Raw genomic sequence first — 57671 nt, 5'->3', positions numbered from 1 at the left:
AGCCTGCTCATCGATGGTGAGCTCATGGAGCACCTCGGCCAGTGGGGCGCGAGTCCGGATCTGATGTTCGGGAGGCTGGAGGAAAGCCTGAACGAGGCCTTGGGGTAAGGGCCCTCCCCTCCTAGCCGGTCACCGCGACCGTGCTCCGCACGGCGGTGGGGTCCTCCAGCACGTCCAGCATCACCCGCGCCAGGTCGGCCCGGCGCATGGAGTAGTGCCAGCGCACGTTGCCGTCGCGCCGCTGCCGGTAGCTTCCCGTGGCGGGTCCGTCCTTGAGCATCGGCGGCCGCACGATGGTCCATTCCAGGGGGCTCGCGGAGATCGACCTCTCGGCCGAGGCGAACGCGGCGTTCTCCTCACGGAGTGCCCGGGCCAGGATCGGCTTGGCCAGGAACCTGCTCAGCGGATCGTCTCCGTCGACCAGCCAGCCACTGGCGGTGATGGCCACCAGGCGTTCCACGCCCGCGTTCCCCATGGCCTCGATGAGCGTGGTGATCGCCGCCGAGAGGACGTCGGCCCGTTCGCCCTTGACCGGGCCGACGCACATCACGACCGCCTCCACCCCCTGGATCGCCTCCGACAGGGCGGTCACGTCGAGTCCGTCGGCGACGCGCACCTCGGTCGGCCGAAGGTCGTTCAGCCGGTCCGGGTTCCGCACGACCGCGACGACGTGGTGGCCGTCCCTCATCGTGAGGCGGACGACCTCCCTGCCGGTACGACCGGTCGCTCCGACGATGGCGATCCTCATCTCGGTTCCTTCCACTCCAGGGGTGAGTAAGTGTTTACTCACCCCCAGACTGAAGAGTGACCGGGGTAATGTCAAGCCCCACGAAGAGCAGGAGGAGATCGCATGAGTGCCCGGGAGAGAATCCTGGACGCGGCCGCCGGCGTGATGCGCAGACAGGGCATCGCCGCCACCACGACGCGCGAGATCGCCCGCGAGGCCGGCTGTTCGGAGGCCCTGCTCTACAAGAACTTCACCGACAAGCAGGAGCTCTTCGTCGCGGTTCTGAAGGAGCGCGCCCCTCGTCTGAACAGCCCCGACTCGCTCGTCGGCACCCGCACCGTCCGCGAGAACGTCGAGACCTTCGTCGAGTGGCTGCTGATGTTCTACGTCGAGAGCTTCCCGATCGCCGCCTCGATCTTCGGCAGCCCGAGCCTGCTCGAAGCGCACCGACGCAGCGTCGACCGTATCGGCGCGGGGCCCGAATACCCGGCGCTGCTGGTCCAGAACTATCTGGAGGCGGAGGTCGCCGAGGGGCGCGTCGACCGGGACACGGACACGCGGGCACTCTCCCGCGCCCTGACCGGAGCGGCCCTCTTCGAGGCCTTCCAGGCGGTCTACGCGGGCAGGACGTCCGTCGAGGACCCGGCGGGCACCGCCCGTTCGATCGTGGCCGCGCTGGGCACGGGGATCCCCCGGGGGTAGAGCCCCTCCCCGACGTCGGCGGGCGCGGGAACCAAGACTCCCGGGCCCGTCGCTCTCGACAAGATCTCATCGACCTGAATTCCAGGCTCGACGCTTCCCGACTCCGAAGTTAATAGCTGAAATTACCACGCGGCCCCAGAGAAGAACTTTCCGGGCGAGTGTCTTATTTCAGACTTTCCAGACCACTTACAAGATTCCCCGACTTCCACCGGGAAACCGCATGCCGAATCCGAGTGAATCCTTCACCATGGGGGTATGGACGGACGCGGATCCGTCACCTCTCGCCCCATGACGGAAGGAGTCACGAACACCCCGCACGGAACACGGCGCATGGCCTCCCTCGGCGAACATGACGCATCCCTGAAACCCCTCACCCCCGACCACTGATCTCTTTCGGGCGAAGGCGCCCCTTCCGTGGCACCCCCTTGTCTTTTTCAGGAAAACCGCGCCCACCCGAGCGATAACGGACGGCCCGTACCCATGCCCGAAGAGCGAAGGAGAGCCATTACTCGAAGAACCCCGAAAAAGAATCCGACCCCCGAGATCCGAAACGGAGCGAAGGCAGGGACATGACCTTCAAGAACATCTTCGGCAATGGAGAGAACGAGGCCCGAGCCGCCGAGGAGTCCTCTCGGAACGTGCACGAGAAGATCCCCGGCGCCCGCCCCGAGTGGGAGGGGGTCGACCCCGAACTCCTCGAAGGGATCCCCGAGGTCGAGCGCGACCCCAAGATCGTGCGCGAGACCTCGCCCGAGGCACTGGCGATCCTGAACGGCTTCGTCACCCCCCTGTTCCAGAACACGCAGACGGCCGCCTCCACTCAGCAGGACGCCAGTGAGGACCCCGCCTCGACGAGCGATATGGCCTCCGGCGCCAAGGACAAGGCGTTCGAGGACGTCGAGGTGGAGATCGACGAGAAGGACCGGCCCGATATCGACGCGGAGGAGCGGGAGCGGCTGAAGAACGACAACTACGAATCGACGAAGAACGTGCAGGGGTTCGACCGCAAACCTCCGAAGGAATGACCCCATGGGCGGTTCTCCCACCGCACCCTCCGATTCCGATAGCGAAGACCCCGAGTTCCACATACGAGGAGGACGAAGAACATGGGCGGCCCCACGAAGAACCATGTGAGCACGACTCACCTGGGCGAACGGTTCATCCGCCACCCGTTGACGGGAAGGAATCTGAAGGAACTCGATATCGCCGCCAAGGCCCCCGTCATTCTGGAGAGGGACAAGGAGAAACTGAAGCGCAAGGCCGAGAAGAAGACGTCCGACGGTAAGGACCGCTACGTCTATCCCACCGGCTTCTCCCTCAACAAGGGAAGGTTCGGCGATTTCCCCACCCGCGAGGAGACCGCCCATCAACGCGGGTGGCGCGCCTATATGACGGTGGGCGTGCCCCTGGTCGAGGAGCGCGGCGACATCACGCAGCCGCCGCCCGACGTCGTCTCCAAGCAGACCTACATCAACCGGACCGACCCCACCCCCACGACGTGGTCGCACACGGTCGAGTTCTCGATCTCGAACACCATCAGCTGGTCGCTCCAAGGACAGGTGCAGCTCACCTTCGGCGCGAAGACCACCGCCTCTCTACAGCAGCAGTTGCAGAAGAGCATGGCGATGACCAACTCCCAGAAGACCACCCTGAAGAACAGCAAGGACAACCAGGGTGTCGACATGGAGTCCCAGTCCCAGTCGACGAGCACGACCACGGCCACGAGCACCGCGACGGGCACCGGAGAGCTGTCGGCCCAGCTCATGCTCGGGATCACCGGCTCGGTCAGTGGTTCGCTGACCACCGGGTTCAAGACGTCGTCGACGCTGAACGGCGAGGTCGGCAGTCGGGTCGACGTCCTGGCCACGCAGCGGCGCCAGGTGCGGAGGTTCGACTACGAGTTCCCCATCTCCTTCGGCGGCTGGGTCGCGCTGCACTACCCCGAACCGGTCGAGGTCAAGGAGGTCGAACCGAACGGTCCGCAGGCCAAGGAGCCGAAATACTCCAGGGTGCTCGCCTGGAAGCTCGGCGAGACCGGCCCGGACACGGAATCCTTCGACCTGACCGACGACGGCAAGCCCTTCATGCAGAAGGGCGAGGCCGAGGTCGTCTCCACCCTGGCCGGTGAGCACGAGGTCTTCGAGCTGGAGAACCTCGTGTTCGAGGAGAAGCACCACCCCCTCCACAAGGAGGACGCCACGGAGCCGGTGGCGCCGAGGGCCGCACCCGTCGAGATCGCCACCGGCCTGGGCACGGCCGAGGGGCTGGCCCTGGACCTGGAGAACCGGAAGGCCTACGTCGTCGAACGCCCCGGAGGCAACCGGGGGCGGCTGTACAAGGTGGACCTCGACAGCGGGGCCGTGGAACGGATCGCGGAGAACCTGGGCGACACCAACGACGTGGCCCTGGACAAGGCCGGGGGCAAGGCCTACGTCACCGACTACGGCGAACGCCTGCTCACGGTGGATCTGTCAGAACCCTCGGCCGCTCCGGTCGTGGTCGCCGAGAAGATCCGGGCCTACGGTGTGGCGCTGGACCTGCCGAACCACAGGATCTACGTGAGCGACTACTCGGCCGGAAAGCTGGTCGAACTGGATCTGAGCGGCGGGTCCGCCGAACAGCGCCGCAGCTGGCCGGTGCGGAACGCCGCCGGGGTGGCGCTGGTCGGGGACAAGGCCTACGTCGGCCAGCACGGCAGAGGCGAGTTCTACGAGATCGACCTGGCGGCGGAGGGCGAGGAACCTCCGCGGGAGGTGGCCTCGGCTCTGGGGCAGAGCGTTCGTGTGGCGTTGGACGGAGAGAGCACCGCCTATGTCTCCGACCCGGGTGGCAGCCGGTTGCACGAGATCGTGCTGGCCGAAGGTGCGGCCAAAGGGCACCAGCGCGTGGTGGTCGACGGCATCGGCTCGATCTGCGGCGTCGCCCTGGACCGCGACGAGGACCTGGTCTACCTCACCACCCGCGAGGGCAGGCTGTTGAAGGCCTCAGGGGTGTTGAAGGATCCCTCCGCGGAGGCGTAGCGAGGGAACGTGATCCGGACCGGTCGTCGCGAGGGTTTCGGGGCGGCCGGTCCGGCACCGTGATCGGGTTCCTTTTCAACGGTGTCGCCCCCTCTCGTACCGATCTCCTAGCAGGGGCAGAGCACAGGATGATCACAAAGAGGAGCCATATCGATACTCTGAGCACTCGCGTGGCCGTGACCCCGACGGCCGACGCTCCTCTCAAGATCGGAAGGATCCCTCATGCTGCCCTCCGTCGGCGACGAGATCGTCTACACCCTGCGCGCCGAAGACGTCGCCTTCTCCTACCTCGACACATGGATGTACCTCGACTTCGAAGGCGAGGTACGCCAGACGGTCGAAGCCGTCCCCGAGGACCTGGGAGAGAACAACGATCCCGACGACCCCGAGAGCCACATCCGCCTCAGGACGGACTCTCTGTCCCTGAAGGGCGAACGCGACGGGGTCCACCATGTCTCCCTCGACCTCGCCGGCGGAGCCTCCGAGTTCGAGAGCCGTCTACTGGTGGAGCAGATATCGCCGCCCCGGTTCATGCACCGGAGCCTCCTACTCCTCAAGGCCGGGATCCACACGAAGGACGGCACCGTCGAATTCGAGGCGGACACGCCGCTGCTCCTCGACGGCCTGATCACCCGGTTCCCGCCGAAGGACGACCACTACAGGGCCGCCGACTCCGTGAACTTCAGCGGCCCCGACGAGCGGGACGACCCGTACGGCCTGTACAAGACCCCGGCCGTCCTGGACAGGTTCCAGGGCAGGATGAGCGCGAAGTAGGCAAGGACACCGGTACCGAAGGAGGGGTCCGACGAATGAACGTTCGGACCTCTCACCGGGATTCAGTGCCCGAGGGCGGTCACAACGCGTGCCCGCCGGCGACCTGAAGAACCTGACCGGTCACCCATCGGGCCTGATGAGAGGCCAGATAGACCACGGCGTCGGCGATGTCCTCCGGATCTCCGGCACGGCCCATCGGCACGATCTCCTCCACACGGGCGAGGAGATCGTCATCCATCCAGCCGGTCTGGACAGGGCCGGGCGCGACGGCGTTCACGCGCACACCACGCGCCGCCAGGTCCAGCGCCGTGGAACGGGTGAGTGCCTCCAGCGCGCCCTTGGAGGTTCCGTAGCCGGTCTGCCCCGGGAAGGCACGGGCGGCGTCGGTCGTGATGTTGACGACGCACAAAGGGGCGTCACCTCGACGGAGCCGGACCGCCCCGGCCGTGAGGACCGCGGGGGCGATGGCGTTCACTCGATAATGACGCTCCAACGAGGCGTGGGTCAGGGTGTCGATGTCATCCGGCAGCTCGCAGTGGGCCGCGTTGTTGACCAGGACGTTGATCGCCCCGGACCGCTCGACGACCTCTCGCAGCAACCGGACCGGACCCTCCGGTTCGGAGAGGTCGGCGCTGACCGCGAAGGAGCCGTTGCCGAGCTCTTCCGCGAGCCGCTCCGCCTCACCCTCGGCCGGGGTGACATGAGCCCATTCGATGCCGGCCGGGCTGGACGGGTCCTGGGCCAGGTAGTGGATCGCCACGCGTGCTCCCTGCTCGGCGAACGCGCGGGCGATGGCCGCGCCGACGTTCCCAGAACCGCCGGTGACCAGCACGGTCCGGCCCGCGAGGCGGGGGTCGATCATCGTCTCTCCTCGGTAGTGGTTCCACGGGTCGGGTGGTGGACGTCCCCGGAAGGAGCCCTTTCGTCTCCGGTGACGCACGTTTTCCACGATCCTCGCCCGCCCCGCGGGTCGGGGCAATCGAATATCCATGACGGCCGGCGGGCGCGCGGGAGAGAACCGCCCACCGGTCGCTTCCGGCCCGGAGCCTCTCATGGAATGCGGAGGCGAAGGGCACCCCGCCTCCCGTAAGGCCGGGGGCTACGCGGCGGGACTATCCAGGACCGGCCGCCATCCCCCCCGCGGTCGCCGTAGCGCGAACACACAGGTCCTCGATACGAGGGCACCCCGCCTCCTTCCAGCAAGGAGGGGTCGACGCAGGCCGGAGAACACGGGACCCCGCTCGACCGGCCGGCCCCGCCGCCCCTGCCCCACGGTGGATCTCGTGGGCCTTCGCATCTAACGTCGGCCTCATGACGCACGCCCTGCTCATCATCGACATGCACACGTTCCTCGTCGAGGGTCTCTGGCGGGGAGAGGACCTCGCCCGAAGGCTCGGGGCACTGGCCTCCAGAGCGCGGGAGGTCGGAGTGCCCGTGCTCGTCCCCCACCAGGTGGGCCCCCCGGGAGACCCCTTCGACCCCGATCTGCCCGGACGCGAGGTGAGCCCACTGGTGGGGATCGGCCCCGAGGACCGCATCGTGCCCAAGCGGGCCACGGATTCCTTCTGGGAGACCGGGCTCGCCGACCACCTGCGTTCCCTCGGGACCGACACCGTGGTCGTGACCGGGGCCGCCACCGACTACTGCGTCGACACCACGGTCCGGTCCGCCACGAGTCACGGTTTCGCCGTGGAACTGGTCTCCGATGGCCACGCCCCCATGGCCGACGGGGACCCCGAGGCAGGGATCGCCCCTGAGCGGATCATCGCCCACCACAACTCGGTGCTGTCCCAGGCGATCCACCCCGGCGGAGCCACGAGGCTGGTCGCCGCCGACGAAGCGCTCCGTTAGGGCCCTTCCGGGAAACGGACACCCCGGGTGGGTGAAGACGACGCGGTGGGGCTCTCCAGGACCGTCCGCCTTAGGGGGATGGATGCACCGAGGATCTCCCGGCCGAGGGCTGTGATTGGGTGGGGGCACGTGTCGCCGATGTCGGGGAGTAGCCGTGCGCTGGACCGTCCACTCCGAGGAAGAGCTCTACCGGGACCGGTGGCTGGACATTCGGGTCGCGGACGTGGAGATCAGCGGTGGCCGCCACCTGGAGCACCGGCTCATACGGTCCTCGCCCGGGGCCGGCGCGGTCGTGATGAACGATCACGGCGACGTGTTGTTGGAGTGGCGGCACCGATTCATCACCGATACCTGGGGCTACGAGATCCCCATCGGCGGTATCGACGACGGCGAGGCCCCTGAGGAGGCGGCGGCTCGTGAGGTGGAGGAGGAGACCGGCTGGCGTCCGGGGCCTCTGTACCCGTTGGTGTACGTCCAGCCGACTCCGGGGATCTCGGACTCGGAACACCACGTCTTCTTCGCCGACTCCGCCGAGCACATCGGTGATCCCCTGGAGGATTGGGAATCCGAGCGTATCGAGTGGGTGCCTCTCGCCGATGTCCCGAAACTCGTGGCGGAACGGAAGCTGGTCAGCGGCACGACGATGACGGCGTTGCTGTACCTGTACGGAGTGGGCCGTCCGGCGGCGCGGAGCTGAGACGGGTCGGCCTACGCTCTTCGGACGGTTCGGCTCCCGGCGGCAGGACCTGCGAGCACCGGACCACCCGTGAAGCGGTGGCCGTGGGCCGGACGGCGCGCGGCGGGAGTGAGCGGGCGCCGTCCGGCCTCGTCCTTCCCCGACCATCCCCGCATACGCGAGGAACAGACACCCGCGTGCTCTCCGTCCGGCTGAACGATCGGGCCATCTCCACGGGTGCGGGGAACGGGTACGCCCTCTAGTTGACGGCGTCCTTGAGGCCCTTGCCCGCCTTGAAGGAGGGCACCTTCGCCGCGGGGATCTTCAGGCTCTCCCCGGTGGAGGGGTTGCGGCCGGTCCGCTCGGCGCGCTCCTTGACGCTGAAGGTGCCGAAGCCGACGAGGACCACGTCGTCGCCCTCCTTGAGGGCCCCGGTCACCGAGTCGACGAACGCGTCCAAGGCCTTGCCGGCGACGGCCTTGGGTATGTCGGCCGAGGCCGCGATGTTGTCGATGATCTCGCTCTTGTTCATGTGATCCCCCTGGACGAGGCAGCCGTATGCGTACGGCTCATACTGGCGCTTTCGACCCTCACGCGGGGGCCGAACGCTCACATCGCCCACGCCGATTTCCTGAGGTCATTCCGGGGATACACGAAAACGAACATCACCTTTATGTCGTAGATTTACCTCTTGTCCGATTTGAGCCGAACGGGAAACCGGCAGGTGGGCCGAGAAGGTGAGAGGGTCGCCCTCGCGCTTCACGAGGGCGACCCTCGATTCACGCGGCCCGGGCGGAGCGACCCCGACGGATCCACAGCAGAGCCAACAGATGGTCGAGGGTTTCGGCCTCCATCATCCCGGTGGATGTCGCCACCCAGAACGACTGGGTCGCCTCCCCGAACCAGACGACCACCCCCGGATGGTGCGCCTGGATCCGGGCGGCCTGATCGTGCTCGTGCGCGAACTCGGCACGATGTCCGCCCAGGCGAGGCAGGGTCTGAGCCCGATGGGTGCGGCAGGTGCGGTGCGCGCAGGAGGCGCAGGCCGGACCCGAGGCCCCAGAAGGAGCCGAGAAGTTCGGTCGATGGTCGGCCGGAATACGCGGAGCGAGGATAGGATGCGTCATCGATCCTGCTTTCTCACACATGTGCGTGTGCGTTGGAATTCGGGTTCGTTCGGGCTCGGAAGACGCTGCAACGTCTTACCGAGCCCTTTTTCATGCACGCGCCGGTCGCACGACGCCAAGAGCGGTGGCTAGAGGTGGTTCCAAGCGCTGTCCCGGAGGTCGTAGGCCAGGAAGAACCACACCTTGCGGTAGCCGGCACGCCCGTCGTCACCCCAGCGGGTGGACAGGGCGTCGACCATCGCCAGACCGCGTCCGGCGTCGCTCTCGGGGTCGAGTCCACCCGGGTCGGGCGCCAGGTAGCGGCGTTCATGGCGGTCGAGGCTGCGCCAGAGCGAGCGGTCACCGTCGTCCCGGCAGGTGAGGGTGATGCCGTCCCGGTGGCGTTCGGCCAACAGGGAGTAGGTGTTGCCGGGCAGCCCGGAGTCGGAGTGTTTGAGGGCGTTGGTGGCCAATTCGGTGCCCAACAGGGTGAACAGGTACCGGAACTCGGTGTCGCGGTGGGCGGTCAGGGTGTTCAGGTAGGCGCGGACCAGCGGCAGGAAGCGCCCCGAGGGGCCGAAGTCGTAGCGGCGGATCCGGTAGGAGGCGTCATCGGCGTGGCAGGTGAAGTAGTGCCGCTGGTAGGGGTGGACCAGCTCGTTGAGCGGGAGGGTCACCTCGGGCAGGACCGGCATACGAACGAGCGAAGGCATGACGAACAGACTCCTTGACATGGCAGAGCACGGTTGGGGGTGAAGCCGAGATGCCCGTTGGAGGATTCACGGTTCCCGTGACACACGGAACGGGCCGGTCATAGCGTTCAACGTTGGAGCCCCGAATGGGCCTCCTACTGACTCTCATCTTAAAATGGGAATCCCAAGAGTCAAGCGATTCCAATGAGTCTCCCGTTTTGTCTGAAATGGAACCCCCTGCATGAACCAAGAGCAGAAGAGCCCCAACATCCGCCGACGTCGCCTCGGTCAGGTACTGCGTGGGCTACGCGAGGAATCCGGGCTCACGCTGGATGCGGCGGCCAAAGGAGCCGGTGTCCCGAGATCCACGTTGGGGCGCATGGAGACCGCTGAGGCTCGACGGCTTCGACACACCGACCTCAACGCGCTCGCCGACTTCTACGATGTCGACGCCGAGACTCGCGAGGGCATGTACGGCCTCGCCCGTGAAGCGAAGGAACGGGGATGGTGGTCGAAGTACAAGGACGTCTTCGGTGAACGGGCGCTCCCCGATTGGGAGGCCGAGGCCTCGGCGATCCGTACCTTCCAATCACAGCTGATCCCCGGCCTGTTCCAGACACCGCGCTACGCGGCCGCCATCTTCAGGGGAGGAAGGGCCACCACGGAAGAGAACATCGAACGGCTCGTGGAAGCCCGCATGACCCGTCAGCAGATCCTCAACCGGATCCATCCACCGCGGATGACCGCCGTCATCGACGAAGCCGCCCTCCACCGACTCATTGGAGGACACGAGATCATGCGGGAACAGTTGGAGCACCTCGGCCACCTGGCCGTACGGCACAACATCGACGTGCAGGTATTGCCCTACGAAGCGGGGGAACACCTGGGCATGGAAGGATCCTTCACCATCCTCGAGTTCCCCGAGCCGAGGGACACCCCCATCGTGTATGTCGAGACCGCGACCAGAGGGCTCTTTCTGGAAAGCACTGAAGAGTTGGACACCTATAACGTGACCTTCAGTAACGTTCAAGGAGTGGCGTTGTCCACCTCCCGGTCGGCCGAGTTCATCCACCACGCCACACAAGCACTGGAGAAGCAGACATGAGTCACCGGCTCAAATTCCATAAGAGCAGTTACAGCGGCCGGGGGCAGGATTGCGTCGAGGTCGCCGACCTCCCCTCCGCCGCCGCGATCCGGGACTCCAAGCACCCCGAGAACGGCCACCTCACCTTCTCCACCACCGAGTGGGCCGCCTTCCTCACCACCTCCCTCACCCGCTGACCCCGCCGTTCGACCACCCGGGTGACCGCCCTCAGGCCACCCGGGTCCTTGCCGTGCCCTCGCCCCTCCGCTCCGCCATCACCGGGTCGGCTCAACGGTGATGTGGCCGTCGCGCACTCTTGACAAGCCGCGCGGGTCGATCAGAGTGGAGATGGCCGCAGCGATCCTCAGGACCGGGTTCCCACCCCGCCCGATCCGTACGAGGCGTCGTGAATCCCCTGAAGCCCGAGGAGAGCCCATGGCGAACAGCGCACTCGTCTTCCGGAAGAGCAGTTACAGCGGCCAGGACGCGAACTGTGTGGAGGTCGCTCAGATCCCGGCGGCCTTCCGGAAGAGCAGCTACAGCGGTCACAGCCAGAATTGTGTGGAGGTCGCTCACCTGCCTACGGACTTCCGGAAGAGCAGCCACAGCGGCCGTGACCAGGACTGCGTCGAAGTAGCTCACCTGCCCACCGACTTCCGCAAGAGCAGCCACAGCGGAGCCGGCCAGAACTGTGTCGAGGTCGCCGACCTCCCTTCCGCCGCAGCGATCCGCGACTCCAGGCACCCCGACGCCGGCCATCTCCCCTTCCCCGCCGCCGAGTGGTCCGTGTTCCTGCGCGCCGCGCGCGGGTAGGGGTCCCACCGCCCTCTCCCCCACCGGCATTCGTTCATCACGGTCTCCGGGCGGGCAGAACGGTTTTTTCGCGGCGACGACGAATAAAACCGGAAGCCCCCGGTGCGAACTCCGGAAGTCGTGCTTCCGTAAATTGACACCCCCGCCTCCCACCCTCCAACCTCATGCCATGAACGCTGACCTGCGCGCCCCCCTGCACCTCGCCGTCCATGACCAGATGGCCGACTGGCAGTTCGGCCACGCGACCGCACACGTGCGCACGGGACCGGGCCCGCACGAGTTCGGACACCGTGATGTCGTCACCGTGGGTCTCACCGGCTCCGCGGTGACGACGGCGGGCGGTCTGACCGTCCTGCCCGATATCTCCCTGCCACGGCTCAAGCCCTCCCAGAGCGCGATGCTCCTGTTGGTGGGTTCCCCTCAGTGGGAGGACTCCCCCGACTCGCTGGCCCCGCTGGCCTCGGCCGCGGGCATCTTCCTGGACGCCGGGGTCCCGGTGGCGGCGATCGGCTCCGCCACGGTGGGCCTGGCCCGGGAGGGCCTGTTGGACTACCGGGACCACACGGGGCTCGACCCCGCCGAACTGTTGGCCACCGGCTACGCGGGCGGGCACCGATACCGCGCCGACCCGGTGGTCTCCGACGGCGATCTGCTGACGGCCGGCCCCAGCGCCCCGCTGGCCTTCGCCCGGGAGATCCTCCTGACGCTGGGCGACCATTCGACCCGTGAGCTGGACTCCTGGTACCTGGAGCAGGGCGGCTACCAGGAGGACGCCTGGGCGTTCCTCACCGACGAGGGCTGACCTCCCGGCCTCCCGTCCGGAGACCCGCGCGCAGTATCGTCGTGCCGACGTCCCCTTCACCACTCGGGAGCACCCATGATCGACCTGCGTTCGGACACCCTGACCCGCCCGACCGAGGAGATGCGCCGGGCGATGGCGAGCGCGGAGGTCGGCGACGACGTGTGGGGCGAGGACCCCACGGTCCGCGCGCTGGAGGAGGAGACGGCCGCCCTGTTGGGCCGGGAGGCCGCCCTGTACGTCCCCTCCGGCCACATGGCCAACCAGTTGGGGCTGTACGTGTCGACCCGCAGCGGCGAGGAGGTGTGGGCGCACGAACACCACCATCTGATCGGCGACGAGCAGGGCGCGGCCGTGGTCCTGTCCCGTGTGCTCCCCCGCCTGTACTCGGGCGATCCGTTCCCGCCGCAGGAGCTGCTGGAGAAGTGGATCACCGGCCTGGGCGACGTGCACCGGGCCGACCCGGCGTTGTTGTGGCTGGAGAACACCTTCACCGGCCGGGTCGTGCCGCTGGAGGAGCAGCGTCGGGTGACGGACTTCGCCCATGAACACGGTCTGCTCGCCCATCTGGACGGGGCCCGGCTGTGGAACGCCGCCATCGAGCTGGGGGTGGACCCGGCCCGGGTGGCGGAGGGCTTCGACACGGTGTCGGTGTGCTTCTCCAAGGGCCTGGGCGCCCCGGTGGGGTCGGCCCTGGTGGGAGACGTGGACACGATCCGTCGGGCCCGGCGGGGCCGCAAGCTGTTGGGCGCGGGGATGCGCCAGGCGGGGATCATCGCGGCGGGTGCCCTGCACGCGCTGCGCCACCACCGGGAGCGGTTGGCGGAGGACCACGCGCGGGCCGCCGTGTTGGCCGAGCGTTTGAGCGGTCTGCCGGGGCTGGAGGCGGTGGCGAGGACCAACATGGTGCTGCTGACCACCGCCGAGGGCGAGGCCGCGCGTTACGCGGAGGCCTTCGCCGAGGAGGGCGTGCACGCTCTGGGCGGCGGCGATCGGATCCGGATGGTGCTGAGCCTGGAGGTCACCGACAGCGACGTCGAGAAGGCCGCCGAGGCGATCACCCGTGCCGTGTCCCGGTTGTGACGACGGGCGAGAGCCCAGGTCAGGGCGGTGACCCGTCGGTAGACTTCGCCGTACGCGCGTGGGTCCCGGGATCCGATCGGTGTCGAGCGTCACATCGCGTAGTAGCATTTGGCGTATGACATTGTCGTACTAGAGAGTGGTAGCACCGCAATGCCGGGAAGAATCCAGTCCATCGAACGCGCCGCCGCGATCCTGCGGCTCCTGGCCAGTGGCGCCCGGGGACTGAGCCTGGCCGAGATCTCACGCTCCCTGGAACTGCCCAAGGGCACGGTCCTGGGCATCCTGCGCACCCTCCAGCACGTGGGGTTCGTGGAACAGGACCCCGAGTCGGGCCGCTACCGGTTGGGCGGGGGCATGCTGAGCCTGGGCACCCGTTACCTGGACGGCAACGAACTGCGCACCCGCGCCCTGAACTGGGCGGACACCCTCGCCTCCCGGAGCGGTGAGAGTGTGCGGATCGGCACACTGCACAAGCACCAGGTCCTGGTGGTGCACCACGTCTTCCGCCCCGACTCCACCCGCCAGACCCTGGACGTGGGCACCCTGCTGCCCCTGCACGCGACGGCGTTGGGCAAGGTCCTGATGGCCTTCGACCCCTTGGCGGTCCCGGAGGAGGTCTCCTCGGTGGAGACCGACGCCCCCGTGGAGCTCACCTCCTTCACCCGGCACACGGTGACGTCGATGGCGGCCGTGGAGCGGCAGCTGGACGGGATCCGGGAGAACGGCTGGGGCTGGGAGGCCGAGGAACTGGTCGACGGCGAGGTGTCGATCGCCGCGCCGATCCGCGACCGACGCGGGGTCACCGTGGGCGCGATCGGGGTGCGCGGCGCGGTCGAGCGGCTGCGCGACGCCTCCGGGAACCCCGACATGGAGCAGGTCTCGTACGTGCGCGACGCCGCCCGCGCCGTCTCCCGCGACCTCGGCGCCACTCCCTACTGACCCTCCGCCGAAGGGTTCGTCGACGCAAAACCCGCACCACCTCGGGGTCATGCCCGGAGTGGTGCTCTTCGCGTGCCCGCACTCCCTTGAGACAGTGGGCCAAGGGAGTGTGATCCAGGCGACACGATTGCGTCACACGCTCTTGACATGAACAGGAAGAACAGTCGAAACTAACGCCTATTCATACGTCAATGTCGTACATCGTGCGGTGAATACCGCCCACCACGCTGTGTACAACCCCCCGTCCCCAGACACGTCACCTGAAGGCGAGACCGATGAGCCAGCAGTACGTCGCCGCGATCGACCAGGGAACCACGTCGAGTCGCTGCATCCTCTTCGACCGGGACGGTCGCATCGTCTCGGTGGATCAACGCGAGCACCGACAGATCTTCCCCAAGCCGGGGTGGGTCGAACACGATGCCCTGGAGATCTGGACCAACGTCGAGGCGGTGGTGCAGGACTCGCTCCGCAAGAGCGACATCACCCCCGACCAGATCGCCGCCATCGGTATCACCAACCAGCGTGAGACCACCCTGCTCTGGGACCGCGAGACCGGCGAGCCCGTCTACAACGCGATCGTCTGGCAGGACACCCGCACCGACGACCTGGTCCGCGAACTGGGCGCCGAGGGCGGCCAGGACCGCTTCCGCGCCAAGTGCGGCCTGCCGCTGGCCACCTACTTCTCCGGCCCCAAGATCCGCTGGCTGCTCGACAACGTCGAGGGCGTCCGCGAGCGCGCCGACCGCGGCGAGCTGATGTTCGGCACCATGGACACCTGGCTCATCTGGAAGATGACCGGCCGGCACGTCACCGACGTGACCAACGCCAGCCGCACCATGCTGATGAACCTGGAGACGCTGGCCTGGGACGAGGAGATCCTGGCCGCCATGGACATCCCGAGGAGCCTGCTCCCCGAGATCCGTTCCTCCTCCGAGGTCTACGGCGAGTCGAACGGCTACCTGGCCGGGGTCCCGGTCGCCTCCTCGCTCGGCGACCAGCACGCGGCGCTGTTCGGCCAGACCTGCTTCGACCCGGGCGACGTCAAGGGCACCTACGGCACCGGCACCTTCCTGGTGATGAACACCGGCACCGAGCCCGTCACCTCCAACAACGGCCTCCTCACCACCCTGGGCTACAAGATCGGCGACGCCCCCGCCGTGTACGCCCTGGAGGGCTCCATCGCGGTCACCGGTTCGCTGGTGCAGTGGCTGCGCGACAACCTCGGTCTGATCAGCAGCGCCCCGGAGATCGAGACGCTGGCGCGCACGGTCGACGACAACGGCGGCTGCTACATCGTCCCGGCCTTCTCCGGCCTGTTCGCCCCGCACTGGCGCAGCGACGCCCGAGGCGTCATCGCCGGTCTGACCGGCTACGTGAACAAGGGCCACATCGCCCGCGCGGTCCTGGAGGCCTCGGCCTGGCAGACCCGCGAGGTCGTCGACGCGATGAACGCCGACGCTCGGATCGACCTGACCACGCTCAAGGTCGACGGCGGCATGACCGCGGACAACCTGCTCATGCAGATCCTGTCCGACGTGCTCGACGCCGAGGTCGTCCGGCCGATGGTCGCCGAGACCACCTGTCTGGGCGCCGCCTACGCCGCCGGTCTGGCCGTGGGCTACTGGCCCGACATCGAGACCCTGCGGGCCAACTGGCACAAGGCCGCCGAGTGGAACCCGAAGATGCCGGCCGAGGTCCGCGACCGCGAGTACCACAACTGGAACAAGGCCGTGCGCCGCACCCTCGACTGGGTGGAGCACGAGGACCAGGCGTAACCGCCGCCCCACCACCCCGCACACGACCGTGTCCCGGGGCTCCCGGACGACCACCGGGGGTCTCGGAACACGGTTCGGGGCACCCGCGACGGGTGCCCGATCCCGTCCACCCGTGACGGGTGCGCCCGACAACGTCCACGTGACGGCGAGGCCCGACCGGACCCCGCTCGCGGTACGGGCCCACCCGTGACCCGGCTGCCCCGTAGGGGGCGGAGGTCCCCATGGTCTATCTGGCAGAGTTCCTCGGAACGGCGATCCTGATCCTTCTCGGCGGCGGTGTCGTCGCCGGTGTCTCCCTGGCACGCTCCAAGGCCCTCAACGGGGGCTGGATCGTGGTGACGTTCGGCTGGGGTATGGCGGTCGCGATGGCCGTCTACGTCGTCGGCGCCATCAGCGGCGGCCACATCAACCCGGCCGTCACGATCGGTCTGGCCAGCATCGGCGAGTTCCCGTGGTCGCAGGTGCCCGGCTACATCGCCGCGCAGATGGCCGGTGCCTTCGTCGGCGCCTGCCTCGTCTTCCTGGCCTACTACGCGCACTGGAAGCCCACCGAGGACCCCGAGGCCAAGCTGGGCGTCTTCAGCACCGCGCCGGGCGTGCGCAACCCGATCGCCAACCTGACCACGGAGATCATCGGTACCGCGATGCTGCTCCTGGGCATCCTCGGCATCGGCGAGAACGCCGGCGCGGTGTCGGCCGGCGACGCCGACCTGTCGGCGCTGTTCGCCATGGGCTTCTCGCCGCTGATCGTCGGTCTGCTGATCCTCGCGATCGGTCTGTCCCTCGGTGGTCCCACCGGGTACGCCATCAACCCGGCACGTGACCTGGGTCCGCGTATCGCGCACGCGCTGCTGCCGATCCCGGGCAAGGGCTCCTCGGACTGGGGCTACGCCTGGATCCCGGTCGTGGGTCCGATCATCGGCGGCGTGATCGGCGCCTTCATCTGGAAGCTCACCAACTTCGGCGCCTGAGCACCAGGTCCTCGTCCGAAGGGGCGTCCGGCGGTGGCCGGACGCCCCTTCGGCGTTCGCGGCACCGTTCCCGAACCTCTTCACGGGTCCAGGTGGACCTCGCGCAGGTACTCCTCGGTCTCCCCCGGCCGCAGCGCCACCAGCCGCAGGTGGTTGAGCAGGTTCTGGTAGCGCGCCACCTCGTCGGGCTCCTCCAGGTAGATGCCGTCGGTGGCGGTCTCCAGGTAGACGACGGTGGGGTCGATGGTGTCGGGGAACTCCAGGAGCACGCAGGAGCCGCCGGAGCCCGGGTTGAGTTTGTCGGCCCGGGTCATCTGCACGGTGATGTTGGGTCGCTTCACCATCTTCAGCAGGTGTTCGACCTGCGCGCGTTTGGTCTCGGGGTGGTCCTTCAGCCGCAGGAGGGAGCCCTCGTCGAAGATGGCCCACAGCTCGGGCGGGTCCTGGTCCTCCAGGATGCGCTGGCGTGTCATGCGGGCGTCGATCGCCCGCCGTACCTCTTGAGGGCCGGCCAGACAGGCCAGGGCGTTGGCCCTCATGTACTCGGGCACCTGGAGCAGTCCGGGGATCATGATCGGCTGCCAGGTGGTGATCGCGCGCGCCTCGGTCTCGAAGCCGACGAAGCGCGGGGCCAGGACGTCGCGGTAGCGGGTCCACCACCCCCGCTCCAGGGATTGTCGACACAGGTCGAGGATCTCGTCGTACTCTCGTCCGGACGGCACCTCGCAGGCGTCCAGGATCGCCTTGACCTCGGTGACCCGCGGGCGTTTCTTCACCCCCGACTCGATGTTGGAGTAGGTGGACCTGGACATCCCGGCGGCGACCGCGACCTCTTCGCTGGTCCTGCGGGCCTTGAGCCTGATCCTCCGGAGTTCGGCGGAGAGACGGCGGCGCCGGATCGTGGGTGAGTACCTAGTGGCCATGATGGGGCTCATCGTAGATCCGGGAACCCCTTCCGAGGGGGTGATCGGCAGAACCCGGAGTCCAGGAGGCGAATCCGTTCGCGGAAGCGGAAGGCCCGTTCCGAAAACCCTGGATTCCCGGCCCCGGTCGGACACTTCGGACGTTCTCCCCGATACGACCCGCACGAGACCTCTCACGAAGCCTCTCGACCCCTCCACCATGCGACAATGCCGAACATCAGTGACACCTTGAGACCACTCTGCTCTCTGGAGTCACATCCGCACCACCTTCGATGGTGATGTTCACCCCCATGCCCGGCAGGCCGCCGCCAACACACGGCCGACCTTGGGTGGCGTTCGGCATTGTCGTATTATGCAGGTGACACCAGCCTGAAACGTGGAGTCCGTTCAGGTACGTGCGGCACTCGCCACCCCTCCCCTACGGACGGAGCACCAGCCATGACCGCCAGCATCCACCGCAGCGACGCCCCCGTGATCCGGGCACGCACACGCGAGGAACTCACGCGGGGCACCTTCGACCTCCTCGTCATCGGCGGCGGCATCCTGGGCACCTCCATCGCCTGGACCGCCACCCAGGCCGGCCTGAGGGTCGCCATGGTCGACGCCGGCGACTTCGCCGGAGCCACCTCCAGCGCCTCCTCCAAGCTCGTCCACGGCGGGCTGCGCTACCTCCAGACCGGCAACGTGAAACTGGTCGCCGAGAACCACAAGGAACGTCGCGCACTCGCCGCCGACGTCGCCCCGCACCTGGTCAACCACCGGCCCTTCCTCGTACCGATCTACTCCGACGGCCCGCACGGCGCCGCCAAGATGGGCGCCGGGGTCTTCCTGTACTCGGCCCTGTCGGCGTTCGGCGACGGCATGGGACGCCTGCTCTCCCCGCGCCAGGCCACCCGCCTGGCCCCGGGCCTGCGCACCGACGGCCTGAAGTCGGTCGCCGCCTACAGCGACCACCAGATGAACGACAGCCGCATGGCCGTGATGACGGTGCGCGCCGCCGTCGACGCCGGCGCCGTCGTACTCAACCACGCCGAGGTCCGGTCGCTGCGCACCACGCGCGGCCGGGTCACCGGAGCCGACCTGCGCGACCGGATCGCCGGAGACGAGTTCGGGATCGACGCGAAGCTGGTCCTCAACGCGACCGGCCCGTGGGTCGACCACCTGCGTCGCATGGAGAACCCGGGCGCCGACCCCAGCGTGCGTCTGTCCAAGGGCGCCCACCTGGTGCTGCGCACCCCGGAGCCGTGGAGCGCCGCGCTCACCATCCCCGTGGACAAGTACCGCGTGTCCTTCGCCATCCCGTGGGAGGGCCACCTGCTGCTGGGCACCACGGACGAGGCCTATGAGGGCGACCCGGCCCAGGTCGGCGTGGTCTCCACCGACATCGACCAGATCCTGGCCGAGGCGTCCCTGGGCATCGACGCTCCTTACCTCGACCGCGACCACATGACCTACTCCTTCGCCGGCCTGCGCGTGCTGCCCGGCGGACCCGGCGACACCAGTTCGGCCAAGCGGGAGACCGTGGTCACCCAGGGCCGGGGCGGCATGCTCTCGGTGGCCGGCGGCAAGTGGACCACCTACCGGCACATCGGCCGGACGGTCCTGGAGGAGCTGCGCAAGGTGGCCTCGGTCCCGCTGGGCGAGGACATGGCCGACCCGCTGCGGACGGTCCCGCTGCCCGGCCTGGCCAGCCCCGACGCGGTCGCCCAGCGTCTGATCACCGACCGCGAGCCCGGCACCCGGCTCGACCCGCTGGTCGCCCGGCACCTGGCCTCGCACTACGGCAGCCTGGCCATGGACATCGCCGCGCTGGTGCGCGACGAGCCGGCCCTGGGCGAGCGGATCCACCCCGACGGACCGGACGTGTGGGCGCAGGTGGTGTTCGCCCGCGACCACGAGTGGGCGGTGACCGTCGACGACGCCCTGCGTCGCCGCACCACCGTGACCGTGCGCGGCCTGGACACCCCCGAGGTGCGTGAGCGCACCCGCGCGCTGCTGGAGTCCTGAGCGGACATGAGAACACCCCCGGCGGGCGATGCCCACCGGGGGTGTTCAGGTGACGTTCACACCCCCGTGAACGGGGGCGACGACACCACGTCTATGCGGTCTTAGATCGCGACGACGTTCTCGGCCTGCGGGCCGCGGGTACCGGCGACGATCTCGAACTCCACGCGCTGGTTCTCCTCCAGGTTACGGAAGCCCGTGCCCTGGATGGCGCTGTAGTGAACGAAGGCGTCGGGGCCACCGTCGTCGGGGGAGATGAAGCCGAAGCCCTTCTCGCCGTTGAACCACTTCACAGTTCCCTGAGCCATGTTCTCTCCTTCAGCTCGGTGTACACGGACGCATACTCACGCCCGAAAATTGCCGCGAGCCGACTCCATGAGAAACCGCCCGCCGGTCACAAACTCCGCGGGCAAGACACCAACTGCGAAATTCAACGACTAACAATCCCCTTGAACGTACCACAGCCACACGACATGGCGAGGGATTTCGATGTGGCAACCCGCACGGCGCGTCGAGGAATATCGACGGGCACTGAAGGGAACGCGTGTGATTCACGTTGCGATCACCGGACGGTCACGAGACGCTCACGAAGGGGTCGCCATGGTGTCGTTGACGCACCTCAGAACGGGTGGGGACAGCACCGCCGCCGGATCCAGCCCCGCACCACCGAGCACCGTGAAGGTATGGGACTCCCCCGGTAGCAGGGTCACCAGAGCGCTGTCCGCCTCCACCTCCGGATCGATCCTGTCGACGTTCAGGACCAGATCCCGCAAGAGCACTCGGGCCCTCACCTTCACCCGCAAATCCGAGCCGAACGTCTGTGTTTCTCCATCGAATTCCGGTTTACGGTAGGCCAGATCCCGATCCCTGGAGAAGAACCACCAGGCCCGTTCTCCGGCCCCGTCCACGGTCAACACCTCCGCCGTCGGGTCTCCCGCGCGTCCCACCCCCTCGGGCACCGGGACGCGGAGCGCCCCGCGCGGCTCCACCCGTACCGATCGGGTCACCGAGGAGAGCACCTCACCCGTGGCGATCTCCCGCCGGGCCACCGTCACCTCGGTCTCCCACATCAGGTCGGTGTCGTTGCCCAGGACGACCTCCACGTCCTCTCCGACTGGTCGGACCACCGACACGCGGTCCGCGTGGACGCGGCGCAGCGCGTACCACAGGGGTTTGCGGCGACCGGCGCCGTCCACCGCCGCCCAGGAGGTGACCGGCCAGCAGTCGTTGAGCTGCCAGACCACCGTGCCCGTGCAGTAGGGCCAGGTGGAGCGGAAGTGGCCGACCCCCACCGTCAACGCCCGAGCCTGGTTGACCTGGGTCAGGTAGTGCCAATCGTCGTAGCCCCACTCCCGGTCTCCGAAGTGGGCGACCAGCCCGCGGGCCAGTTTGTCCTGCCCGTCGATGGCCTTCTGGTGGTGGCGGACGCCGGGCGAGGTCGGGGTGAGCGGCTCGTCCGTCACCGTCGCGCGCAGGGTGGCGTGCGTGGGCGGCGCCTGATAACCGAACTCGGCGGCGAAGCGCGGGGCGTGCTCGCGGTAGACGGTGTAGTCCCGTTCGTTCCACACGTCCCACAGGTGCGTGACACCGTGTCCGGGGGCGTTGGGGTGGACCCCCTCGCCGGGGGAGTAGGGGCTCCCCGGCAGGTAGGGGCGGGTGGGGTCGAGTTCGGCCACCACTCGGGGCAGCAGGTCGAGGTAGTAGCCGGCGCCCCAGGGGCGTCCGTCCAACTCCTCCTTCCAACCCCAGTCCTCGTGTCCCCAGAGGTTCTCGTTGTTGCCGCACCACACCGCCAGGCTCGGGTGCGCCGAAAGGCGGGTGACGGCCTCGCGCGCCTCGGCCTCCACCTCCGAGTACAGGGGCTCGTCCTCCGGGTAGGCGGCGCAGGCGAACAGGAAGTCCTGCCAGACCAGCACGCCCCGCTCGGAGCACAGTTCGTAGAAGTCCTCGGACTCGTAGATCCCGCCGCCCCACACCCGCAGCAGGTTCACCCCGGCCTCGCGGGCCTGGTCGATCCGTGTCCGGTAGCGATCACGGTCGACCCGGGAGGGAAAGGTGTCGTCGGGGATCCAGTTGGCGCCCCGGATCAGGACGTCGCGGCCGTTGATCCGCAGCGCGAAGGAGGTCCCGTGCTCGTCGGGCTCCTCGTTCACCTCGACCCGACGGAACCCGATCCGACGTTCCCAGGTGTCGAGGACGCCGTCCCCGACCGCCACGGTCACCCTCAGCCCGTACAGCGGCCGATCGCCGTGGCCGCGCGGCCACCAGAGGTCGGGGTCGGCCACGGTCGCCTCCAGGACCGCCGTGGTCTCCCCCGCGCCGAGCGTCGCGGCGACCTCCTCCCCCGCGATCGAGGCGGTCAGGGCGAGCGGCTCGTCGTGTCCGGCGTCGGTCCGCTCCACCTCTACGTGGGCCCGGACCACCCCGGTGGCGTGGTCCTCGGAGAGCGAGACCAGGGGCCGGACCGAGACGATCCGCGCCGTGGACCAGGCGTGCAGCCGGATCGGCCGCCAGATCCCCGCCGTGACCAGCGCTGGCCCCCAGTCCCAGCCGAAGCCGCAGGCCATCCGACGGATGTACTGGTAGGGCTCGTCGTAGGCGCCGGGCAGAGGCCCCGTCCGCTCCCGGTTCTCCTCCGCGTACCGGTAGGGCGAGGCGAACTCCACGTCCAGCTCCGGTGCCTCTCCCTCCTGAACGAGGGCCTCGGTGACGTCGAACCGGTACGAGCGGTGCATGTCGAACGTCCGCCCGACCTCCCGACCGCCGACGCGGAGCGTGGCCACGGTGTCCAGGCCCTCGCAGACCAGGTCGATCCGCTCGGCCGCGCCGTCGGTCAGGGCGGCGCGCTCCCCCGCGAGGGAACGCGTGTACCTCCAGTCACCGCGGCCGATCCAGGCCAGCCGGTTCTCGTTGTCGTCGAGATAGGGGTCCTCGATCAGACCTTCGGCGAGCAGATCGGTGTGGACGCACCCCGGAACGGTCGCGGGGACCGTCCCGATGTCGGCGGCCCTCCCCGTCGGGGCCACCGGGGTCAGGGACCAGCCGTCGTGCAGGTCGAGCCACGTGCTCATCGTTCTTCCTCTCCTACCGGGGTGTGGTGGTGCGGTCAGCCCTGGTCGATACCGACGAAGTGCCCCTCCTCGACCTCGATCAGCGGGGCGGAGAAGTCGCCCTCGGCCACCGTGGGCAGGTCGATCTCCGGCGGCGGATGGGCCGCCCGCTCCGCGTCCACCTCCGCCCAGGTGCGGTCCATCCGGGGCACGCACGAGAGCAGGTGACGGCTGTAGGGGTGCAGCGGGTTCTCGAACACCCGGCGGGTCGGCCCCATCTCCGCGACGGCGCCCTTGCGCAGGATCACCGTCCGGTCGCTCACGTAGTTGCCCAGCGAGAGGTCGTGGGTGACGAACAGGACCCCCAGCCCCCGCTCCTTCAGGTCGACCAGCAGATTGAGCACGTCGATCCGGGTGGAGGCGTCCAACATGCTGATGATCTCGTCGGCCACCAACAGTCTGATGTCCAACAACAACGCCCGGGCGATGAGCAGCCGTTGGAGCTGCCCGCCGCTCAACTGGTGCGGGTACTTGTCCAGCACGTTCCCCGGATCCAGCCGGACCGTGCCGACCGCGTCCAGGACCCGCTCCCGCCAGTCGGCGTCCGACACCTTCGGGAAGTAGGAGGAACGGATCATCTCGAAGACCCGGTCGGCCTTGAAGATCGGGTTGAAGGAGCTGAAGGGGTCCTGGAAGACGCCCTGGACGTGGCGGTAGTACTCCTTGCGCGCGGCGAAGCCCCTGATGCGGGAGACGTCGCGCCCCTCGAAGAGGATGCGGCCCTCGTCGGCCCGGGTCAGCCCCAGCACCATCTTCCCGATCGTGCTCTTGCCGCTCCCGCTCTCTCCGATCAGCGAGACCACCTGACCGGGCTCCACGGTCAGGTCGACGTCGCGCACCGCGCGCAGCCGTCCTCCCCCGAACGCGCCCACCCGGTACACCTTGTGCACGTGGCTCAGTTCCAGCACGGCGCTACGCTCCCGTCTTCCAGCAGGCGACCCGGTGACCCGGCGCGACCTCCGTCAACGGAGGCGTCCGCAGACACTCCTCGGAGGCGAGGGGGCACCTGGCCCTGAACCGACAGCCGACCGGCGGATCGAGCAGGCCCGGCGGGGTGCCGGGGATCCCCTCCAGACGTGTGTCCGAGGTGGTCGTGCCGACCTCGGGCAGCGCCCCGATGAGCATCCGGGTGTAGGGGTGGCGGGGCGCCTCGATGATCGTGCGCGTCGACGCCTTCTCGGCGATGCGCCCCGCGTACATGACCATGACCGTGTCGGCCATCTGATGGACGAGCGAGATGTCGTGGGTCACGAAGATCATGCTCTTGACGTAGCCGCGGTCGCGGAACCCCACCAGGGACTCCACCACCGACCGCTGCGTCGACACGTCCAGGGCCGAGGTCGCCTCGTCCGCGATGAGCAGCGAGGGGTCGAGCAGGGTCGACATGACCATGACCACGCGCTGCTTCATCCCGCCGGACAGTTCGATCGGGTAGCGACCGAGCACGTCGGGCTCCAGGCCGACCAGCTCCAGACGTCGCCGCAGCTCGTCGGCGACCTTGCGCGGCCGCACCCCGCGCGAGCGCAGCAGCTCGTCGATCATCCGCCCGATCTTGCGGGTGGGGTTGAGCGCGCTCATCGCGTACTGCGGGATGAGCGAGACCCGGTGGTAGCGGAACGGGACCATCGCCCGGTCGTCGGCGATGGGCAGCTCCTCGCCGTCCAGCTCGACCGTGCCGCCCACGTGCCGCATCCGCCCGTCGAGACGGATCAGGCTCTTGCCGAGGGTGGTCTTGCCGCAGCCCGACTCCCCGGCCAGGCCCATGATCTCGCCGTCGGCGAGTTCGAAGTCGACCCCGTCGAGGGCGTGGACGTCCCCGCGCAGGGTCCGGTAGTGGACCTTCAGGTCGTTGACGCGCAGGGTCATCACAGCTCCCGCAGCTTGGGGTTGAAGACCTCGTCCAACCCGACGTTGAGGATGTACATCGAACCGACCAGGAGGGTGATCCCGGCGCCCGGCGGGATGAACCACCACCACAGGCCCAGTTGCAGGGCGCTCCAGGCGACGGCGCTCTCCAACATCAGTCCGAGCGAGACCCCGCCGGCCGGGCCCAGTCCGATGAAGTCCAGCCCGGCTGCGATGAGCACCGCCCCGCCGAACAGGAGGATGAACGACATCACCAGGTAGGAGCTCATGTTGGGGGCCAGCTCGCTGGTGATGATCCGCCAGGTGCGACGACCGCTGAGCCGGGCCAGGTCCACGTAGTCGCGGGAGGCCAGGGACAGGGTCTGGGAGCGGACCGCCCGCGCCGCCCAGGGCCAGGACGTCAGGCCGATGAACAGCGCCTGCACGACCAGGCCGCGCACGTCCAGGTAGGCGACGGCGACGATGAGCACGACCATCCCGGGCAGGACCAGCACCACGTTGGTGAGCATGTTGAGGATCTCGTCGACGATCCCGCCCTTGTAGCCGGCGACGAAGCCGACGGTGGTACCGATGAGGAAGGCGATGCCGCCGCCGAGGGTTCCGGTGAGGAAGGTCGAGCGCAGGCCGTGGACGAACTGGGCCCAGACGTCCTGTCCGAAGGAGGTGGTGCCCAGCCAGTACTCGCCGCTGGGCGGGGTGCTCTGCGGGCCGATGTACTGGTTGGGGCCGTGATCGATGAACAGCGGCCCGATCAGCCCGATGCCGAGCAGCAGGAGCACGATGCTCGCGCCGATGAGCAGTTTGGGGTTGCGTCGGGCGTAGTAGAGGGTCTCGGAGGTGCGGCGTTCGCCGCCCGCCCCCGTAGTGCCGGGGTCGGCGGTGCCGGGGGTTCCGGGGACGTCGGTCACGACGCGCCTCCCGTCATCCGCACCCGGGTACGGGGGTCGACCAGGACGTAGACGATGTCGATGATGAAGTTCGCGATCAGCACTCCGACCACCACGAAGAGGAAGATCCCCTGCAACAGGAAGAAGTCGTTGTTGTTCAGGGAGTTGAGGATCAGGGTGCCGAGGCCGGGATAGTTGAAGACGACCTCGGTGAGCAGCGCCCCGGCGATGATCGTGCCCAGTTGGACGGCCAGGCCGGTGATCTGCGGCAGCATCGCGTTGCGGAAGGCGTAGCGGCGGATGAGGCGGCGCGGGGCGCCGAGTGCCTGGAGGTAGTTCGAGTAGTCCGCCTCCAGCTCGTAGATGATCATGTTGCGCATGCCGATCGCCCAGCCGCCCAGCGCCACCACGAACATGGACAGGAACGGCAGGAACCAGTGGCTGACCAGGTTCGTGAAGAAGCCCCACGTCCATGAGGGGGTGAGGGCGAAGCTGTAGCCGCCCGCCGTCGGGAAGAACCCGCCGACCACGCCCAGGGCCCAGGCCAGGAGCAGCGCGAGCCACATGTACGGGGTGGCGGTCAGGATGTAGCCGATCGGCAGGACGGTGTTGTCCAGGACCTTGCTGCGGGCGGCGAAGGCCCCCAGCCGATTGCCGATGATCCAGCTGAGGATGATGGCGGGCAGCAGCAGCCCGAGGGTGAAGGGGACGTGCCGCAGGATGATGTCGACGACGGGCTCGGGGTAGAGCCAGACGCTGACTCCCAGGTCACCGCGGAAGAGTCCGGCCCAGAAGGCGAAGTACTGCTGATGCAGAGGGGTGTCGAGGCCGAAGACCTCGTTGTAGTAGGCGGTCATCCGTTCCAGGGCCTCCGGGTCGGAGACCGAGGCCCTGCTGAGCATGCTGCGGACGGGATCGCCGGGCATGAAGCGCGGGATCATCCAGTTGATGGTGACCGCCACGACGAAGGTGATGCCGTAGATCCCGAGTTTGCGGCCTATGTAGCGCCACACGTGTGTCCTCCGGGTGTGGGGGCGCGTGTGGGGCGCGTCCGTGGAGGGAGACGCCCCACGTGCGCGCTATTCGACCGGTTCGATCTCGGCGAGGGTGTAGATCGCACCCAGCTGGTACAGGTTGTTCCACATGGTGGCGTAGGAGTCGGGGGTGTCGGGGTCCTCGCTCGGCCAGTTGGTCCACACCCGGTTGCTGGACTGCGACCACAGGCCGTTGTACCAGAGCGGGATGACCGGCAGATCGGCCAGGAAGATCTCCTGGATCTGCGAGGTGATCTCGGCCGCGCCCTCGATGTCGTCGGTCGGGGTGGCCGCGAGCCTCTCGGTCAGCTCCCAGGCCTCCTCGTTCTCGTAACGGGCGTAGTTGGCGGTGATCTGCTCGTCGCGGATCGGCAGCTGGAAGATGAAGTCGTAGTAGGTCCAGGGCGTGTTGCTCAGACCCCGGTCGTTGTTGATCATCAGGTCGAACTCGGCCCTGCGGAAGTTCTCGATCAGCAGGTCCTGCTCGGGGAAGGCGGGCGTGACGTCGATGCCCACCTCCTCGGCGTTGCCCGCGATGATGTTGGCCGCCTCCATCCAGTCGGTCCACCCGGAGGGGACCGCCAGTTCGAGGGAGAGGGGTTCGCCGTCGGGGGTCTCGACGTAGCCGTCGCCGTCCTCGTCGACGTAACCGGCGTCCTCCAGGATCCTCACGGCCTCGTCCGCGTCGTAGGAGAAGCCCTCCTCCGCCACCAGCTCGTGGTCGATGTAGTCGTCCCAGGGCTGGAGCAGGCCGGTGGGGTCGGCCGCCTCGACCAGGTTCGTGTAGGGGCCCGAGATGATCTGGTCGATGTCGATCGCGTGGGCCAGCGCCCTGCGGAACTCGGGATCGCCCAGCGCCTCGTGTTCGTGGTTGGGGATGAGCCAGGCGGTGTTGGCCGACCGCATGTAGGGCGGCTCTTCGTAGTAGCTCGTGATGGTCTCGTCGCGCTCGATGACCTGGTCGATCCCGGGGAGGAAGTTGTTCGACATGTCGACCTCGTGGTTGCCGAGCATGTTCATCGTGACCTCGTTGGAGGCGTTGACGATGTCCACGATGTAGGTGGCGCTCATCTCCAGCCCCAGCGCCTCGGTGCCCCACCAGTCGTCGTTGCGGCGCCAGACCATGCGGTCGTCGGCGTGGTTCTCGTAGACGTAGGGGCCGGTGCCGACCGGATCGGCGTTGGGGTCGTCGTTGACCTGCGCCTGGTCCTTGTCGGCCCAGAGGTGCTCGGGGACGATCGCGCGGTTGGCGACCCAGTTCATCCACTCCTGGGGGCGAGGCTCGGAGAAGGTGACGGTGACCTCGCGTTCACCGGTGGCCTCGGCGCTCTCGACGAAGTCCCAGATGTTGCTGTAGTGGATGTCGAAGTGGCCCAGCTCCAGGGTGGTGACCACGTCCTCGGCGACCAGCGGTTCGCCGTCGGTCCACTCGATCCCCTCGCGGAGGGTGATGACGTGGGTGTTCTCGTCCGGCCATTCGTCGCTCTCGGCGAGCCAGGGCGTGTAGTCGTTCTCCTCCGGGTCGAACAGGAAGAGGGGCTCGTAGACCAGCCCCACCGTGCCGACCGCGTAGTTGCCCTCCATGATGGGGTTCCAGTTGGTCGGGGGTCCCCACGCGGTGCCCGTGGTGTACAGGGTCTCGTTCCGGGGGTAGCCGCCGGAACCGCCCGCTCCGCTCTCTCCCGTGCAGGCGGTGGCGACCAGCACCACCGCCGTCAGGACGGCGGGAAGCCTCAGAGATCTCATCTCGACTCCTTCTTCCACCCGGTCGGCCCTCTCGGGGGGAGGCCGAGTGCCGTGCAGAGGTCCGGGAGCGCTCCCACACAGGGGCGCGGAGGGCCGTTGCTGAACCGGGTAAGTGACGTCAACAACAACATGACCGACAGAAGCCCGTCAATCCCCCGGAACTTCCCTGTTACGCGCTTGTGACAGCCTCACCGGGCACGACGTCACCGAGAACCCGCCCGGCGCACGCGGGCCGACGGGGCGGTCGAGGCCGGTGGGGCGGCCGGGGTTCAGTGGGACAGCGGTCCGGTGCTCCCCCGTGGCCGCAGCTCTCCCGGCGGGGTCTCCACGTCATCGACCCGCTCCTCCGCCAGAAGACCGCCGAGCATCCGCGCCGCCTCGCGTCCGTTTCCGACCACGTCCCGGGCGATCGCGGTCAACGAGGGCCGCACCAGACGGCACAGCGCCGAGTCGTCCCAGGCCACGATCGACAACCGACCCGGAACGTCCACCCCCATCTCGGAGGCCACCCCCAGGGCCGCCACCGCCATGAGGTCGTTGTCGTAGACCAGGGCCGTGGGCGGATCGGCCGTGGCCAACAGGCGCCTCGTGACCCGAGCGCCCTCCTCGCCGGTGTAGTCGGCGTGCACCGTGCGCGCCTCCGCCACCCCGGCGAGGCGGGCCGCCTCGCGGAAGGCCTCGGTCCGGCTGCGCGTGTGCGCGAAGAACTCCGGGCCCGCCACCCGGACGATCCGCCGATGCCCCAGGGCGGCGAGGTAGTGCACCACCTCGCGCACGGAGACGGCGTCGTCGGTGTACAGGCACGGGACCCCGCCGGTGCCCTCCGGCCCGCCCAGGATCACCGCGGGTAGCGGCAGATCTCGGGCCAGGGCCGGGCGGGGGTCCTCGACCCGCAGGTCCACCATGATCACCCCGTCCACCCGGCGTTCGGTGGCCCAGCGGCGGTAGACCGCGAGTTCGGCCTCCACGTCCTCGGTGACCTGGAGCATCAGGTCGATCCCGGAGGAGGTCAGTTCGGTCTCGATCCCGGAGACCAGCCGCATGAAGAACGGTTCTATGCCCAGTGAGCGGGCCGGACGGTCCACGACCATGCCGATCGCGCCCACCCGGCCGCCGGGGGCCAGGGCACGCGCCGGGTTGCTGGGCGCCCAGCCCAGTTCGCGGGCGACCGCGAGGATCCTCGCGCGTGTGGCCTCGGAGACCCCGGGACGACCGTTGAGGGCGTAGGAGACCGCCCCTTTGGACACCCCCGCCGCCCTGGCGACGTCCATGATCGTGGGACGCCGCATCACAGAGCCCACACCGCCTCCCCACTCTGCTTCGCTGAACCGGTTAAGCCATCGGGAGGGGATTGTAACCCACGCCTCTCGGGCGGCCGAGGCCTTTTTCCGCGGCCCGGCGGCCCGAGAAGGGGACGATCCGGGAGGGTCAGGCCTGACAGCCGGGACACCAGTACAGGGTGCGACCGGCCAGTTCGGTGGCGGAGATCGGCGAGGAGCACACCCGGCAGGGCTCTCCCGTGCGGTAACAGACGTAGAGGGTGTCCGGCCGGGGCACCGGGTGGGCCTCGGGGTCGGGCCGGTCCTCGGGGCGGGTCGTGATGATGTAGCCGTCACGGACCCCGTCCCGCAGGAGGGCCGACAGGTCCTCCCACAGGGCGTCCCAGCGTTCCCTGCCCAGCTCGCGGCCGGGGGTCATCGGGTCGATCCCGGCCCGGAACAGGGACTCGGCCCGGTAGATGTTGCCGATCCCGGCGATCACGTCCTGGCGCATCAGCAGCGCGGCGATGGTCGTCCGCGAGCGGTCGACGACGCGCCAGGCCCGCTCGGGGTCGGCGTCCGGGCGCAACGGGTCCGGACCCAGGCGGTCCTGGACGGCGCGCTTGTCCTCGATGGTGATGACCTCACAGGCGGAGGCGCCGCGCAGATCGGCCCAGCCGGTGGAGTTGACCAGCCGGACCCGGACGGCCCCGACCGGCTCGGGCGGGACCACGAACCCGTCGACGTCGCGCTCCAGTTCGATCCGCTCCGCTCCGGGGGTACGGGGGGCGCCCAGGTGACGTTCCCCGTCGGCGTCGCCGAAGGTCCAGGCACCGTAGAGACCGAGGTGGACGCGGAGCCACTCGCCGGAGTCGAAACCCAGGAAGAGGTGCTTGCCGTGGGCCTCCCCCTCGGTGAGGACCCGGCCGTCGATACGGGCGGCCCCGTCGGCGAAGCGCCCCTGAGGGCTGCCCGCGCGCACGGTGGTGCCCCCGAAGGTCTTGTCGAAGTGCGCCGCCAACCGGTGCAGTGTGTGGCCCTCCGGCACTCGTGCCTCCCCTTTCCCGGCCCCTCGCGGGGCGAACCGGCGCGTTCCGGACATGCCGCGCCACCTCAAGGTTAGGTCGTGTGCTCAGCAGGCGGAGAGGATCTCCTCGACCAGGGTCCGGGGGTCGGCCAGACAACGCCAGGCGGGGACGATCACGACCAGGTCCTCGACCCCCCGGTCCAGCGCCTCGCCCCGGGCCAGCAGCCGGCGCAGGGCCGGACCATCGGGTTCGCGGTCGAGCAGCACCACCACCCGACGCGCCCCGTAACGGACCACGAGGTCGGTCGCCCAGCCGCGGACGCGCGGCCGCACCACCACCTCGGTCCCGGCGGCCCGCAGGGCCTCGACCAGGGCGACGGTGGCCGGATCGTCCCGAGGTTCCTCCGCGAGCCCGAGCCCGCCCTCCCCGTCCCGGGCGAGCAGGGCGGTGAGCGGACCACGACCGGCGGCCCAATGGGCGCGATCCCCCACGACCACCAGACGTCGTCGGGTCCGGGTGAGCACCGAGGACCACAGGTGTCCCATCCCCATCACCCGACGCTCGGCGATCGCGGGGGCGTCGGCCGTGAGCATCGGGGACAGCACGGTGACGTCGGTCGTACCGTCGACCGGCAGCTCCGGGCCGCCGACCCGGACCCGGCGCCGCAGGACGCACTGGCGCAGCAGGCGACGGAGCAGCGCCACCTGGGGCTGTAAGGGCGCGACCACCGTGAGGGTCCACTCCTCGGGAAGGGTCCGGTCGAGTTCGTCCACCACCACCGCGACCCGATAGGCCTCGTCACGGTTGACGTAGGAGGAACCCGGCGCCGCCTCGCAGTCACCGGCCACGTCACGCCAGTCGACGACCGGCTCGTCACCGGGGTGCGGCTCGGTCCTGACCGCGATCCGCCCTCCGTAGCAGTACTCGGAGGCCACCGAGGCCAAGGGCTCGGGCGCCCCGTCGTGCTCGTCCAGCCAGAGCGTGGCGCTCGCGCCCCGGGCGGCGGCCCGCAGCGCCGACCCCGTACCGTGGCGCAGCCCCCGCTCGTCCAGTTCCTCGGCGTCCAGCCCGGCGGTGGCCAGGGCGCGACGTTCCTCCTCCGGTTCCAGGGCGGTGGCCGGTCCGGGGTGCGCCGGGTCGCCGATCACCAGGGCGCGCACCGAACGGTAGAGCACGGGGAGCAGTTCACCGACCCTGGTCCGTTCGGCCCCCACCACGATCACCAGATCGAACGATCCGGGACCGGAGGGCAGGGCACGGGCCTGGTCGGTGCGGCAGATCCACGCGGGCAGGATGTCGAGCAGGTCCCCCATGGCCGGACGGCCTCCGCCGTCGTTCCAGTTGAGGCTCTCCAGACGGTTCACGACCGCGGCCCGCCCGCGCCGCAACCGTGGCCCGGTGACCGAGCTCAGCCGCAGCGCCCCGGCCCGGCGGTGCTCCTCCATCGCCTCGTCGAGGATCGCGGTGAGCTCGTTCAGGGGCGCGCGGCGGGTCCGTCGTTCCACGGCCTCGCGCCACTCGCTCTCCATCCGGGCCACCGAGCACAGTCGCGCCAGACTCTCGGGATCGGTCGTCACACCGAGTTCACGGCGTACGGCCGAGCGGTGCGAGAGCCCGCCCAGGCCACCGGCGATGGCGCGCTCGGCCCGATGCAGCCAGTACTCGGGGCCGCCGCGCTCGGGCGTGAAGAGGCTCTCCGGGTTCCAGCCCCGAACGATGTCGCGGCCGCGTTCGGAGGCCAGGTCGGCCAGGACGTGCCCGCCGGAGGCCACGTCGTCCATGGCCTCCCACACCTCGCGGATCCGGTTCCAAGAGCCGACGAGGTCGTCCTCGCGCTCCACGGGCTCCCCCGGGTCGGTGATCCACGCCGGCGGCAGTCCCGTGTCGCGCACCAGGATCCGGGTGAGTCGACGCGCCTCGGCCACCCCGCCCACCCGGACCACCGGATGCTCGGGCGAGGTATCCGCGCGGGCCAGGACCTCGTCGATGTCGCTCTCGCCATGGCAACAGATCAGGACCCGTTGCCCCTCGGCGACGGCGGTGCGCACCACCGTGTCGACCAGATCGTGCACGCCGCCGCCGGGCGGGGCGGCGGCCACGGTGAGCTGCTCGCCCATGGCCGCCCGCAGGACCTCGTACTGGGCCTGGCCCAGGGGCGAGGCGGCGATCGGCACGATCTCGGGGGCGGCCGGTTCGCTCACCGCCTCCTCCCGCGCCCTGCTTCGGGAACGGCGTCGTTCGCGCTGAGGGCGTTCCCGAGGTGCTCGGGCCTCGGGGCGGCTCCCGAGCAGGGGCTCCAGGGCGGTGCCGGGCACCGCGTCGGGGTCCAGCCCCTCCGGGTCGGTGGGATCGAGGTCGGCCAGGAGACCTTCGGGCAGGCCCGGCTCGAACGGCTCTCCCTCGGGGCGTCCGCCGGGGCCGGCCCGGTAGAGCACGGCGGTGTTGTGGGCGCCCCGGACCGGACGAAGGGGGCGGCCGCGGGTGCCCAGCGGATCGATGTCGTCCACGCGCTCGATCTCCAGCCGGGAGAGCAGGATCCGGGTCTTGGCCGCCAGTTCGGCGACGGCGGCGGGGCGGTGGATCGGGTCGGGGGCTCCGGAGCGCAGTCGGGTCCGCAATTCGAAGAGGTCCTCGGGGTCGGTGACGCCGATCCGCGCGAGCAGGGCGACGTTGACGTCGGGTGTGCCGACGGCGCGGAGCGAGGACGTTCCGGGGCGGTCGCGCTCACCGGGCTCCTCCACCGGGCGCACGTCGACGACGAACAGCGGCAGCGCGATCCGCTCGTCCCCCGTACCCTCCCCCAGGACGACGAGCGGGTATCCGTAGCGCAGCGCCTGGCCGTGGCGCCCGGCCAGCCGCGCGACGCGCGTGCCCTCCTCGTGGAGCGGCAGGGCCTCCCTGGCCCCGCTGAGGAGGAGTTCGGGGCCGGCGGGCATGCAGGCGTGGACGTCGGAGTCCAACCGTCCGACGGTCGCCTCGTGCCGGTGCACGGCCTCACGGTGCAGGCAGGAGCGGGTGTAGGCCAGGAACGAGTGCGTCCTGGACACGTCGACCGACCGTTTCCAGCGCAGCGAGGCCGCGCCGACCCCGGAACCCGCCTCCGGCTCGTCTCCGATGGTCCCGCCCACCGGCGTGTACGAACCCGCGTGACCGATCTGCTCGTCGTCCTGGAGTGACCTCACTACGCCCCTCGACCATCCCGTGACCAGACGATTACCCTCCGCCATGAAGGCCCATTGTGGTGCATTCCGCGCGGGCCCGCCCGGGGAATGGACGAACCCGTGGCCCTTCTCCCCTGATCGGCGGGGTGAAGGGAGTCGGGGAAGGGTCAGGAACGCCCCTCGCGCAGCCGCAGGGCCACCCACAGCTCCGTCCGATGATCGGGGTCGTCGAGGTCGCCCGGGAGCAGCTCGCGAATGCGCCTCATCCGGTAACGCAGGGTGTGCCGATGCACCCCCAGCCGTTCGGCCGCCGCGTCCCAACGCCCGGAGGCCGCCAGGTAGGCGCGCAACGACGCCAGCAGTTCGGCCGCGTTGCGCTGCCGATCGATCGGGGCGAGCAGGTCCTCCGCCAGACGCAGCCCCGCCGGGCTGTCCAACAGCCCGAACAGTCCACCGGGCAGTTCGTCCGAGCGCAGCAGCGCGCGCCCCTCCTCCTCCGCCGCGGCCAGGGCCCGTTCGGCCTGGGAGCGGGCGACCGCCAGGTCGGCGTACCCGACCGGCTCGCTCAACCCGACCGGTCCGTCGAAGAGTTCCCCGAGCGCCTCGGCCAGGTGTCCCGACCCCGCCGCGGAGGAGAGCGCCAACGCGCCCCCGGTCCCGGCCACCGTGGTGACCAGGACCCCGTCCGGCGGCCCGTCGGGCACGGGCCCTCGGGCCGCGGCCACCAGCACCGGCTCGGCGGGCAGCCCGGCCATCAGCTCCTCCGCCCCCGGATGACGGGGGTCCAGGGCCCCGGCGAACAGCGCCGACAGCACGCCCGGACCGAGGCCGGGGCCCCGGGCCAGGGCCGGCCGTTCCAGTTCCAGGGAGAGCAGCGACACCGCCGCGTTGACCAGGGTGCGGTCGTCGGAACCGAACCCCTCCCTGGTGGCGACCGCGAGGAAGCCCCGTACCCGGCGGCCCGTGGCCAGGGGTTGCAGCGAGATCCGCGCGCCCCCCGAGACCAATGAGGCTCCGATCTTGGGGCCGGCGCCGCGCAGGCGGGGCAGCTCTCCGACCAGATCCGGGGCGAGGTCGACGGCCGAGGCGGGCGAGGCGTGCCGGACCACGCCGTCCGGTTCGAGGAGCAGGACGCGGGCGTCGAGTTCACGGGCCAGCCGGTCCACCACGGCGGCGGACCCGTCCAGCGCGGCCCGGGTGAGATCGCGCTGGGCGGCGAAGGCGCGGCTCAGCCCCTCGTACTCCTCCTGGGCCAGCAGTCGCGAGACCTCCTTGCCGATCGAGATGAAGGGGGTCTCCCGTGCCACCTCGATCAGGGCCAGGCCGAACTCCTCGGCGGCCTCGCGCAGTTCCTCGGGGGTCCGGTCGAAGTTGACCTCGACGCCGAAGCCGAGGCCCGCGACGTTCTTCTGTGCCAGTCTCCGCACGTAGGAGCGCAGGTCGGGAGGGTTGTCGGCCCAGCGCACCCCGGTGGTGAGCACCAGTTCGCCGCCGGCCAGGTAGGGGGTGGGGTCGGTGAGCTCACTGACCGCGACCCACTCCACCTCGCGTCGCAGCAGGTCGGATCCGGCGAGCAGCCGCAGTCGCAGTCGCGGTGTCCGTAGCAGGGAACCCAAAGTCGGCGGCATCGTCGCCCCTCTCCCCGCGTGCTCGTGGCGCGTTCGCGCCCCTCCCCCTCTGTGGCCGCACCGCACCTGACGCAATGGCGTACGGCCTCCCTTCGATTATCCACTGTGTCCATGTGTGCGGGGTTCCACACGGCCTAGTGTTCTGCTCGCACGCCCGGAATCGCCCCCGGGAGACAGCCCGCAAGACCACGCCCAGAAGGAGGCAGCCGCATGGCCACGACCGAGGTCGTCCAGTCCCGCCGGATCGTCACCGAGATCCCCGGCCCGAAGTCCCGCGCCATCCAGGAGCGCCGCAGCGCCGCCGTCGCCCAGGGCGTGGGCAGCACCCTGCCGGTCTACGTGGAGCGCGCCGGCGGCGGGATCGTCGAGGACGTCGACGGTAACGCCCTGATCGACTTCGGTTCGGGCATCGCCGTGACCAACGTCGGCAACGCCGACCCGCGCGTGGTCGAGCGCGCCGCCGAGCAGATGGGGCGCTTCACGCACACCTGTTTCATGGTGAACCCCTACGAGAGCTACGTGGAGGTGTGCGAGGCCCTCAACCGGATCACCCCCGGTGACCACGAGAAGCGCTCGATCCTCCTGAACTCCGGCGCCGAGGCGGTGGAGAACGCCGTCAAGATCGCGCGCAACGCCACCGGCCGCCAGGCGGTCGTGGTGTTCGACCACGCCTACCACGGTCGCACCAACCTCACCATGGCCCTGACCGCCAAGAACATGCCCTACAAGCAGGGCTTCGGGCCGTTCGCGGGCGAGGTGCACCGCATGCCCATGGCCTACGCCTACCGCTGGCCCACCGGACCGGAGAACTGCGGCCCCGAGGCCGCCGCCGCGGCGATCGAGCAGATCACCAAGCAGATCGGCGCCGAGAACGTGGCCGCGATGGTCATCGAGCCCATCCAGGGCGAGGGCGGCTTCATCGAGCCCGCCCCCGGCTTCCTCCCGGCCCTGGTCGAGTTCTGCCGTGCCAAGGGCATCGTGTTCGTCGCCGACGAGGTCCAGACCGGCTTCGCCCGCACCGGCGACATGTTCGCCTGTGAGCACGAGGGCGTGGTGCCCGACCTGATCACCACCGCCAAGGGCATCGCGGGCGGTCTGCCCCTGGCCGCCGTGACCGGCCGCGCCGAGCTGATGGACGCCGTCCACGGCGGCGGCCTCGGCGGCACCTACGGCGGCAACCCGGCCGCCTGCGCCGCCGCGCTGGCCTCGCTGGAGGCCATCGAATCCGACGACCTGGTCGGCCGCGCCCGTGAGATCGGCGCGCTCATGCTGGACCGGCTGCGCACCCTCGCCGACAAGTACGAGGTCATCGGCGACGTGCGCGGACGCGGCGCGATGGTCGCGATCGAGCTGGTCAAGGACGGCAAGGAGCCCGCGACCGAGGCCCTGTCCCAGGTCGTGGCGCACTGCCACTCCCGCGGCCTGATCCTGCTGAGCGCGGGCACCCACGGCAACGTGATCCGGATGCTGCCGCCGCTGGCCATCAGCGACGAGCTGCTGCGCGAGGGCCTGGACATCCTGGAGGAGGGCCTGGCCGGCCTGTAGTCCGCCGTCGCGGGGCGGGGAGGTCCGTCCCCCGCCCCGCCGGCTCATTCCGGCTGAGGGACCCGGGCCGGGTCGCGTTCGTTCGAGCGCGGCCCGGCCCTCTCCGTGTCCGGAGGGACGGGGCGTCGGCCACGGGTGCTGCCCCACAGCACCCCGCCCACGACCAGAGCGCCGCCGACCAGCTCCCCCGGGCTCGCGGTCTCACCGAGGACCGCCCACGCGGCCGTCATTCCCACGACCGGCACCAGCATCGAGAACGGCGCCACCACCCCCGCCGGGTGACGGGTCATCAGCCAGGTCCACACACCGGAGCCGACCACGGTGCCGATCACCACCGTGTAGACCAGACCGGCCACGGCGGCCGCTGCCCCGGGCTCGCCGAACGAGGTGAGGGAGTCCAGGATCCGGTCGGGGCCCTCGACCATCAGCGACAGCGCCAGCATCGGCAGGGGCGGGACCACCGACATCCACAGCGTCAGCCGCAGCGGATCGGTCGGCCGGGCCAATCGGTTGCAGGTGTTGCCGATCGCCCACCCGAAGGCGCCCGCCAGGGTCAGCAGGAACGGAACGATGGCGGCGTTCTCCGCCCGCTGCCATCCCACCAGGGCCATGCCGCACACGGCGATCAGGACGCCGACCAGTTGCCGACCGCTCACCCGCTCCCGCAGGAACGTCGCCCCCAGGAGCACGGTGAAGGGCGCGGACGCCTGGAGGACCAGCGACGCCAGGCCCGTGGGCATGCCGGAGGCCATCCCCCAGTAGAGGAACAGGAACTGGAGGACACCGAAGCCGAACCCGTAGCCCACCAGCCAGCGCACCGGCACCCCCGGCCAGGGGACCAGCAGCATCGTCGGCAGGGCGATCAACGCGAAGCGCAGGGCCACAAGGAAGAACGGAGGAAAGTGGACGAGCGAGGCGTCGATGGCGATGAAGTTGAGGCCCCACATCAGAGCGACGGAGAGGGCCAGCAGGCGATGACGAAACGGCATGCGTCCAGGTCACCAGGTTTCTCTTTTAAGCACAATCAATAATTCGGACACTCACGATGTAGCCTTGCTACATGGAGATCCGACACCTGGCGCTGTTGCGCGAACTCGCCGAACGCGGCAGTGTCACCGCGGTCGCCGAGGCGACCCACCGAACCCCCTCGGCCGTGTCACAACAGCTCAAGGCGGCCCAACGGGAGTTCGGAACCCCTCTGGTGGAGCCGTCCGGCCGCGGCCTGCGCCTGAACGAGGCGGGGCTGCTGCTCGCGGAGGGCGGGGTGAGCGTCGCCGCCGCCCTCGAAAGGGTCCAGGCCCGCTGGGACTCCTTCCGCGGCGAGCCCTCCGGCACGGTCACCGTGGCCGCCCTCCCCAGCGCCGCGACGTTCCTGCTGAGCGACGCGATGCACGACCTGGCCGACACCTCGATCACCCTGCGTTGCAGCGACTACGACCTCGCCGAGGTGGAGTTCGCCGGACTGACCGCCGACAACGACGTCGTCATCGCGCACAGCCTCACCAGCGTCCGACCGGCCGGCGCCGAGGGGTTGACCGTGCGCCCCCTGGCCCGAGAGCCGCTGGACATCGCGATGGCGGCCGACCATCCCCTGGCCGACCGGACCGACGTCAGCCCCGACGACCTGGTCGACCTCGAATGGATCGGGGTCCCCGAGGGCTACCCCTTCGACACCGTTCCGAAGGCGATCGAGCAGGTGACCGGGAAGGAGCTGCGAGTGACCCAACGGCTCTGGGACAACCGGTTGATCGAGTCGCTGGTGGCCGGGAGCGCGCTGGTGGCGGTCCTGCCCCGCTTCACCACACCGCCGGACTCGGGTGTGGTGCTGCGCCCTCTCACCGGGGTCCCCTCCGCCCGGCACGTCTCCGCCGTCCTGCGCCCCGACAAGGCCGAACGGCTGGCCGTCCAACGGGTACTGCGCGCCTTCGAGAAGGTCGGTGCCGAGGTGGAGCGACGTCACCGGCGCGATTGAGCGCGAACGCCCCACGACGGATCAGGGCTGTTCTCGGACCGAGTCCAGGGACAACAGGGCCACGTGCAGCGACAGGCAGTCCTCCACCGACTCCAGGTCGGCGTCCAGCACGTTGGCGATCCGCCGCAGCCGCTCGTAGAACGCGGGCCTGGACAGATGCGCCCTGCTCGCGGCCAGGGCCTTGTTGCGGCCCGCGCCCAGGTAGTGGCGGAGCATGTCGGTGAGATCGCCGTTGTGGCGCGCGTCGTGGTCCAGCAACGGCCCCAGTTCGCGTTCCACGAAGGTCTGGAGGCGCTCGTCGTCGCGGAACAGGTGCAGCAGACCGCGCAGATGCAGGTCGGGCAGCCGATAGAAGGGGCGGTGGTCGCTCTGCCGGACGGCCACGTCGCCGACCTGGCGGGCCTCCAGGAAGGAGCGGCGGACCTCGCGGATGTCGTCGGCGGTCGAGCCCACCGCCAGCACCGCCGCGTCGCCCACCGTGGCGCGCACCCGCTCGGCCAGCAGGTACAGGATGGGGTCCAGGCGCGGGCGTGAGGGCAGGGCCAGCAGGATGCCGACGCGCAGGTCGTCCAGGGAACCCACCAGCGCGGGCAGTCGCAGTTCCCGGCAGGCCTTGGCCGCGCCCTCGGCGGTGTCGGACAGACGCGCCTGGGCGGCCAGGCCGGTGCCGCTCTCGCGCAGACGCAGGACCAGAGCGACCAGCTCGCGTCCGTTGAGCGGTACGCCGACCGCGCGGGCGCGGACCAGCGCCTCCTCCGGTTCGGAGTAGGCCCGGTCGATGATGCCGGTGATGATCGTCCGGTGGGTCTGACGTTCCAGACTCTCCTGGTGGCGTTCGAGCAACCGTCCCAGGGCCAGGGTCGTCGCGGCGCGTTCGATGAGCATGGTCTGGCGCGCGGTGGGGGTGGCGCCGGTGATGAGGATCAGGCGCCCCCAGTCCTGACCGCGGGCGCCGACGGTGGTGACCAACCAGCCGGTGGAGGGCACGTGCACGGTCCGGCTACCGGATCGGACCGCCCGCGATCGACTCTCCCAGGAGGTCAGCAGGGTGCCGGGATCCTCTCCGTTGAGGTCGCAGGCCAGCACCTGGTGGGTGAGGTTCTCCAGGACCACGGGGCAGCCGGAGAGCTGGGCGACCTCACGCAGGATCTGGGCGGCGTCGGCGCCCTCCACGGACAGTTGGGTGAAGACCGAGTGGAGCTTCTCCGACTCGCGCAGCTCCTCCAACTGTTCGTTGACCACCCGGATGTGCACGGCCTCGGTGATCTCGACGAAGCGGGCCTCGCGGTCGAGCAGGACGACCGGGAGCCGGGCGTCGCGGGCGGCCTCCAGGAAGGGGGCGGGCAGTTCGGCGTGGTACTTGCGGCCGAGTTCGACCGCGATACCGCTCACCCCCGCGTCGGCGATGTCCTCGATATAGCGGCGCAACGCCTCGGGGTCGTCGGGCATGGCGATGCCGGTGCTGAGCACCAGTTCGCCGCCGCGCAACAGGTGGGCCAGGTCCGTGACCTCGGCGATGTGCACCCAGCGCACCGCCACGTCGAGGTACTCGGAGCCGGTGACCACCCGGGGGCGGGCGCGTTGGAGGGCCGGGAGCCTGAGAACTTCGGCGAGTGTGGGGAGCACGGTCTCACTCTAGTCGTTCTGTCACGGCGGAGGCGGTTTCTCTTTACAAAGTGCTCGCTTTTCCTCGTTCGTGAGCACGAAGGGGAACGCCTTGAAGGAGGCTTTACATTCTGTAAAGGCCGCCAGCATGTTGTCAACAGTGTGATCCTGGTCAAGTACGCCGAGCCGGGCGAGACTGGGGGCATGTCGGAACTCCTCTCGCGCCACCGCGCGGTCATGCCCTCCTGGTCGCCCCTCTACTACGAGTCCCCGCTGGAGATCGTCAGCGGCAAGGGAAGCCGCGTCACCGACGCCGAAGGCCGCACCTACCTGGACTTCTTCACCGGAATCGTGACCAACATGCTCGGCTACGACGTGGCCGAGGTCCGTGAGGCGGTCGAACGCCAGATCGCCAAGGGGGTCGTGCACACCTCCGCCCTGTACCTCATCCGCTCCCAGGTCGAACTGGCCGAGAAGATCGCCCGGCTGTCCGGGATCCCCGACGCCAAGGTCTTCTTCACCAACTCCGGCACCGAGGCCAACGAGACCGCCCTGCTGCTGGCCACCCACGCCCGAGGCAGCGACGAGGTGCTGGCCATGCGCGGCAGCTACCACGGACGCTCCTTCGGCACCGTGGCGGTCACCGGGAACCGGGCGTGGAAGAACTCCGCGCTCTCCCCGCTGAACGTGCACTACCTGCACGGCACCGACCACGCCTCGCCCCTGTTCCGCGATCTGTCGGAGCGCGAGTACATCGACCGGTGCGTGGCCGACCTGCGCGCCGTCCTGGACACCACCGCGCCGAACGTGGCCTGCCTGATCGCCGAGCCGATCCAGGGCGTGGGCGGGTTCGCGATGCCCCCCGAGGGCCTGTACGGCGCCTACAAGGAGGTCCTCGACGAACACGGCATCCTGTTCGTCTCCGACGAGGTGCAGACCGGCTGGGGCCGCACCGGCACGGACTTCTTCGGCATCGGCGCCCACGGCGTCACCCCGGACGCCATGACCTTCGCCAAGGGGCTCGGCAACGGCTTCGCCGTCGGCGGCGTCGTGGCCCGGGGCGACCTCATGGACGGCCTCGGGGCGCTCGGCGTGGCCACCTTCGGCGGCAACCCGGTGTCCATGGCCGCCGCCGGCGCCACCCTCGACTACGTCCTGGACCACGACCTCCAGGACAACGCGCTGCGCCAGGGGCGGACCGTCCTGGAGGGCCTGCGCGCGCTCAGGGAGCTGCCCTGCGTGCTCGACGTTCGGGGCAAGGGGCTGATGTTCGCCGTCGAGATGGTCGACCCCGAGAGCGGGGCCCCCTCCCCGACCCTGGCGGCCGGGGTCCTGGAGGCCACCCGCGAACGCGGCCTGCTGGTCGGCAAGGGCGGCGTGCACGGCAACGTGCTGCGCATGGCCCCGCCGCTGACCCTGTCCACCGAGGAGGCCGCCGAGGGGCGCGACATCCTCCTGGACGCCGTCCACGCCGTGGCCGAGCAGGCCTGAGGAACACCCGAGACGAGGAGGAGAGCATGAGCGAACACGTCACCCACTGGATCGGCGGCTCCCGCCACGAGGGCCCCACCGAGCGGAGCGGGGACATCCACAACCCCGCCTCCGGTCAGATCACCGGGACGGTCGACCTCGCGGGGCCCGCCGAGGTCGACGCGGCGGTCGCCGCCGCGCGGGCGGCCTTCCCCGCCTGGCGGGACACCCCCCTGTCCAAGCGCGTCCGGACCCTGTTCCGCTTCCGCGAGCTCCTGGACTCCCGGAGCGACCGTCTGGCCGAGATCGTCAGCGCCGAACACGGCAAGGTCCTCTCCGACGCGAAGGGCGAGGTCGCCCGCGGCCTGGAGGTCGTCGACTTCGCCTGCGGCGTCCCCCAGCTGCTCAAGGGCGATTTCTCCGAGAACGTGTCCACGGGCGTGGACTCGTACTCGATCCGCCAGCCGGTCGGCGTGGTCGCGGGCATCACCCCGTTCAACTTCCCTGCGATGGTCCCGATGTGGATGTTCCCCCTGGCGATCGCCTGCGGTAACACCTTCGTGCTCAAGCCCAGCGAGAAGGACCCCTCGGCCTCGCTCATGATCGCCGAACTGTGGGCCGAGGCCGGTCTGCCCGACGGCGTGTTCAACGTGGTGCAGGGCGACAAGGTCGCGGTGGACGCCCTCCTCGAACACCCGGACGTCGCCGCGGTCGGTTTCGTCGGGTCCACGCCCATCGCCCGGTACGTCTACCGGGTCGCCGCCGAGCACGGCAAGCGCGTCCAGGCTCTCGGCGGGGCCAAGAACCACATGGTGGTCCTGCCCGACGCCGACCTGGACCTGGCCGCGGACGCCGCGGTCTCCGCCGGGTTCGGCTCGGCCGGCGAACGCTGTATGGCCATCTCGGCGGTCGCGGTCGTGGACTCGGTCGCCGACGACCTGATGGAGCGGATCCGGGAGCGGGTGGCCCGGCTCCGGGTCGGCCCCGGCGACGACGACCGCAGCGAGATGGGACCGCTCGTCACCCGCGAGCACCGGGACAAGGTCGCCTCGTACCTGGAGTCGGGGGTCCGCGAGGGCGCGACCCTGGCGATCGACGGCAGGGTGCACCCCGTGCTGGGCGGTGGCGGCGACGGTTTCTGGCTCGGTCCCTCGGTCCTGGACCACGTCGAGCCGACGATGTCCTGCTACCGGGAGGAGATCTTCGGTCCGGTGCTGAGCGTGCTGCGGGTGCGCGACTACGACGAGGCGGTCGGGCTGATCAACGCCAACCCCTACGGCAACGGGACCGCGATCTTCACCAACGACGGGGGCGCCGCACGGCGCTTCCAGAACGAGATCGAGGTCGGCATGGTGGGTATCAACGTGCCCATCCCGGTCCCCATGGCCTACTACTCGTTCGGCGGTTGGAAGGAGTCGCTCTTCGGCGACTCCCACGTACACGGTACGGAGGGTGTTCACTTCTACACCCGCACCAAGACCGTGACCGCCCGTTGGAGCGACCCCGGACAGCGCCCCGAAGGCGGTGTCGACCTGGGCTTTCCCACCAACGGGTAGGCCCGATCCGACGAAATACCCGATGGATGTCTCTTACTGACCGTCGGTGACGGGCGACACGGAGTATCGTGTCCATCGACGCCGACCGGGACGTTCTCCGTCCTCACGGGCGTCACGACGACCATCCCGAGAAGACGCGCTCAATTCCCCTCCTCCCCACGGAAGCGGGCGCGTCGACGGAAGCGCTCCGGGTCCTAGACTCCCCCTGGACCCGGAGCGCGACCGTCTTCACGGAACCGCCGCGTCAGCGCGCGACGATCAGCGACCTACGCGCGGGCACCGGTCGGTACCCCATGAGCCCCGCGCACTCGTCGCATCCATAGACATGGGCCCCGTCCGGCAGTTCCCCCAGGATCCTGCGTGGCCTGGGCCACTTGGTGTGGCAGACGACGCAGGCATCCCCCATGCACTGCGCCGGACTCAGCCGACTCGGATCGTAGACACAGGTCCCGGATACGACGTCGGTCGGCATGTCTGGTTCGCACATCGTGCTCGTTCCGCGCAATGTCCTTGCTCCCCCCGTGGTTTAGGACAGTCTGGCGGGCCGATAGTTACCGGCTCTTAATTGAATCAGAAGCTCTCGGCGCCTGGAAGGGCCCGGACCGATCTAAATCACTCCGTGCAGGGAAATCATAACCCTAAGTGACGAACCCTGGGAAGACCCAGGTCACCGACTGATCATTCATACGCTCTGCCCGATATGTACACACGATCCTGGGCAAGGACCTCAGTCCTCTTGCAGCGGGGTCACACCGAAACGGCGCATGGCGAGGGCCGGATTCGTGACCCGAACCGCCTCCACACGCTCGGCCGAAACCCGGGCCGATGCGACATCGAAGGTCTGCTCCCCCAGGGAAGCCGCCACCGTGCCCATCGGGTCGATCACCATACTGTTGCCCGCCCCCACCGGGGCCGACTGACCGGAAGCGGCCACGTAGACCGTGTTCTCGATGGCGCGCGCACGGAGCAGCGTGCGCCAATGATCCTCCTTGAGCGGCCCCGGCACCCACTGGGCGGCCAACAGGACCACCTGGGCCCCGGCGTCGACGATCCTCCGGGTCACCTCGGGAAAACGCAGGTCGTAACAGGTCTGGAGGCCGAAGACCACACCGTCGACCTCGAAGGTGCGGGGCTCCTCGATCGGCCCCGGCGCCACCACGTCCGACTCCTTGACCCCGAAGGCGTCGTAGAGATGCGTCTTGCGGTAGAGCGCCACCGACTCCCCCTGCGGCGAGAGCGCCACCAGGGTGTTGGTGAAGTGCGCGGCGTCCTCTCCCCGGGACTCGTTGACCCCCAGGACCAGGTGCACGCCCTCTCTGCGGGCGGTGTCCGCCGCGTCGGACAGGAAGGGCCCGTCCAGCGGCTCGGCCGACTCCACGTAGCGGTGGTCGGTACGCGAGGCGGTGAACATCGTGTACTCGGGGAACAGGACGACCCGGGCGCCGTCCGCCGCGGCCCGGGCGGTCAACTCCGCCACCGAACGCAGGTTCTCCGCCTTGTCCCGCCCCGGGGAGAACTGCGCGACCGCGACCCGCACCATAGGACCCTCACCTCCGCGACCAGGGGGTCCGCCCCGTCGGCGGCCCCGAACGTGCCACGAGTGTACGCCCCGCCCCTCGTACGGGTCAGGGCAGGTGGGACAGGGCCCAGGCCGGGGCCAGGACCAGGATGAGGAAGCGCGCGGCCCGGGTGGCGAAGGTGACCGCGCAGAAGAGGAGGAGGTTCATGCGCACGACCCCGGCGAGGACCGAGACCACCATGAACGGCGGGACGCTGGCGAAGGAGCTCAACGCCAACAGCCCCACACCCCAGATCGGGCGTTCCTCCGCCTTGGTCCGCCACTCCGCCATCCGCTTCGCCCACTTGCCCGGCGTCCGGGCGCGACGGCGCAGCCAGGGCGCGGAGAGGGTGCCCCGACCCACGTAGTAGTAGGGGATCTTGCCGAGGGTCTGCCCCAGGGCCGCGGCCAGGGCCACCGCGACGAGGGCGCCGTCGTCCATGAGGGCGACGACGCCCAACAGGTAGACCTCGACGTTGAGGATCGGGACCAGCCCGGCCGCGGCGGCGAACGCGAAGGCCAGGAGGGTCTCGACCACGTCGGTCCTACTTCTCGGCGGCGGCGAGCTGGCCGCAGGCGCCGTCGATCTCCTGGCCGCGGGTGTCACGGACGGTGACCGACACCCCGTGGGACTGGAGGCGCCGGACGAACTCGCGCTCGTCCTCGGGGCGCGAGGCCGTCCACTTGGAGCCCGGGGTCGGGTTGAGCGGGATGAGGTTGACGTGCACCAGGTGGCCTTTGAGGAGCTTGCCGAGCAGGTCGGCCCGCCAGGCCTGGTCGTTGATGTCCTTGATCAGCGCGTACTCGATGGAGACCCGACGTCCGGTGGTCCCGGCGTAGCGCCAGGCGGCGTCCAGGACCTCCTCGACCTTCCAGCGGGTGTTGATCGGCACCAGCTCGTCGCGCAGCTCGTCGTCGGGGGCGTGCAGGGAGATCGCCAGGCGGACCTGCATCCTCTCGTCGATGAGCTTGTTGATCGCGGGGACCAGACCCACCGTGGAGACGGTCACGCCGCGCTGGGAGATGCCCAGGCCGCCCGGGACCGGGTCGGTGATGCGGCGGACGGTCTGGAGGACCCGCTTGTAGTTGGCCATGGGCTCGCCCATGCCCATGAACACGATGTTGCTGATCCGCCCGGGGCCGCCGGCGACCTCGCCGCGGGCCAGGTCGCGGGCGCTGGCGACCACCTGGTCGACGATCTCCCCGGTGGACAGGTTGCGGGTCAGCCCCGCCTGTCCGGTGGCGCAGAACGGGCAGTTCATGCCGCAGCCGGCCTGAGAGGAGATGCACAGGGTGACGCGGTCGGGGTAGCGCATGAGCACCGACTCGAACATCACCCCGTCGAAGGCCTTCCACAGGGTCTTGCGGGTCATCCCGTTGTCACAGGTGATGTGCCGGACCGGGGTGAGCAGGGTCGGCAGCAGCGCCTCGCCGAGCCGCTCCCGGGAGGCCTCGGGAAGGTCGGTCATCTTCGAGGTGTCCGACTCCAGGGCACCGTAGTAGTGCTTGGCGATCTGCTTGGCGCGGAAGGGCTTCTCCCCCAGCTCCCGGACGACCTCCTGGCACTCCTCGGGGCTGAGATCGGCCAGGTGCCGGGGCGGCTTGGCGCGGCGGGGTGCGACGAAAGTGAGCTCGGCGGGCATAAGTATCCGTAACGAATGGAGTCGGTGGACTGCGCCCGGCGCGGAAGGTAAGGGGCGACGCGGGTCGTTATACGACCTATACGCGTCCGCGGTGCTGCTCCGCCTCTCAGGGCACTACCGTCGATTCTACGCGCAGTGTGGACGGCCCGGACGGGTCCCCGCCCCCGGCCACCACGACGACAAGACGACACCGAGACGGCGGCACGCGGGAGGGCCGGTGACCGAGATCGACGTCCTGCTCGACGAGATCAGCCCCTACCAGAGCCGTCGCGTCGTCGTCGAATGCGACTCCCACACGACCGCCGCCTACCTGTTGGACGCCAGAGAGCGCATCCGCGTCCCGGTGTGGCTGGCCAACCACGAGAGCGCGCCCGCCGAGAGCGACCCCGACGACCTCTATCGGGGTCGGGCCCCGCTCATGCCCGAGGCCTACACCAAGCATCCGCAGGGACGCCCCCGGTTCGATCCGGCCACCCTGCGCGCGGTGTGGTTCGAGGAGGGCGACGGGGTCGCCCTGCTGGACGAGGAGGGGCTGCTCGCCGTGATCCCCGGCTGGGCGGAGGCCGACAGCGGTCTGCCCGGTTACGCGCGCGAGGCCATCGGACGCAGCCCCTACGCCTGGGAGCTGGACTCGGTGAAGCGCCGACTGTGGCCGCGGGTCGTGCACGCGGAGGCCTATTGGGACTGGCGACGGGCCTCGGGCGCCTGGCGCGGTGTGCAGCGGACGGTCCTCGGTCATCTGAACCGCCGGGTGGGCGAGGCCGGGCATTACTGGGACGTCTCCGACGGGCACCCGCCGCTGTTGCGGGTCTCGGAGCGGCCGCCCACCGAGGAACGGCCCTACACGGTCCTGTCCACCGTGGGCATGTGCGGGCAGCGGATGCCCACCCTGGACCGCTACATGGCCGATACCTCGGGGCACGCCCGGGTGGAGCTGGCCCTGGCCACGACGCTGCCCGCGCACCACGCGGCGCGGATCTTCCGGTGGATCGGGGCCTTCCCCTGGCGCGCGGTCACCTGGTTCGGCACCGGCCACACGGTCAAGTGGTTGGACAACCCGGAGGATCGGGCGATGCGCCGTGACGCGGGCGCGGTCCTGTTGCTGGAGGATCCGAGCCCCCTGATCACCGACCCCGCCCTGGTCCCGCCGGACACCTCCGGGCTGACCTTCCAGGGCGACCCGGTGCGCTGGCTGTGGATCGTCCCGATCACCCGCCCCGAGCACCTGTTCGCCAAGGAGCACGACAGCGCCACCCTGGTGGAGAAGCTGGCGGCCGAAGGGCGCGGCTGGATCCTGGACTGACCCGGGAAAACCCGTTGCGTCGGCCGTCCGACGTCCACGAACATGCCCGATCGGGGGCCGGCCCCGTGAGGACGAGGAGGGGCATGGACGCGAGCGCCGACACGGGCGGGGGCATCCTCGCCCCGTTGCGTTACGGGAACTTCCGGGCCCTGGCGTCGGGCCGGGTCCTGATGATGTTCGGCAACGGCATGGCCACGGTCGCGCTCGCCTTCGCCGTCCTGGACGTGACGGGTTCCCTGACCCAGGTCGGCCTGGTGGTGGGTGCCCGATCCATCGCGAACGTGGCGCTCCTCCTGCTCGGCGGGGTGATCGCGGACCGGCTGCCGCGCTCGATGGTGCTCGTCGGCGGTTGCGCGCTCGCGGCGCTCTCCCAGGGGACCCTGGCGCTGACACTGCTCACCGGGACGGCCTCGCTGCCGCTCATGATCGCGCTGAGCGTGGTGAACGGGGCCGCGGCCGCCGCCAACCTGCCCGCCTCCGCGGCCCTGACCCCCCAGACCGTTCCGCGCGCTCTGCTGAGGCAGGCCAACGCCTCGGTGGGGATCGCCAAGCAGCTCGGGATGTTCGCCGGGATGTCGGCCGGCGGCGTGGCCGTGGGGTTGTGGGGGCCGGGTTGGGCGATCGGCGTGGACGCCCTGACGTTCGCCGCGGCGGGGGTGGCCTTCTCCCTCCTTCGGGTCCCCTCGACCGGGGCGACCGACGGTGGCCGGAACGTCCTACGCGACCTGGTGGAGGGCTGGCGGGAGTTCGTCGCCCGCCCCTGGGTCTGGATCATCGTGTTGCAGTTCATGGTGGTCAACGCCGGCTGGTCCGCGGCCACCGGGGTGCTGGGGCCGGGGATCGCCGACGCGACGTTCGGGCGGACCACCTGGGGGCTGCTGATGGCGGCCAACAGCGTGGGTCTGCTGGTCGGCGGCGTCCTGGCGGCCCGCTGGCAACCGCGTCGCGCGCTGTTCTACGGCACGGCCCTGGTCCTGCTCCAGACGTTGCCGTTCTTCGTCCTGGCGGGCCCGTCGCCGATGGTGCCGTTGCTGTTCGCCGCGATGTTCGTGGGCGGAATGGCGGTGGAGCAGTTCAGTGTGGCCTGGGAGGTCTCGCTCCAGGAGAACGTCCCCACCGAACGGCTCTCACGGGTCTACTCCTATGACGCCCTGGGCTCGTTCGTGGCGATGCCGGTGGGGCAGATCGCGATCGGTCCGACGGCCGAGGCGATCGGGGTCGACCGGTCCCTGCTGCTGGTGGCCTCGCTGACGATCATCGCGACGCTGGCGGCCCTGTGCGCTCCGAGCGTGCGCTCACTGCGTCGTCGCTGAGTCCTGGGAGCGATATCGCTCGCGCCGGTCGCCGACCTGGTGGAGGAGGTGGTGCAGTCGGGCCACGTCCTCGTCACCGAAGCGCTCGACGAAGCAGCGCAGGGTGCTCCCGGGGTCGGGGCCGCTCTCCAGCACCTCGCCCATCACGCGGGCGGTGTACTCGGCGTGGGTCTCCCGGGCCCGGTAGGCCCAGGCCCTCCCGACCTTCTCCCGTTCCAGCAGCCCCTTCCGGTGCAGGATGCCGGTGACCGTCATGACCGTCGTGTAGGCGAGTTCCCGGTCGTAGACCATGGTCTCCAGGATCCCTCGGACCTGGAGCGGCCCGTCCGCGCGCCACAGCGCGGTCATGATGGCCGCCTCCAGTTCTCCCAGCCCCCTCATGGGTCTCCCCCGCCCGTGTGATCCGGCTGTTCGTAGGCGCATCGTAGGCGGGGCCGGAATCCGATGGGGAGGAACGGGGAAGACGGCACAGATCCGCACATCCTCGGCGTCGTTCACCGGCGTTTCACCGCCGCGCGGACCCGATTCGCCGTCGGTCGCCCTCCGTTCCGGGTACGGCCGGCTTCGGTCATCCGGGAAGGGACGCGAATCACTCACCGGGAAAGGTGTGACCCAGCACACCGGAAGCCGTCACAGCCCCGCTCACGAAAAAACCCGACAAACAGGAGGAAATGAGCCTCCGTCACCACGCAACGCAAAGTGACCGGCACGTAGCGAGAAGACTCGTGTGAAAGATTGTTAGGTATCTCCCAGTTTCAACAACCCTCGCGTTCCCCCGAAGGATGCCGTTACAAGTAGCCTGGTACCCGACGAGTGCCGGCCAGGTCAGACACTCCCCCGACGGGGAGCGCTTTCATGCTTGTTCAGAGCCCGCCTTGCCGACAGCCACCCGTCTTTCCTTAACATTCACAAGCGAGCTGCGGAAGTGGGCGATCTCCGCCGTGTCGTCTGAGGCGTCTCAACCCCTGACAGATTTCGGCCCGAACGAGTGGCTGGTCGAGGAGCTTTACCAGAAGTACCTCACCGACCCGAATTCGGTTGACAAGGCTTGGTGGAACTTCTTCGCGGACTACAAGCCCGCGGATACGGCCGGCGGGAAGGGTGGAGGCACTGCGGCCGCTAAGGCGCAGACCGAGAAGGCCCCGACCCCCGCGCCCAAGAAGAAGGCCACCACGGCCCCAGCACCCAAGAGCACCGACGATGCACTCCAGGTCAAGGAGGAGCGGCTGCGTGGCGCACCCGCCCGTACCGCGACCAACATGGAGTCGAGCCTGACCATGCCCACCGCGACGAGCGTGCGCGCGGTGCCGGTCAAGCTGCTGTTCGACAACCGCATCGTCATCAACAACCATCTCCGGCGCAGCCGCGGTGGGAAGGTCTCCTTCACCCACCTCATCGGCTACGCCATGGTCAAGGCCCTCAAGGCCATGCCCGAGATGAACCACGCCTACGTGGAGGTCGACGGCAAGCCCGGCGTCGCCAAGCCCGAACACGTGAACTTCGGTCTGGCGATCGACCTCCCCAAGCCCGACGGCTCCCGTCAGCTGGTCGTGCCCTCCATCAAGAAGTCCGACGAGATGGACTTCAACGAGTTCTGGAGCGGCTACGAGGACCTGGTCCGCAAGGCCCGCAACAACAAGCTGGGCGTGACGGACTTCCAGGGCACCACGATCAGCCTGACCAACCCGGGCGGCATCGGCACCGTGCACTCCGTGCCGCGCCTGATGCCCGGCCAGGGCACCATCCTCGGCGTCGGGGCCATGGAGTACCCGGCCGAGTTCCAGGGCGCCTCTCAGGACACCCTGAGCGACCTGGGCATCAGCAAGGTCATGACCCTGACCTCGACCTACGACCACCGGATCATCCAGGGCGCCCAGTCGGGCGAGTTCCTGCGTCGGATCCACCAGCTCCTGCTGGGCGAGGACGGCTTCTACGACGAGATCTTCAACTCGTTGCGGATCCCCTACGAGCCGGTCCGCTGGGTCCAGGACATCAAGGTCAACAAGGCCACCCAGCTCGACAAGACCACCCGGGTCCAGGAGCTGATCCACGCCTACCGCGTGCGCGGCCACCTCATGGCCGACACCAACCCGCTCGACCACGAGCAGCGCAAGCACCCGGACCTGGACGTGCTGGAGCACGGCCTGACCCTCTGGGACCTGGACCGCGAGTTCCCGACCGGGGGCTTCGGCGGCAAGCAGGTCATGAAGCTGCGCGACATCCTGGGCGTGCTGCGCGACACCTACTGCCGCACGGTGGGTATCGAGTACATGCACATCCAGAGCCCGGAGGAGCGGGAGTGGATCCAGTCGCACGTCGAGCGTGAGCACGAGAAGCTCGACCGCGACGAGCAGCTCCACATCCTGCACCGGCTCAACAGCGCCGAGGCCTTCGAGACCTTCCTCCAGACCAAGTACGTCGGTCAGAAGCGCTTCTCGCTCGAAGGCGGCGAGTCCCTCATCCCGCTGCTGGACGGCGTGATCTCCAAGGCCGCCAAGGCCGAGCTGGACGAGGCCGTCATCGGTATGGCCCACCGCGGTCGCCTGAACGTGCTCGCCAACATCTGTGGCAAGTCGTACGGGCAGATCTTCGGTGAGTTCGAGGGCAACCTCGACCCGCGTAGCGCCCACGGCTCCGGCGACGTCAAGTACCACCTGGGCACCGAGGGCGTCTTCGAGACCCCGGACGGCGACAAGATCCAGATCTCGCTGGCCGCGAACCCCTCCCACCTGGAGACGGTCGACCCGGTCGCCGAGGGCATCGTCCGCGCCAAGCAGGACGTGCTGGACAAGGGCCCGCACGGCTTCACCGTGCTGCCCATCCTCATCCACGGTGACGCGGCGTTCGCCGGACAGGGCGTGGTCGCCGAGACCCTGAACCTGTCCCAGCTGCGCGGCTACCGGACCGGCGGCACGGTGCACGTCATCGTGAACAACCAGGTGGGCTTCACCACCTCGCCGACCGACAGCCGTTCCAGCGTGTACGCCACCGACGTCGCGCGGATGGTCCAGGCGCCGATCTTCCACGTCAACGGGGACGACCCCGAGGCCGTGGTCCGGGTCGCGCACCTGGCCTTCGCCTACCGTCAGGCGTTCAACAAGGACGTCGTGATCGACCTGGTCTGCTACCGGCGTCGTGGGCACAACGAGGGCGACAACCCCGCGTTCACCCAGCCGCTCATGTACGACGTCATCGACGCCAAGCGCTCCACCCGCAAGCTGTTCACCGAGGCCCTCATCGGCCGCGGCGACATCACGGTGGAGGAGGCCGAGCAGGCCCTGCGCGACTACCACAGCGAGCTCGAGCGCGCCTTCACCGAGACCCGCGAGGTCGAGAAGAGGCCGATCGAGCCGGGTTCCGTGGTCAAGCCCGAGGTGTTCACCGAGGCCCGCCTGGACCACTCCAAGGTCGAGACGGCGATCAGCACCGAGACCGTCAAGCGTGTCATCGACACCCAGGTCTCCCTGCCCGAGGGCTTCACCGCGCACCCGCGCCTGGCCCCGCAGCTGACCCGTCGCGCCACGATGGTCGAGAACGACGCGATCGACTGGGCCACCGGTGAACTGCTGGCCTTCGGCTCCCTGCTGATGGACGACCACCCGGTCCGTCTGATCGGTCAGGACAGCCGTCGCGGCACCTTCGGTCAGCGTCACGCCTCGCTCGTCGACCGCGACACCGGCGAGGTCCACACGCCGCTGAAGCAGTTCGACGAGGGCACCACGAAGTTCCACGTCCACGACTCGCTGCTCAGCGAGTACGCGGCGCTGGGCTTCGAGTACGGCTACTCGCTGACCCGTCCGGACGCCCTCGTCATGTGGGAGGCGCAGTTCGGCGACTTCGTCAACGGCGCCCAGACCGTCATCGACGAGTACATCAGCTCGGGCGAGCAGAAGTGGGGCCAGCGCTCCAGCGTCACCCTGCTGCTGCCGCACGGCTACGAGGGCCAGGGGCCGGACCACTCGTCCGCCCGCATCGAGCGGTTCCTCCAGGCGTGCGCGCAGGAGAACATGACCGTCGCGATGCCGAGCACCCCGGCGAGCTACTTCCACCTGCTGCGCTGGCAGGCGAAGTCGCCGTTCGAGCGTCCGCTCGTGGTGTTCACGCCCAAGTCGCTGCTGCGTCTGAAGGCCGCCACCTCGGCCGCCGACGACTTCACCTCGGGCCACTTCCGCCCGCTGATCGGGGACGACTCCATCGCCCCCGAGAAGGTGCGTCGCGTGGTGATCTGCTCCGGCAAGATCTACTACGACCTGGACGCCGCCCGTCGCAAGAGCGGCGACAAGCACACGGCGATCATCCGCGCGGAGCGGCTCTACCCCCTGCCGATCGAGGAGATCCGCGAGCAGCTCAAGGCCTACCCGAACGCGGGCGAGGTCCTGTGGGTCCAGGAGGAGCCGGCGAACATGGGTCCGTGGCCCTTCGTCGCCCTGGTCTTCTCCGAGCAGCTCGACCGTCCCTTCACCCGGATCTCGCGTCCGGCCTCCTCCGCCCCGGCCGCCGGTTCGGCCAAGAGGCACGAGGCCGAGCAGCGCGCTCTGGTGGACACGGTCTTCCCGCCCGCCGAGTAGCCACGCGGACCCGGGGCGTGTCAGGGTGCTGGACGTCCCGGGTCCGGTCCGAGCGGTGAGGGAAGGTATGTACTACACCGATCGCGGAATCGAGGAGTTGGAGAACCGCCGCGGCGAGGAGGAGGTCAGCTTCGCCTGGCTCGCCGAGCAGCTGCGGGTGTTCACCGACGTCCACCCCGAGTTCGAGACCCCCGTCGAGCGCCTGGCCACCTGGTTGGCCAGGTTGGACGACGAGGACGAAGAGTAGTGGTGCCGCGCCGCTCCGGCGGCGCACGGTCCGAGGGGCCCGGGTCATCATGACCCGGGCCCCTCGCGTGTGTCCGGGACCTTCCCCGGGGATACCCCTGACCCGACCCTGATATCCGCGACATATCTTGAGTTCGCCGGGGACGCGACATATCGTGAAGTCATCGAGAACGAGTGGAAAGGGTTCACGATGGCACGTTGGACCATCGACAGTCCGATGACCCACACCCTGGACGGCATCGTCGCCCTCAAGGTGCGGATCGTCGGAGGACAGGTCAACATCATCCCCACCGACGACCCCGTCACCTTCGAGATCGGCGACATCGTCGGAGAGCCCCTGGAGGTCACCCAGGAGGCCGGCATCCTCACCATCCATTACCAGGACCTCACCGGTCAGGGGCTGTTGGACCGGCTCAAGCCGCTCCAGCTCTCCGGTTACCGCAACGTCGGCACCCGACGGGCCACCGTGAACCTGCGGGTCCCGCGCGACTGCCCCGTCGAGGTCACCACGGCCACCGCCCCGGTGGTGGCGACCGGGCTGACCGCCCGCACCCGGATCAAGACGGCGACCGGCGAGATCACCCTGGACGAGGTCTCCGGCGAGACCGAACTCAACACCGCCGACGGCAACGCCTCCGTGCGCACCCCGACCGGCGTACTGAACTTCGGCACCGCCACCGGACAGCTCGCCGTGGCCGGCGGACGCCTGTCCGAGCTGCGGGCCAAGACCGTCTCCGGGCAGGTGCTGGTCGACACCGACCTGGCGCCCTCGTCCCGGGTCCGGGTGAACACCGTCTCCGGCGAGGTGGCCCTGCGGGTGCCCGCCGAGAGCTCGGCCTCCGTCGAGCTGCGTTCGGTCACCGGCGCGCTGGACAGCGACTTCGGTCTGGAGCGCAACAGCGCCCCGGCCCGCAACTCCATGACCGGCAAGGTCGGCGTGGGCGTCGACCCCGCCTCCATCAGTGTCAACACCGTGTCCGGTCGGGCCGCGCTGCTGCGACGCGCCCCCGAGGCTCCGGCCGCGATCCCAGAGGGGGCCTGAATGAGCACCGTCTTCGGCCACGGCAGACTCCGTCTGTACCTGCTCAAGATGCTCGACGAGAGCCCGCGCCACGGCTACGAGATCATCAGTCTGCTGCGCGACCGCTTCCTGGGCGTGTACTCGCCCTCGCCCGGCACCATCTACCCCCGGCTCGCGAGACTGGAGGAGGAGGGGCTGGTCACCCACACCGAGGAGGGCGGCCGCAAGGTCTACAGCCTCACCGACAAGGGGCGCGAGGAGCTGCGGGCCCGCGAGAGCGACCTGGACGACCTGGAGCGGGAGATCACCGACTCCGTGCGCGACATCGCCCGCGCGGTCAAGCAGGACGTGCGCGCCACCATCGGTTCCCTGCGCGACGAACTGAAGTTCGCGAGCTCGGAGTCCCGCAGGGAGAGCTCCGAGGAGGAGCGGGGCTCCGGGGGGAGTTCCTCCTCCGACGCCGAGGGGGAACGCGAACGCGAGCCTCGCGGCGACGGGGGCATGTGGGCTCGCGAGTGGGAACGGTTCGCCCAGGGCTTCGGCGTCTTCGGGGCCGCCTGGGGCCGCCCCTCCTCCGAACGTGAGGACTCCGCCTCCTCGGGGGAGAAGGCCCGGGAGTCCGAGGAGCGGGGCGCCGGCGAGGAGGAGAAGGAGCGGGAGTGCCGGAACCCGGAGTTCGAGCACGCCCTGCGCGACTTCTCCACCCGGGTCCGCGACCTGGTCCGCGGCGCCGGTGAGGTCGGCGGTTCCGCCGCCCACGACCTGCGTCGCATCCTCGACGAGACCGTCGAGGTGATCCGCCGGGACATGCGGACCTGGGGGCCGGCCGACGAGAAGACCGAGCGGCCCTCCGAGGGCGAGGGTTCCACCACCGCCGAGGAGCGGCCGGAGGAGAAGAAGGAGGAGGAGGAGCAGCGGCCCGAGGAGCCTTCTCGGGAGGAGCCCCGGAGCGCGCGCCCGATGCCCTCCGCCGAGCGGGACCCCTGGTCGACCGCCACCGGCGAGGACCGCGGGAACGACTGACCATCGATACCGGTAGGGCCCGGGAGACCACACGGGGGCGTGGTCTCCCGGGCCCTTCCACGCCCGCTCACAGGACCGCCAGGAGTCCCATCGATGCCAGGGCGAGCGCGCTCGCAGCCGCGACGCGGACCCCTCTGATCCACGGTCGACGACCGCGGGCCACCGGCAGGTCCGGCCACCTCAGGGCGCCGACGACGGCCGCGGCCAGGGCCGCGTACACGCCGAGCACCCACGCCCACGGCGAGACCAGGTGCCAGAAGCCCGCGAGGTGCGCGTACCAGAGCAGCGCGGCCGACCCGAGACCGTAGGAGACCAGGCCGAGACGGTCCGTGGGGCGGCGGAGCAGGCGTCCGGGCCGACGCCGCGCGGCGAAACCGAGCGCCATCGCGCCGGGCGTCAGCGCGAGGAGCAGCGTCGCGACGCCGTACACCCGCTCCCCCATGACGTTGTCGGGGCTGGGCTCGTCGACGCCGAGCAGCCGCAGCCCGATGTCCTCGCTGTAACGGTGGGTGTTCGACAGCACCACGGCGCCCCGGTCGCCCGAGTACCCGATCCAGGCCGTGTGCCCGTTGGTCGTGGCGTTGCCTCCGTGCGAGGTGATCGGCCGCTCCCTCAACGTCTCCACGTACCAGCCGAGCCCCTGCTCACGACGTTCGACGTCGCCCGGCCCCACCGGCTCGGCGGCGCCGGCTCCGGGCGCCGAACCGTCCATCATCGCGGCCAGGAGCCGCCCCAGGTCGGCCGCGGTCGTCGTCAGCCCGCCCTGAGGGGCCCGCGCCACGTCGTGGTCCAGCGGGAGCGGCCCGCCCCGGTCCGCGTCGTGCACCACGGGCCGGGCCTCGTCGTCCTCGGACCACACTCGGCTGTCGTCCATGCCCAGGGGCTCCAGGATCCTCTCCCGTGCCAGTTCGGCGTAGTCGGTCCCGGCACGTACGGCCAGAGCGTGCCCGAGCAGGGAGAACCCGGTGTTGGAGTAGACGTTGACCCCTCGTGTCCCCGGGTCGACACGGGCGTCGAGGGCCACGGACTCCAGGAAGGCGTCCACCGAGTCGTAGGGGCGCGGATGGCGTTTGGCGGCGAACTGCCAGAGGGTCTCGGGCAGGGTGGTCTCCTCCCGGGAGAGCCCCGAGGTGTGGGTCGCCAGTTCCTCGACCGTGATCCGGGCGACCGCCGGGTCCGCGAAGTCCAGG

At 69.6% G+C, this 57671-nt stretch carries 51 protein-coding genes and 1 pseudogene (2 of these 52 running past the window's edge); 27 read left to right on the top strand and 25 right to left on the bottom strand.

Annotation, left to right across the window (positions count from 1 at the left end):
- Window positions 1-108, top strand: partial view of a hypothetical protein gene (locus tag U9J66_RS12030; RefSeq protein ID WP_326337691.1) — the 3' end only. 1041 nt of this gene lie to the left of the window's left edge; 108 of the gene's 1149 nt are visible here — the last part of the coding sequence; the start codon falls outside the window, past its left edge; it ends in the stop codon at window positions 106-108.
- Window positions 109-121: 13 nt separating this feature from the next.
- Here the strand turns inward: U9J66_RS12030 and U9J66_RS12025 are convergent, their stop codons facing one another.
- Window positions 122-748, bottom strand: coding sequence for an NAD(P)-dependent oxidoreductase (locus tag U9J66_RS12025; protein WP_326337690.1), 627 nt, complete (start codon window positions 746-748; stop codon window positions 122-124).
- Between the two features lie 102 nt (window positions 749-850).
- On the opposite strand from U9J66_RS12025, the gene U9J66_RS12020 reads away from it, so the two are divergent.
- From U9J66_RS12020 to U9J66_RS12005, 4 genes are all read left to right on the top strand, one after another.
- Window positions 851-1429 carry a TetR/AcrR family transcriptional regulator gene (locus U9J66_RS12020; RefSeq protein ID WP_161110508.1) on the top strand — a complete coding sequence of 193 codons (579 nt, stop codon included), beginning with the start codon at window positions 851-853 and terminating at the stop codon, window positions 1427-1429.
- Window positions 1430-1998: 569 nt separating this feature from the next.
- Window positions 1999-2454, top strand: a complete 456-nt coding sequence (locus tag U9J66_RS12015) for a hypothetical protein (protein ID WP_326337689.1) — start codon at window positions 1999-2001, stop codon at window positions 2452-2454.
- An 81-nt stretch (window positions 2455-2535) separates the two neighbouring features.
- Window positions 2536-4449, top strand: a complete 1914-nt coding sequence (locus U9J66_RS12010; RefSeq protein WP_326337688.1) for a YncE family protein — start codon at window positions 2536-2538, stop codon at window positions 4447-4449.
- 222 nt (window positions 4450-4671) lie between these two features.
- On the top strand, window positions 4672-5223 hold the full coding sequence (locus tag U9J66_RS12005) for a hypothetical protein (RefSeq protein WP_326337687.1): 552 nt from the start codon (window positions 4672-4674) through the stop codon (window positions 5221-5223).
- A 79-nt stretch (window positions 5224-5302) separates the two neighbouring features.
- Here U9J66_RS12005 and U9J66_RS12000 read toward each other — a convergent pair whose 3' ends face one another.
- Window positions 5303-6085, bottom strand: coding sequence for an SDR family NAD(P)-dependent oxidoreductase (locus tag U9J66_RS12000; protein WP_161110511.1), 783 nt, complete (start codon window positions 6083-6085; stop codon window positions 5303-5305).
- Window positions 6086-6534: 449 nt separating this feature from the next.
- Between U9J66_RS12000 and U9J66_RS11995 the strand changes: the two genes are divergently transcribed.
- Window positions 6535-7074 (top strand): isochorismatase family protein, encoded by a 540-nt coding sequence (locus U9J66_RS11995; RefSeq protein ID WP_326337686.1) that lies wholly within the window; start codon window positions 6535-6537, stop codon window positions 7072-7074.
- 154 nt (window positions 7075-7228) lie between these two features.
- The gene (locus U9J66_RS11990; RefSeq protein ID WP_326337685.1) at window positions 7229-7771 is read left to right on the top strand and encodes an NUDIX domain-containing protein; all 543 of its coding nucleotides are present in this window, start codon (window positions 7229-7231) and stop codon (window positions 7769-7771) included.
- A gap of 238 nt (window positions 7772-8009) precedes the next feature.
- Here the strand turns inward: U9J66_RS11990 and U9J66_RS11985 are convergent, their stop codons facing one another.
- From U9J66_RS11985 to U9J66_RS11975, 3 genes are all read right to left on the bottom strand, one after another.
- Entirely contained in the window at window positions 8010-8363 is a 354-nt protein-coding gene (locus U9J66_RS11985) for an HU family DNA-binding protein (protein ID WP_326337684.1), read from the bottom strand.
- A 166-nt stretch (window positions 8364-8529) separates the two neighbouring features.
- Window positions 8530-8877: a hypothetical protein gene (locus tag U9J66_RS11980; RefSeq protein WP_326337683.1), complete on the bottom strand. Its 348-nt coding sequence runs from the start codon at window positions 8875-8877 to the stop codon at window positions 8530-8532.
- A 128-nt stretch (window positions 8878-9005) separates the two neighbouring features.
- Window positions 9006-9569 carry an ATP-binding protein gene (locus U9J66_RS11975; protein WP_326337682.1) on the bottom strand — a complete coding sequence of 188 codons (564 nt, stop codon included), beginning with the start codon at window positions 9567-9569 and terminating at the stop codon, window positions 9006-9008.
- Between the two features lie 220 nt (window positions 9570-9789).
- On the opposite strand from U9J66_RS11975, the gene U9J66_RS11970 reads away from it, so the two are divergent.
- The 9 genes and pseudogenes from U9J66_RS11970 to U9J66_RS11930 all read left to right on the top strand — a co-directional run bounded on the left by U9J66_RS11970 (window position 9790) and on the right by U9J66_RS11930 (window position 17012).
- Window positions 9790-10653: a helix-turn-helix domain-containing protein gene (locus U9J66_RS11970; RefSeq protein WP_161110514.1), complete on the top strand. Its 864-nt coding sequence runs from the start codon at window positions 9790-9792 to the stop codon at window positions 10651-10653.
- Window positions 10650-10829 (top strand): DUF397 domain-containing protein, encoded by a 180-nt coding sequence (locus U9J66_RS11965; RefSeq protein ID WP_326337681.1) that lies wholly within the window; start codon window positions 10650-10652, stop codon window positions 10827-10829. The genes U9J66_RS11970 and U9J66_RS11965 overlap by 4 nt, the downstream gene beginning before the upstream one ends.
- Before the next feature lie 100 nt (window positions 10830-10929).
- A pseudogene (locus tag U9J66_RS11960) lies at window positions 10930-11208 on the top strand (DUF397 domain-containing protein); the annotation flags it as partial.
- The gene (locus U9J66_RS11955; protein WP_326337710.1) at window positions 11209-11445 is read left to right on the top strand and encodes a DUF397 domain-containing protein; all 237 of its coding nucleotides are present in this window, start codon (window positions 11209-11211) and stop codon (window positions 11443-11445) included.
- Between the two features lie 169 nt (window positions 11446-11614).
- The gene (locus U9J66_RS11950) at window positions 11615-12247 is read left to right on the top strand and encodes a DJ-1/PfpI family protein (protein WP_041561691.1); all 633 of its coding nucleotides are present in this window, start codon (window positions 11615-11617) and stop codon (window positions 12245-12247) included.
- A 75-nt stretch (window positions 12248-12322) separates the two neighbouring features.
- A complete protein-coding gene (locus U9J66_RS11945) occupies window positions 12323-13327 on the top strand; it encodes a threonine aldolase family protein (protein WP_326337680.1) in 1005 nt (334 codons plus the stop codon).
- A gap of 150 nt (window positions 13328-13477) precedes the next feature.
- Window positions 13478-14266 (top strand): IclR family transcriptional regulator, encoded by a 789-nt coding sequence (locus tag U9J66_RS11940; RefSeq protein ID WP_014908277.1) that lies wholly within the window; start codon window positions 13478-13480, stop codon window positions 14264-14266.
- Window positions 14267-14541: 275 nt separating this feature from the next.
- Window positions 14542-16041, top strand: coding sequence for a glycerol kinase GlpK (gene glpK, locus U9J66_RS11935; RefSeq protein ID WP_326337679.1), 1500 nt, complete (start codon window positions 14542-14544; stop codon window positions 16039-16041).
- 221 nt (window positions 16042-16262) lie between these two features.
- Window positions 16263-17012, top strand: coding sequence for an MIP/aquaporin family protein (locus tag U9J66_RS11930; protein WP_014908706.1), 750 nt, complete (start codon window positions 16263-16265; stop codon window positions 17010-17012).
- Window positions 17013-17092: 80 nt separating this feature from the next.
- Here U9J66_RS11930 and U9J66_RS11925 read toward each other — a convergent pair whose 3' ends face one another.
- Entirely contained in the window at window positions 17093-17947 is an 855-nt protein-coding gene (locus U9J66_RS11925; RefSeq protein ID WP_161110519.1) for a helix-turn-helix domain-containing protein, read from the bottom strand.
- A gap of 426 nt (window positions 17948-18373) precedes the next feature.
- Here U9J66_RS11925 and U9J66_RS11920 point away from each other — a divergent pair, with 426 nt between their 5' ends.
- Window positions 18374-19942 (top strand): glycerol-3-phosphate dehydrogenase/oxidase, encoded by a 1569-nt coding sequence (locus tag U9J66_RS11920; RefSeq protein ID WP_042282991.1) that lies wholly within the window; start codon window positions 18374-18376, stop codon window positions 19940-19942.
- 101 nt (window positions 19943-20043) lie between these two features.
- Here U9J66_RS11920 and U9J66_RS11915 read toward each other — a convergent pair whose 3' ends face one another.
- From U9J66_RS11915 to U9J66_RS11865, 11 genes are all read right to left on the bottom strand, one after another.
- Window positions 20044-20247 (bottom strand): cold-shock protein, encoded by a 204-nt coding sequence (locus U9J66_RS11915; protein ID WP_014912876.1) that lies wholly within the window; start codon window positions 20245-20247, stop codon window positions 20044-20046.
- Window positions 20248-20523: 276 nt separating this feature from the next.
- On the bottom strand, window positions 20524-23010 hold the full coding sequence (locus U9J66_RS11910) for a glycoside hydrolase family 2 protein (protein ID WP_326337678.1): 2487 nt from the start codon (window positions 23008-23010) through the stop codon (window positions 20524-20526).
- Between the two features lie 35 nt (window positions 23011-23045).
- Window positions 23046-23957: an ABC transporter ATP-binding protein gene (locus tag U9J66_RS11905; RefSeq protein WP_326337677.1), complete on the bottom strand. Its 912-nt coding sequence runs from the start codon at window positions 23955-23957 to the stop codon at window positions 23046-23048.
- Between the two features lie 4 nt (window positions 23958-23961).
- Window positions 23962-24915 (bottom strand): ABC transporter ATP-binding protein, encoded by a 954-nt coding sequence (locus U9J66_RS11900; RefSeq protein WP_014913533.1) that lies wholly within the window; start codon window positions 24913-24915, stop codon window positions 23962-23964.
- Entirely contained in the window at window positions 24915-25823 is a 909-nt protein-coding gene (locus tag U9J66_RS11895) for an ABC transporter permease (protein WP_017533573.1), read from the bottom strand. The genes U9J66_RS11900 and U9J66_RS11895 overlap by 1 nt, the downstream gene beginning before the upstream one ends.
- Window positions 25820-26815, bottom strand: a complete 996-nt coding sequence (locus tag U9J66_RS11890) for an ABC transporter permease (protein WP_014908617.1) — start codon at window positions 26813-26815, stop codon at window positions 25820-25822. The genes U9J66_RS11895 and U9J66_RS11890 overlap by 4 nt, the downstream gene beginning before the upstream one ends.
- Before the next feature lie 66 nt (window positions 26816-26881).
- Complete coding sequence (locus tag U9J66_RS11885) at window positions 26882-28582, bottom strand: ABC transporter substrate-binding protein (protein ID WP_026124829.1); 1701 nt, start codon at window positions 28580-28582, stop codon at window positions 26882-26884.
- 269 nt (window positions 28583-28851) lie between these two features.
- Window positions 28852-29871, bottom strand: a complete 1020-nt coding sequence (locus U9J66_RS11880; RefSeq protein WP_014913040.1) for a LacI family DNA-binding transcriptional regulator — start codon at window positions 29869-29871, stop codon at window positions 28852-28854.
- A 139-nt stretch (window positions 29872-30010) separates the two neighbouring features.
- Complete coding sequence (locus U9J66_RS11875; RefSeq protein WP_326337675.1) at window positions 30011-30889, bottom strand: Fpg/Nei family DNA glycosylase; 879 nt, start codon at window positions 30887-30889, stop codon at window positions 30011-30013.
- Window positions 30890-30973: 84 nt separating this feature from the next.
- Entirely contained in the window at window positions 30974-34051 is a 3078-nt protein-coding gene (locus U9J66_RS11870) for a DEAD/DEAH box helicase (protein ID WP_326337674.1), read from the bottom strand.
- A 146-nt stretch (window positions 34052-34197) separates the two neighbouring features.
- Window positions 34198-35658: a PucR family transcriptional regulator gene (locus tag U9J66_RS11865; RefSeq protein ID WP_326337673.1), complete on the bottom strand. Its 1461-nt coding sequence runs from the start codon at window positions 35656-35658 to the stop codon at window positions 34198-34200.
- Between the two features lie 210 nt (window positions 35659-35868).
- Between U9J66_RS11865 and gabT the strand changes: the two genes are divergently transcribed.
- On the top strand, window positions 35869-37203 hold the full coding sequence (gabT, locus tag U9J66_RS11860; protein WP_326337672.1) for a 4-aminobutyrate--2-oxoglutarate transaminase: 1335 nt from the start codon (window positions 35869-35871) through the stop codon (window positions 37201-37203).
- Between the two features lie 44 nt (window positions 37204-37247).
- Here gabT and U9J66_RS11855 read toward each other — a convergent pair whose 3' ends face one another.
- Window positions 37248-38192 carry an EamA family transporter gene (locus tag U9J66_RS11855; RefSeq protein ID WP_161110526.1) on the bottom strand — a complete coding sequence of 315 codons (945 nt, stop codon included), beginning with the start codon at window positions 38190-38192 and terminating at the stop codon, window positions 37248-37250.
- A gap of 71 nt (window positions 38193-38263) precedes the next feature.
- On the opposite strand from U9J66_RS11855, the gene U9J66_RS11850 reads away from it, so the two are divergent.
- Window positions 38264-39175: a LysR family transcriptional regulator gene (locus U9J66_RS11850; RefSeq protein WP_161110527.1), complete on the top strand. Its 912-nt coding sequence runs from the start codon at window positions 38264-38266 to the stop codon at window positions 39173-39175.
- A gap of 21 nt (window positions 39176-39196) precedes the next feature.
- On the opposite strand, the gene U9J66_RS11845 is transcribed toward U9J66_RS11850, so the two are convergent.
- Entirely contained in the window at window positions 39197-40801 is a 1605-nt protein-coding gene (locus tag U9J66_RS11845) for a PucR family transcriptional regulator (protein WP_326337671.1), read from the bottom strand.
- A gap of 183 nt (window positions 40802-40984) precedes the next feature.
- On the opposite strand from U9J66_RS11845, the gene U9J66_RS11840 reads away from it, so the two are divergent.
- Both U9J66_RS11840 and U9J66_RS11835 read left to right on the top strand, forming a co-directional pair.
- Complete coding sequence (locus U9J66_RS11840; RefSeq protein WP_326337670.1) at window positions 40985-42271, top strand: aspartate aminotransferase family protein; 1287 nt, start codon at window positions 40985-40987, stop codon at window positions 42269-42271.
- 26 nt (window positions 42272-42297) lie between these two features.
- Window positions 42298-43806, top strand: a complete 1509-nt coding sequence (locus U9J66_RS11835) for a CoA-acylating methylmalonate-semialdehyde dehydrogenase (RefSeq protein ID WP_042283004.1) — start codon at window positions 42298-42300, stop codon at window positions 43804-43806.
- Between the two features lie 244 nt (window positions 43807-44050).
- On the opposite strand, the gene U9J66_RS11830 is transcribed toward U9J66_RS11835, so the two are convergent.
- From U9J66_RS11830 to rlmN, 4 genes are all read right to left on the bottom strand, one after another.
- The gene (locus tag U9J66_RS11830) at window positions 44051-44293 is read right to left on the bottom strand and encodes a hypothetical protein (protein WP_042283005.1); all 243 of its coding nucleotides are present in this window, start codon (window positions 44291-44293) and stop codon (window positions 44051-44053) included.
- Window positions 44294-44533: 240 nt separating this feature from the next.
- Window positions 44534-45346 (bottom strand): carbon-nitrogen hydrolase family protein, encoded by an 813-nt coding sequence (locus U9J66_RS11825; protein WP_161110530.1) that lies wholly within the window; start codon window positions 45344-45346, stop codon window positions 44534-44536.
- A gap of 85 nt (window positions 45347-45431) precedes the next feature.
- Window positions 45432-45902 (bottom strand): VTT domain-containing protein, encoded by a 471-nt coding sequence (locus U9J66_RS11820; RefSeq protein ID WP_014909208.1) that lies wholly within the window; start codon window positions 45900-45902, stop codon window positions 45432-45434.
- A gap of 7 nt (window positions 45903-45909) precedes the next feature.
- Entirely contained in the window at window positions 45910-47007 is a 1098-nt protein-coding gene (rlmN, locus tag U9J66_RS11815; protein WP_014908813.1) for a 23S rRNA (adenine(2503)-C(2))-methyltransferase RlmN, read from the bottom strand.
- Window positions 47008-47224: 217 nt separating this feature from the next.
- Here rlmN and U9J66_RS11810 point away from each other — a divergent pair, with 217 nt between their 5' ends.
- Complete coding sequence (locus tag U9J66_RS11810; RefSeq protein WP_014908702.1) at window positions 47225-48310, top strand: suppressor of fused domain protein; 1086 nt, start codon at window positions 47225-47227, stop codon at window positions 48308-48310.
- Between the two features lie 83 nt (window positions 48311-48393).
- Window positions 48394-49623, top strand: a complete 1230-nt coding sequence (locus U9J66_RS11805; RefSeq protein ID WP_326337669.1) for an MFS transporter — start codon at window positions 48394-48396, stop codon at window positions 49621-49623.
- On the opposite strand, the gene U9J66_RS11800 is transcribed toward U9J66_RS11805, so the two are convergent.
- A complete protein-coding gene (locus U9J66_RS11800) occupies window positions 49606-50004 on the bottom strand; it encodes a BlaI/MecI/CopY family transcriptional regulator (RefSeq protein ID WP_187294522.1) in 399 nt (132 codons plus the stop codon). The genes U9J66_RS11805 and U9J66_RS11800 overlap by 18 nt on opposite strands.
- A 560-nt stretch (window positions 50005-50564) precedes the next feature.
- Here U9J66_RS11800 and U9J66_RS11795 point away from each other — a divergent pair.
- The 4 genes from U9J66_RS11795 to U9J66_RS11780 all read left to right on the top strand — a co-directional run bounded on the left by U9J66_RS11795 (window position 50565) and on the right by U9J66_RS11780 (window position 56481).
- A complete protein-coding gene (locus U9J66_RS11795; RefSeq protein WP_014911645.1) occupies window positions 50565-54191 on the top strand; it encodes a multifunctional oxoglutarate decarboxylase/oxoglutarate dehydrogenase thiamine pyrophosphate-binding subunit/dihydrolipoyllysine-residue succinyltransferase subunit in 3627 nt (1208 codons plus the stop codon).
- Between the two features lie 67 nt (window positions 54192-54258).
- Complete coding sequence (locus tag U9J66_RS11790) at window positions 54259-54438, top strand: DUF6104 family protein (RefSeq protein WP_026124825.1); 180 nt, start codon at window positions 54259-54261, stop codon at window positions 54436-54438.
- 189 nt (window positions 54439-54627) lie between these two features.
- Window positions 54628-55479 carry a DUF4097 family beta strand repeat-containing protein gene (locus U9J66_RS11785; RefSeq protein ID WP_014912650.1) on the top strand — a complete coding sequence of 284 codons (852 nt, stop codon included), beginning with the start codon at window positions 54628-54630 and terminating at the stop codon, window positions 55477-55479.
- Window positions 55480-56481, top strand: a complete 1002-nt coding sequence (locus U9J66_RS11780) for a PadR family transcriptional regulator (RefSeq protein ID WP_326337668.1) — start codon at window positions 55480-55482, stop codon at window positions 56479-56481.
- A 67-nt stretch (window positions 56482-56548) separates the two neighbouring features.
- Here the strand turns inward: U9J66_RS11780 and U9J66_RS11775 are convergent, their stop codons facing one another.
- Window positions 56549-57671, bottom strand: the 3' portion of a protein-coding gene (locus U9J66_RS11775; RefSeq protein WP_326337667.1) for a serine hydrolase domain-containing protein. Its footprint extends 419 nt past the window's final position; 1123 of the gene's 1542 nt are visible here — the last part of the coding sequence; the start codon falls outside the window, past its right edge; the stop codon is at window positions 56549-56551.

Origin of the sequence: Nocardiopsis sp. LDBS1602, from assembly GCF_035818715.1 — a bacterium.
GTDB classification, from domain to species: Bacteria; Actinomycetota; Actinomycetes; order Streptosporangiales; family Streptosporangiaceae; genus Nocardiopsis; species Nocardiopsis alba.
Note: the sequence above shows the minus strand (reverse complement) of the source record. Positions and strands in the feature narration are given on the sequence as shown.

Bases quoted from the DNA above. Each gene is read 5' to 3' on its own strand.
- U9J66_RS11930 (WP_014908706.1), top strand. From the start codon at position 16,263: ATGGTCTATCTGGCAGAGTTCCTCGGAACGGCGATCCTGATCCTTCTC.
- U9J66_RS11925 (WP_161110519.1), bottom strand. From the start codon at position 17,947: ATGAGCCCCATCATGGCCACTAGGTACTCACCCACGATCCGGCGCCGC.
- U9J66_RS11835 (WP_042283004.1), top strand. From the start codon at position 42,298: ATGAGCGAACACGTCACCCACTGGATCGGCGGCTCCCGCCACGAGGGC.
- U9J66_RS11915 (WP_014912876.1), bottom strand. From the start codon at position 20,247: ATGGCTCAGGGAACTGTGAAGTGGTTCAACGGCGAGAAGGGCTTCGGC.
- U9J66_RS12025 (WP_326337690.1), bottom strand. From the start codon at position 748: ATGAGGATCGCCATCGTCGGAGCGACCGGTCGTACCGGCAGGGAGGTC.
- U9J66_RS11950 (WP_041561691.1), top strand. From the start codon at position 11,615: ATGAACGCTGACCTGCGCGCCCCCCTGCACCTCGCCGTCCATGACCAG.
- U9J66_RS11780 (WP_326337668.1), top strand. From the start codon at position 55,480: ATGAGCACCGTCTTCGGCCACGGCAGACTCCGTCTGTACCTGCTCAAG.
- U9J66_RS11855 (WP_161110526.1), bottom strand. From the start codon at position 38,192: ATGCCGTTTCGTCATCGCCTGCTGGCCCTCTCCGTCGCTCTGATGTGG.
- gabT (WP_326337672.1), top strand. From the start codon at position 35,869: ATGGCCACGACCGAGGTCGTCCAGTCCCGCCGGATCGTCACCGAGATC.
- U9J66_RS11980 (WP_326337683.1), bottom strand. From the start codon at position 8,877: ATGACGCATCCTATCCTCGCTCCGCGTATTCCGGCCGACCATCGACCG.
- U9J66_RS11880 (WP_014913040.1), bottom strand. From the start codon at position 29,871: ATGCGGCGTCCCACGATCATGGACGTCGCCAGGGCGGCGGGGGTGTCC.
- U9J66_RS11825 (WP_161110530.1), bottom strand. From the start codon at position 45,346: ATGGTGCGGGTCGCGGTCGCGCAGTTCTCCCCGGGGCGGGACAAGGCG.
- U9J66_RS11945 (WP_326337680.1), top strand. From the start codon at position 12,323: ATGATCGACCTGCGTTCGGACACCCTGACCCGCCCGACCGAGGAGATG.
- U9J66_RS11995 (WP_326337686.1), top strand. From the start codon at position 6,535: ATGACGCACGCCCTGCTCATCATCGACATGCACACGTTCCTCGTCGAG.
- U9J66_RS11865 (WP_326337673.1), bottom strand. From the start codon at position 35,658: ATGCCGCCGACTTTGGGTTCCCTGCTACGGACACCGCGACTGCGACTG.
- U9J66_RS11885 (WP_026124829.1), bottom strand. From the start codon at position 28,582: ATGAGATCTCTGAGGCTTCCCGCCGTCCTGACGGCGGTGGTGCTGGTC.
- U9J66_RS12000 (WP_161110511.1), bottom strand. From the start codon at position 6,085: ATGATCGACCCCCGCCTCGCGGGCCGGACCGTGCTGGTCACCGGCGGT.
- glpK (WP_326337679.1), top strand. From the start codon at position 14,542: ATGAGCCAGCAGTACGTCGCCGCGATCGACCAGGGAACCACGTCGAGT.
- U9J66_RS11920 (WP_042282991.1), top strand. From the start codon at position 18,374: ATGACCGCCAGCATCCACCGCAGCGACGCCCCCGTGATCCGGGCACGC.
- U9J66_RS11805 (WP_326337669.1), top strand. From the start codon at position 48,394: ATGGACGCGAGCGCCGACACGGGCGGGGGCATCCTCGCCCCGTTGCGT.
- U9J66_RS11975 (WP_326337682.1), bottom strand. From the start codon at position 9,569: ATGCCTTCGCTCGTTCGTATGCCGGTCCTGCCCGAGGTGACCCTCCCG.
- U9J66_RS11800 (WP_187294522.1), bottom strand. From the start codon at position 50,004: ATGAGGGGGCTGGGAGAACTGGAGGCGGCCATCATGACCGCGCTGTGG.
- U9J66_RS11965 (WP_326337681.1), top strand. From the start codon at position 10,650: ATGAGTCACCGGCTCAAATTCCATAAGAGCAGTTACAGCGGCCGGGGG.
- U9J66_RS12010 (WP_326337688.1), top strand. From the start codon at position 2,536: ATGGGCGGCCCCACGAAGAACCATGTGAGCACGACTCACCTGGGCGAA.
- U9J66_RS11785 (WP_014912650.1), top strand. From the start codon at position 54,628: ATGGCACGTTGGACCATCGACAGTCCGATGACCCACACCCTGGACGGC.
- U9J66_RS11940 (WP_014908277.1), top strand. From the start codon at position 13,478: ATGCCGGGAAGAATCCAGTCCATCGAACGCGCCGCCGCGATCCTGCGG.
- U9J66_RS11900 (WP_014913533.1), bottom strand. From the start codon at position 24,915: ATGACCCTGCGCGTCAACGACCTGAAGGTCCACTACCGGACCCTGCGC.
- U9J66_RS11910 (WP_326337678.1), bottom strand. From the start codon at position 23,010: ATGAGCACGTGGCTCGACCTGCACGACGGCTGGTCCCTGACCCCGGTG.
- U9J66_RS11850 (WP_161110527.1), top strand. From the start codon at position 38,264: ATGGAGATCCGACACCTGGCGCTGTTGCGCGAACTCGCCGAACGCGGC.
- U9J66_RS11840 (WP_326337670.1), top strand. From the start codon at position 40,985: ATGTCGGAACTCCTCTCGCGCCACCGCGCGGTCATGCCCTCCTGGTCG.
- U9J66_RS11790 (WP_026124825.1), top strand. From the start codon at position 54,259: ATGTACTACACCGATCGCGGAATCGAGGAGTTGGAGAACCGCCGCGGC.
- U9J66_RS12005 (WP_326337687.1), top strand. From the start codon at position 4,672: ATGCTGCCCTCCGTCGGCGACGAGATCGTCTACACCCTGCGCGCCGAA.
- U9J66_RS12015 (WP_326337689.1), top strand. From the start codon at position 1,999: ATGACCTTCAAGAACATCTTCGGCAATGGAGAGAACGAGGCCCGAGCC.
- U9J66_RS11830 (WP_042283005.1), bottom strand. From the start codon at position 44,293: ATGTGCGAACCAGACATGCCGACCGACGTCGTATCCGGGACCTGTGTC.
- U9J66_RS12020 (WP_161110508.1), top strand. From the start codon at position 851: ATGAGTGCCCGGGAGAGAATCCTGGACGCGGCCGCCGGCGTGATGCGC.
- U9J66_RS11970 (WP_161110514.1), top strand. From the start codon at position 9,790: ATGAACCAAGAGCAGAAGAGCCCCAACATCCGCCGACGTCGCCTCGGT.
- rlmN (WP_014908813.1), bottom strand. From the start codon at position 47,007: ATGCCCGCCGAGCTCACTTTCGTCGCACCCCGCCGCGCCAAGCCGCCC.